The organism is Collinsella sp. OM06-18AC (assembly GCF_003438785.1).
GTDB lineage: Bacteria > Actinomycetota > Coriobacteriia > Coriobacteriales > Coriobacteriaceae > Collinsella.
Genome location: NZ_QSTX01000006.1, coordinates 1 through 57,671, shown reverse-complemented (window position 1 = coordinate 57,671; position 57,671 = coordinate 1). Strand labels below are relative to the sequence as shown.

The window sequence follows — 57,671 nt, the reverse complement described above, 5'->3', positions numbered from 1 at the left end:
GTGGACAGCCCGGCAGCATTGCGCATCTCGGTGCCAAATGCAAAAAGGGACCCGTCCATTACGGACGGATCCCTTAAAACAAGTGATCGTCAAACCGATTTACTCGGCGTCGGTCTCCTCGTCCTTCTTCTCGGAAGGCAGCGGGGTAACCTCGATCTCGACGCCCAGAGTCTCAGCAGCAGACTTCATGGACAGGGAGATACGACGACGGTCGAGGTCGATCTCCATGACCTTGACCTGAACCTTGTCGCCAACGTGGGTGACCTGAGAAGGCTGGTCCACGTGCTTGTTGGCCATCTCGGAGATGTGCACCAGGCCCTCGATGCCCTCGCCCAGGTCGACGAAAGCGCCGAACGGGACAAGCTTGGTCACAGTGCCCTCGACGATAGCGCCGACGGGGTACTTCTTGACCAGTGCGCGCCACGGATCCTCGGTGGTCTGCTTGAGACCCAGGGAGATGCGCTCGCGGTTGAGGTCGACGTCGAGAACCTCGACCTCGACCTCCTGGCCGACCTTGACAACCTCGGAAGGATGGTTGACGTGGTTCCAGGAGAGCTCGGAGATGTGGATGAGGCCGTCGATACCGCCGAGGTCGACGAAGGCGCCGAAGTCGACGATGGAGGAAACGGTGCCCTGGAGACGCATGCCAGACTTGAGCTTGGACAGGATCTCGGAGCGCTCGGCCTTACGGGACTCCTCAAGCACGACGCGACGGGAGAGGACAACGTTGTTGCGGTTGCGGTCCATCTCGATGACGCGGGCCTCGATGCGGGTGCCCATGTAGGAGGTGAGGTCCTTGACGCGACGGAGGTCGACGAGGGAAGCGGGCAGGAAGCCACGCAGGCCGATGTCGAGGATCAGGCCGCCCTTGACAACCTCGATAACCTCGCCCTCGACGTTCTCGCCGGAGTTGAACTTCTCCTCGATGCGGTTCCAAGCACGCTCGTACTCGGCACGCTTCTTGGACAGGACCAGACGACCGTCCTTGTCCTCCTTCTGGAGAACCAGGGCCTCGATGGGATCACCGAGTGCAACGATGTCTGCAGGGTTAGCGTCCTTGCGGATGGACAGCTCGCGGACCGGGATAACGCCCTCGGACTTGAATCCGATGTCAACGAGCACCTCGTCATGCTCGATCTTAACGACAGTGCCGTTAACGAGATCGCCCTCATCAAAGTCGGTAATCGTACCGTCGATGAGGTTGTTCATCTCCTCCTCGTTGACATCGTCAAGAGAGAAAATGGACGAGTTCTGAATCTCACTCAAAGGTGGACCCCTTTCGAACTACGGGGCCCCGATTGCTAGGACCTACAGAAGGGTGCGACAAGCACACAACGTTTAGGAACACTCGGGAGCCGACAGATACTAATGTGACGCTTATGCAATCACGTTCGTATAGGTTACGGGGAAATGAGTTCGATTTCAAGCGTGAACTGCGATTTTTTACTCGTGTGGAGACTTTTTCGTAATCTTATGAACACACGTCTCCGCAACTTGACGATAACCAGCCAGGCATTCGGCTTTGGGGTAAAGTATCCGGAGCCAACGATTCTAGATCGATTTTTCGAGAAAGGTGCCCGCGTGCTCAAAGCAGTCGTTTTCGATATGGACGAAACGCTTCTTAGCATCAACCTCAACGCGTTCATCCTTCGATATTTTAAGGATGTCTCTTCGATGCTCGCGGATATCGGGCGCCGCAGCCGCGGTGGCACGATGGCACGCCTCGGCACCATCCTGGTCGACCTCAACGCCAATCGCCGCAGCAGCACGGACAATCGCACCAATCTTGAGTTTTACCAAGAAGAGGTCGAGCGCCGATGCGGCATTTGCCTCTCGGACCCACTTATCTACGAGGCGTTTACCTACTACGACCGCGAAGTTCTTCCGTACAAGAATGACGAACTCATCAACGCCCATGCCATGCCGGGCGCACACGCCGCGCTTCAGACCGTACAGGACGCAGGGCTGCGCTGCGCGCTCTTTACCAACCCCAGCTTTCCGCAGGGGGCCATCGAGTGCCGCATGGGTTGGGGCGACCTGGCCGACGCCCCCTTTGAGCTCGTCACGCACATGGGAAACGCCACCCGCTGCAAGCCTGATGCCACCTACTATCTAGAGCAGCTTCAGGTGATGGGACTCGAACCGCACGAGGTCCTTATGGTGGGCAACGATCCCAAACGCGACTTCCCTAGTCCCGCCTGCGGCATTCAGACTGCCTATGTAGGCCAGGGCAAGCCCAACCGAGTCACCTGGCGCGGAACCATGGAAGGCTTCGCCCGCGACTTTAACGCCGTAGTAGAAGCCTTCTACGAACACCAAGTAGCCGACGAACTGTCCTAGCACACTTGGGTTTTGCCGATCATGATGTTGAGGATCTCGACGTCGGTATCTTTCATGCCCACACGGCCTACGTAGCCCATACTGGCGATTGTCTGCTCAACGGTATCTTGGATCAGGCCCTCGCCGGCGCGGAAGCCGCGACCCTGCATGGCCATATCATGGCCCAGAATCGCTGCATCGACGGCAGCCGAGATCTTGGCGGCACAGCTCGCCTTGGCGCCGTCGCACACGATGCCGCCCACGTTACCGAGCGTATTCGAGACCGTCGCGCCAATCTGCTCGCACGTGCCACCGCACAGCCAGGTAATCGCAGCGCCGGCGCCGCACGCGGCGCAAATAGCACCGCAAAACGCCGAAAGCGCACCAATATAGCTCTTGATATGCACGGCGATAAGATCGGACAGCATCACGGCGCGCACCAGACGCTCGTGGTCGCAACGCAGGTACTCGGCATACTCCATGACGGGCAATGCGCAGGTAATGCCTTGATTGCCCGAGCCGCACACAATGGCAACCGGCAGCGCGCAACCGTTCATGCGGGCGTCGGACCCGGCGGCCGCACGGGCACGGGCACGGCAGGCGACGTCATCGGCACGAGCACCCAGCAGCGTACGACCCACCTCGGCGCCCCAAGCGTGCGCAAGGCCCTCGGCACTGATTGCGCCATTCAGCTCAATCTGACGCTCAACGGCAGCGCGGGCGCCCTCAATGTCACCGTCCTCGATAAAGTCGATGATGGAATCAATGGACATGGGCGTATCGGCGTTATCTGCCGCACGCTCGGCCACCACGCGCTCGGCGCAGGCGGCGCACTCCCCCGCCGACTTGCCGCATACCGGAATACCATCGAGCGTATGGCACGTGACATTAGTGTGGTGATCGGTAATCTCGACGACCGCGGTATGGCCCCCGGCCGTCGCAGTCACCTTGATGTAGAGGTTGGGCACACCCTCGACAAGCGACACATCGCAGTAGCCAGCGTCGGCGAGGAGCTCGGCCACACGAGCGCGGTCTTCATCGTTAACGCTCTCGAGCACCTCGAGCGCGCTCTTGGCGTCACCGCCCACGGCGCCCAGCACGGCCGCGGCCTCAATACCGTGCATGCCGCCCGAGTTGGGCACGGTCACGCTCTTAACGTTCTTGATGATGTTGCCTGAGCAGGCAACATCCATATGATCGGGTTCGCAACCGAGCGTCTGGCTCGCCAGCGCCGCTGCATAGGCAACGGCAATGGGCTCGGTGCAGCCAAGTGCGCAGACAAGCTCGCGGTTCAAGACATCGCAAAAAGCGGCATCGCGGATGGAATCGGTAGGCATAGGAATCTCCTGCTTACATAACGGACTGGGCTCTCGATAATAGTTAGCTCTTTTATTTGATAACAATGCATCAAAAACCGCAACCATGGTTCCGACGGACGGCGTTCAAGCGCAATCTGACGGCATTCATTCATGAAAAGCTAGTCTTGTTGCATGCTAAAGCGTTTGACCAAAAAACGCCCGAGCGTTTACACAAAAGTCGCGTTATCATGCAGTCGAACGCGGTAAAACCTTTAGCAATTCCGCCGCACGGACCAGAGAGGAACCACTCATGAAGATCGGTATCGGTAACGACCACGCCGCCGTCGAGCTCAAGAACATCATTTCCGAGCACCTGAAGGAGCGCGGCTGCGAGGTCGTGAACTATGGCACCGACACCTCCGAGAGCTTCGACTACCCCATCGCCGGTTACAAGGTGGGCAAGGCCGTGGCCAACGGTGACGTCGACCTGGGTATCCTGATCTGCGGTACCGGCGTCGGCATCAGCCTGGCCGCCAATAAGGTCGAGGGCGTACGCGCCGTCGTGTGCTCCGAGCCCTTCAGCGCCAAGCTCTCCCGTATGCACAACAACACCAACGTGCTGGCCTTTGGCGCCCGCGTCGTTGGCTCCGAGCTCGCTAAGATGATCGTCGACGAGTGGCTCGACGCCGAGTTCGAGGGCGGCCGCCACGAGCGTCGCGTCAACCTCCTCAACGAGATCGACCAGACCCGCGGTCTCAAGGTCGTCGACGAGGCCTAAAAACTTACAACGCCATACGCTAGCGACAGCCCCCGCCTGGAATGCACGCACATTCCAGGCGGGGGCTCTTTAGTAGATTTCTAGACATGTCCCAAAAATCTACTGGAATATAAAAGGACGCCGCGGATGGAGTTCCGCGGCGCCCAAGCCACACGCTAACAGCTTTAAGGAGTCAAAGCTGGTTTAGCCAAAGAAGCGCTTGATCTCGATCTCGGCGTTCTCCAGGCAGTCGGAGCCGTGGATCACGTTGGCGTTGACATCGACGGCGAAGTCGCCGCGGATGGTGCCAGGAGCAGCATCAAGCGGGTTGGTGGCGCCCATAAGGGTGCGCATCTTGGAGACAGCGGAAAGACCGGAAACAACCATCTTGACGACCGGACCGCTCGTCATAAAGTCGCAGAGACCGCCAAAGAAGGGCTTGTCGGCCAGATGGGCGTAGTGCTCCTCGACGGTAGCGCGCTCGAGCGTGGTCATCTCCATGCGCTCGATGACAAGGCCGCTACGCTCAATACGAGCAACGATCTCGCCGATCTTGCGATCGCGCACCGCGTCGGGCTTAATCATGATGAAGGTCTTCTCGATAGCCATAAGGTAGCCTTTCAAGTAGGTTCGCGCGTGCCCAAGTCCCATTCCGGCACCCGCCTGGACTGCATCGTAACAGAGTTTTAGCTGCAGTTAAACAAAAAGCTGTTTATTGAAACGCTGCAATTCATTAAAGCGCTCCATATGTGTCACTTCTGTTTCGAAGCCCGATTAGAGTACCATCCGACCGCTCATCAACCGCATGGAACAGAGCGGGCGGTCGGTTGCCACCCGCGAACGTACCCCCTTCACAACCTGCCCAAAGGTCCTACAGAAGTTCTCGACAAGCTCCTTCCTTCTCTATAACAAAACGGGCGCCCACCGTAGCAGGCACCCGTAAAGGCAAGATATGATGAACGCACCAGACAGACGCATCCAATAAGCTAATTAGCTCCGTGGCCCATCTCGACGACCTTGGTCAACGAGCCAAACACGCCCTCATCGGCCGCAAGCTGCGTCTCGGCGCGCCCCAACTGCACGGCAACGGCGGCAGGAGCGGTGCCGCCCTCGGTCGTGCGCGCGGCAACGATCGACGGGATGTCGAGCGCCTCGGTAATATCGCGCTCAAAGAGCGGGCTTGCCTCCTGAAACACCTCAAACGGCAGGTCCTCAAGATTGCAGCCGCGCTTCTCACACATCAGGACCAGATGGCCCACCACGGCATGCGCCTCACGGAACGGCAGGCCGCGCTTTGCCAGGTAATCGGCAACATCAGTGGCTGCCAAGTGGCCCACGCCACACTCGCGCGCCATGGCGACCTCGTTGACAGTCCAGGTCGAGATCATGCCCGCCATAACGGACAGGCACTGCATAAGCGTATGTGCGGTATCGAGCGCGCCCTCCTTGTCCTCCTGCAAGTCCTTGTTATAAGCGAGCGGCAGGCCCTTCATGGTTACCAGCAGCTGCACCAGGTTGCCGTACACGCGACCGCTCTTACCGCGGATAAGCTCGGCAAAGTCGGGATTCTTCTTCTGCGGCATGATAGACGAGCCGGTGGAGTAGGAGTCTGAAAGCGTGATAAAGCCAAATTCGGAGCTCGACCACAGCACGATCTCCTCGGAAAGACGCGACAGGTGCATCGCCATGACGGATCCGGCGTAATGCAGATCGAGCAGGAAATCACGGTCGGAAACCGCATCGAGCGAGTTGGGAATCACGCCCGCAAAGCCAAGTTCGGCAGCCGTCATCTGGCGATCGAGCGGATAGCTCGTACCGGCAAGTGCTGCAGCACCCAGCGGGCAGTTGTCGGCGGCGTCAAAGGCAGCCTTCAGGCGCGTAAAGTCGCGCGCGAACATCCAGGAATACGCCAGCAGATGATGCGAGAGCAGCACGGGCTGAGCGTGCTGCATATGCGTGTAGCCCGGCAGAATCACCTTGTCGTACTTCTTGGCCGCATCCACCAGCACATGGCGCAGCTCAAGATTGACCTCCATGAGCTCCTTGGCCAGCGCCTTGACGCCCAGGCGCGTATCGGTCGCCACCTGGTCGTTGCGCGAACGCCCAGTATGCAAGCGCTTGCCAGCCTCGCCGATACGACGCGTCAGCTCGCTTTCGATGGACATATGAATGTCCTCGTCGTTGATATCGAAGGTGAAGTTGCCGGCATCGATATCCTGTTCGATTCCGGTCAGGCCCTCGGCAATCGCCTGCTCGTCCTCGGTGCTGATAATGCCCTGGGCCGCCAGCATCTTGGCATGTGCCTTAGATCCGGCGATATCCTGCTTATAGAGATGTTTGTCAACCGGCAACGACGCGCCAAACTCCTGCGTGACCTCGGCCACGCCCGCCTCAAAACGACCGCCCCAAAGAGCCATGGAACCGTCCCCTTTCATCAAATCCCAAAACAAGCGCCCAAAGCAATGCGCCCTGTCGCTGAAGCGATTTCTCAACCGCTAGTTTTGCATATTCCCCACCATGTGCGAGGCCCTATAGCTAATTTGCAAAGAAGTGACGCGCCATGCACTTGGCGCCCAACGTCTCCCTCCGAATGTTGCCCTGCGAACCATCGATCCAGGCCTTTAGGCTCATAGGAACGTCCTCGACCTTTGCAGCATCGAACTCGGGCGCGAGGGCAAGTAAAGCATGCGCGATAGCATCGAACATAATGGATACTCCCCATATATATAGGCGCAGGGCCGTCAAATTGATAGGAGGAGCCCCGCCGGACAACCCCGGCGGGGCTCGGACTCAGCCGCAGACGCGGCATCATATATGCGGGCGGAACGTAGGGGCCACCGATGTTAAGAAGTGTCAGCAAGCATAACGAAAGGCAGGGACCCCATGCGCCCGTTATGTATCACGCGGATGGGCCGCGCGGATACCAAAGGAAGGAGGTGCTAGGCCTGGGCGGCAGCAGAGCTGGGGCCCTGGACCTTAGCCCACGTCTTGAGCGACAGCGTATCGATCTCGATAAAGCCGGCGCTGGCCTTCTCGTCAAACGTAGTGTCGCGGTCGTAGGTAGCCAGACCGTAGTCATACAGGCTAAACGGGCTCTTGCGGCCGACGACATGGCAGTTGCCCTTAAAGAACTTCAGACGGACGGTGCCGGTCACGCACTTCTGGGTGTCGGCCATAAAGGCATCGAGCGCGTTTTTGAGCGGGCTGTACCACTGGCCGTTGTACACGGCGGTGGCCCAATCCTGCTCGAGCTTAATCTTGGTCTTGAGCAGGTCGCCCTCGACGCAGATGTCCTCGAGCGCCTTGTGGGCGGTGATGAGCGTCAGGGCGCCAGGAACCTCGTAGCACTCGCGACTCTTGAGGCCCACCAGACGATCCTCGACCAGGTCGAGACGGCCAAAGCCGTTGTCACCTGAAATCTTGTTGAGGGCGATGACGATCTCGGAGAGTTTCATCTTCTTGCCATCGACGGCGACGGGCTTGCCCGCCTCAAACTCAATCTCGGTGTAGGTCGGGGTGTCCGGCGTGTCCTCGGGGTTCTTGGTCATAACCCAGGCGTCGTCGAGCGGCTCGTTCCAGGGATCCTCCAGGTGACCGCACTCGATGGCGCGACCCCACAGGTTGTCGTCGATGGAATAGGGGTTGTCGTTGGCGCCCTCGGGAACCGGCACGTTGTGGGCGTGAGCATAGGCAACCTCATCGGGACGGCACTTCAGATCCCACTCGCGAACCGGGGCGATAACCTTAAGCTCGGGGTCGAGGGCCTTGACGGCAGCCTCAAAACGAACCTGGTCGTTACCCTTGCCGGTGCAGCCGTGGGCGACGTAGGTCGCGCCAAACTCGTGAGCGACCTCGACAAGCTTCTTGGCGAGCAGCGGGCGAGACAGCGCGGAGAGCAGCGGGTACTTGTTCTCGTACATGGAGTTTGCGGCGATGGCCTTAGTCAGGAACTCATCGGAGAACTCGTCGCGCAGGTCGAGCACCTGGCAATCGAGAACGCCCAGGTCAAGCGCCTTCCGCTTCTTGGCATCCAAGCCGGTCTCCTCCTGGCCCACGTTGCCGCAGACGCAAACGACATCGAGATTCTTCTCGTCCTGGAGCCACTTGACACATACGGATGTATCAAGACCACCGGAATATGCGAGAACGACTTTTTCCTTGCTCATGGCTGTTTCCTTTCGCCCTTGGTAGCTAGTTAGAACATCGGTCAGTTGCAAGTCATTTCGAGGTCAAAAAACCGTGCAATATCAGGTTAAATAGCAAAAAGCAGCACAGCATGCCCTAGAAACATGCGTTTATATCGTGCTAAAACCCAACGACCTCAAAATGACTCTGTTGAGGCAATTCGCCCCATGCGGACAGAGACGATTGTTATCGTCGTCGGGAAATTGCGCGCTGGCGTCGGATGGCATTATCTGCAGTGGTGATGATCTTTACGAACTGCATCTGCCTCTCCTTTCACCTATCGCCGGGCGCAATTCTAATATCGTAAACGGTACCTTTTCTTCGGTAAGCGGTTGTATTTCCGTCTCCGTTTTCGATGGTCGCTATATTACGCTAAAGTGCCCGCAGCACAAGCGACAAATTCAAATTTCTGAAAAGTTTTTTCATTACTTTGTGAAGCGTGGTGCAAATACGCTCCGTTCCTGCGACAATACGCTCAGTTACTGGTTGATGGTTATAACGTCTGAAACAATTTCGAAACGAAAGGCGCGCTTTTATGCAAACTTACGAATCGGACACCAATATCGGAAGCATTAAGATTCTCGCCGTCGACATGGACAAGACGCTGCTCACCGACAAGCGCGTGTTGCCGCAGGGTCTTGATGAGCGCCTGGACAAGCTCGCCGACGCAGGCATTGTATTCTGCCCCGCCAGCGGACGCCCCGCCCCCAAACTCGAGGAAATGTTCGAGAGCATTAAGAACCGCCTTGCTTTTTGTCCCGACAACGGAGCCTGCGTCATCTATCGCGGCAGCTATATCTATAAGAGCAACATCGATGTGGCGCTGTATCAGCAGGTGCTCGCCCGTGCCTCGGAGGACCCGCGTGCCGTTCCCGTCTTGTGCTGCTACGACGAGTTCTATGTGCTCGCCCGCGACCATCAGTACCACGACGAGATCAGCGTGTACTACAACACGATCAACTACGTCGATAGCTTTGAGGGCCTTGATATCGAGTCCAACAAGATTTCGATCTTCTTCCCCGCCTACGATGCCGAGCCAGCGTTTCGCGAGGACTACAGCCCCGAGTTCTCGGACAAGCTCTACGTCACGAACGCCGGGCGCGAGTGGATCGACTTCATGAACCTGGGCGTCGACAAGGGGTCGGGCGTAGCACATCTCTGCGAGCGCCTGGGCATCGATATCGCCGACGCCGCTGCCGTGGGCGATACGTACAACGACATCCCCATGCTGGAGCGCGTCGGGCATAGCTTTATCGTGGACAATGCCGAGGAGCACATGAACGCGCATGCCAAATGGCGCATTCCGAGCAACAACGACGGGGGCGTACTGACGCTCATCGACGCCATCTTGGCGGCTCGTTAACGGGGCTCGTCGGACCCGGCCGGGCGCCAAGATGGCGTCTTGAGTGTCTAGATACTTAGCTGAAATGATTTGAGCAGAGGGGAGCTCCTTGTTGGGAGGGGCTCCCATCTGTTTTGGTTACTGTGGGACAAATTAATCAGTAGTGTTTGTCCCAAATCTTAAGTATGTGGGGGCTTGCGTCTTGGGCGAGCTTGCCTTACGGAGTGCTTCCCTATTTCGCGTCGGCCCAGGTTATGCCGGTGCTGGCTTCGGCGATCAACGGTACGCGGAGGTCTACTACGTGTTCCATGACGTCGCGGACCATGGCGGTGAGGCGCTCGACTTCGTCGACGGGGCACTCAAAGTCCAGTTCGTCGTGTACCTGCAGGATCATGTGGGCGGCAAAGCCTTCTTCCAAGCGACGGCTTACGCGGGCCATGGCGATCTTGATGATGTCGGCGGCGGTGCCCTGCATGGGGTGGTTCATGGCCGTACGCTCACCAAAGCCGCGGAGCTGTGGGTTTTTGGCCTTGAGCTCGGGAATATGGCGTCTGCGGCCATACATGGTCTCGGCATAGCCCGTCTGCTTGGCTCGCGCCACCACATTGTCGAGGAACGTGCGCACGCCCGGGTAGGCCTCGTAGTAGCGATCGATCATATCGCGCGCCTCGGCCATCGAGATGTGCAGCGACTGCGACAGTCCATAGGCCTGCTGGCCGTACACGATGCCAAAGTTCACGGCCTTGGCGCGGCTACGCAGGTCGGGTGTCACCTCGGACACCGGCACGCCAAATACGCGCGCGGCCGTCTCGGCATGGAAGTCCTCGCCCTCGTTGAAGGCGCGCACCAGGTGCTCGTCACCCGAAAGATGCGCGAGCAGGCGCAGCTCGATCTGCGAGTAGTCCACCGCCAAAAAGACGCTGCCCTCGCCCGCCGAGAACGCCGTCTTGACGGTACGCCCCAGCTCCGAGCGCGTCGGAATGTTTTGCAGATTGGGGTCGCTCGAAGACAAACGCCCCGTCGCGGTGATGGTCTGGTTGTACGTGGTGTGCACACGCCCGTCACCACGGCGCAGCGGGCCCAGCGTGTCCAGATAGGTCGACTTAATCTTGGACTTCTCACGCCAGTCCAAAATCAGGCGCACGATCTCGTGGTCGCGGGCAAGGTCGCTCAGCACCTTGGCGTTGGTCGAATAGTAGCCGCGCTTGGTCTTTTTGAGGCCCTTGGTCGGAAGTCCCATAACATCAAACAGCACGTGCGAGAGTTGCATGGGGCTGCCGATGTTAAAGGTCTCGTCGCCGGCCAGGTCGCGAATGCTGCGCTCGACATCGGCAATCTGGGTCGCCAGGCCCTCGGACAGACTGTGCAGGCGGTCGGGGTCCACGAGCATGCCCGCGCGCTCCATCTTGGCAAGCACCGGCACGAGCGGCATCTCGATCCCATCGAACACGTTGGCGGCGTTCTCGCGGGCCATGCGGTCACGCAGCGGTGCAACCAGCGCCAGCGTCAAGGCCGCCGTGCGAGCGGCGGGCGCAGGAGCGTCCTCGCCAGCACCCTCTGCGCCGCGCGCCGCAGGCAGCGCCATCTGCAGATATGTATCGGCCAGATACACCTCGTCAAACTCGGAGCGGTCGGAATCCAACAGGTAGGCGGCAACAACGGTATCGAAGATGCGCGTGGAATCGACTGCCAGCGGATCCATGAGCTCGAGCTCAGAAGAATCGATGGGCGAAAGCTCATGCAAAAGCGCCTTCATATCCGGGCTCGCCACACGGCCTTCCATAAACAGACGCGCGAGCACGCCGGCAATCACGCCGTGGGCGAAGTTGAAGCCCTCAACCTCAGCCGCCGCACCGCTGTCGCCCTCCTCGAGCGCAAACAGGCCCTTGGACGTCGCCAACCACAGCGTGCGCGTCAGCCCAAAGAGCGCGCCCTCTTCCTTGTCATCGTCCACCACGGCGGCGACCCACTCGCCGGCATCAATCACGCGGGAGACCTCAGCCGCAACGGCACCAAGCGCGCCAGCATCGCCGGCGGCTGCGCGCAAAACGGCGGGAATCTCAAACGTGCTGGCAGCTGCCCCGCCCTCGCCGCCGATCAGCGCCAAGAAACGGTTCTGCATGGCGGTGATACCAAGCGTGCCCAGCGCCGCGGAAACCTCATCGGCGGAAAACGCCGGGAAGGACGTCGCCTCAAAATCGAGCTCAACGGGTGCATCGGTGCGGATGGTCGCCACCTTACGGCTCAGCAGCGCGTCGTCGATGTGTGCGCGCAGGTTTTCTCCCATCTTGCCCTTGACCTCGTCAGCATGCGCGATGACCTCGTCAAGGCTGCCGTACTGCGCGATGAGCGCACTCGCCTTTTTGGGGCCGATGCCCGGTACGCCGGGAATGTTGTCGGACGTATCGCCCTTCAGGCCGTAAAAATCGGGCACGAGCGCCGGTGTAATGCCGTGATACAGGTCGTCCACGCTCTCGGGCGTCATAATCGCCACGTCGGACAGGCCTTTGCGGGTCGAGACCACGTTGACGTGCTCGGTCACGAGCTGATACATGTCGCGGTCGCCGGTCACCAGCAGCATGTCGCAGCCGGCCTCCTCGCCCAGGCGCGCCATGGTGCCCAGGATATCGTCGCCTTCCCAGCCCTCGGACTGCAAAATCGGCACGTTGAGCGCGGCGAGCAGCTCCTTAATCATGGGGAACTGCGCGTGCAAGTCGGGGTCCATGGGCGGGCGTTGCGCCTTATACTGCGGCAGCATCTCCATGCGCACGCGCGGTTTGCCCTTGTCAAACGCCACGACCACACCGTCGGGGTTAAAGGCATCGATCATCTTAAGAAACATGTTCAGAAAGCCAAAGATCGCGTTGGTGGGGCGACCGTCCGGCGCGTTCATGGTCGGCGGCACGGCGTGGAAGGCGCGGTGCATGAGCGAGTTGCCGTCGATAACGGCAAAAGTGCGGCGCTTGTCAGACATATTGAATACCTCGCTTTGGGCTGGGCACGGTTTGCTCACACCAGTTTACACGCTCCCTGCCCCGCGGCCACCGCACATCAAGCTCCCCCGCCACCGTGAGCCCGCGCGTGATACGATGGCTCACGGTACATCAACCAGCACGATCGATCCGAAAGGAGCCTGCGTCATGGAGCGTCCCTGCGCATGGAAAAAGTACACGCCACAGCAAGTCGAGGAGCTCGAGGAGCTTTGCCGCGGCTATAAGCAGTTTTTGAGCGAGAATAAGACCGAGCGTCTGTGCGTCAAGACCGGTATCAAGATGGCCGAGGAGGCGGGCTACGTCAACCTGGAGACCGTGATCGCCGAGGGCCGCGCGCTCAAGGCCGGCGACAAGGTGTACGCCGCCAACCACGGCAAAGACCTCATGCTCGTCAACCTGGGTACCGCCCCGCTCGAGCAGGGCTTTAACATCCTGGGTGCCCACGTGGACTCGCCGCGCCTGGACCTCAAGCAGAATCCCGCCTTCGAGGCCGGCGACATGGCCTACCTCGACACGCACTACTACGGCGGCGTCAAGAGCTACCACTGGGTAGCCTCCCCGCTCGCGCTTGTGGGCGTCATCTGCAAAAAGGACGGCACCACCGTCGACATCAACATCGGCGACAAGGCGGACGACCCGGTCTTTACCATCTCCGACCTGCTGATCCACCTCTCGAGCGAGCAGATGTCCAAGCCCGCCAAGGACGCCGTCGACGCCGAGATCCTCGACGTGATCGTGGGCGGCCGCCCCGTCAAGTTTGACGAGGACGACAAGGACGCCCCCAAGGAGCCCGTCAAACAGATGTTCCTGGACATCCTCAAGGAACAGTACGACGTCGAGGAGGAGGACTTCCTCTCTGCCGAGATCGAGGTCGTGCCCGCCGGCCCCGCCCGCGACATGGGTCTCGACCGCTCCATGATCTTGGGCTATGGCCACGACGACCGCGTCTGCGCTTACCCCTCCATGCTCGCCCAGATCAACGTGGCAGACGTCGAGCGTACGAGTATCACGCTCATCGTCGACAAGGAGGAGATCGGCTCCGTGGGCGCCACCGGCATGACGAGCCGTTTCTTCGAGAACACCGTCGCCGAGATCATGACGCTCGCCGGCGAGAGCAGCCCGCTGGCCCTGCGCCGCGCACTCGCCCGCAGCCGCATGCTCTCCTCTGACGTGTCCGCCGGCTTTGACCCGGGCTACGCCGGCAAGTTCGAGACCAAGAACGCCGCCTTTATGGGTCGCGGCCTGTGCTTTAACAAATACACGGGCAGCCGTGGCAAGGGCGGCTCCAACGACGCCGACGCCGAGTATGTGGCCCTCATCCGCGACATCATGGACGAGGCAGGCGTGGACTTCCAGACCTGCGAGCTCGGCCGCGTCAACGCGGGTGGCGGCGGCACCATCGCCTACATCATGGCCGAGTATGGCATGAACGTCATCGACTCCGGCGTTGCCGTCCTGTCCATGCACGCCCTGTGGGAGGTCGCCAACAAGGCCGATATCTACGAGGCCTATCGCGGCTACAAGGCCTTCATCGAGCGCGCCTAACCGACCCTTCATCCGTTGCGGTGAAATACGGACTAAACTGGCCCATAAACGGCCCAAACGGGCCGTATTTCACCGCAACTTTCTTTTTTGCAAAGGAGAGTCCATGCCGCAGGTCATCATTTCGCCCGCCAAGCAGATGCGCGCGGCCCAAGATGCTTTTGAAGTCCTGGGCATTCCACCTTTTGCGCACGAGACGGCTCGCCTCCACCGCGCACTGCTAGATATCGAGCGGAATGAAGGCAGCGGAGGTCTGCAGGCGCTCTGGAACGTGAGTGACAAACTGCTGGGGCCTTGCCTCAACACCCTGCATGAGTTTGGGCCCATCCTGAAAAACGGCGATCTCGACAATCCCGCACTCGCCCGTCACCTCTCCCCTGCCGTCATGTCCTATCACGGCATTCAATACCAGAGCATGGCGCCCGAGGTGATGGATTCCGCGCAGCTCGCATGGCTGCAAGACCATCTGTGGATCCTCTCGGGCCTTTACGGATGCGTACGCCCCTTTCATGCCGTTGAACCGTATCGGCTGGAGATGGGCGCGAAGCTTGCCGTCGACGATGCCCGAGACCTCTATGCGTTTTGGGGCGACAAGCTCGCACGGGCCATCGCTCCGGCGGGCTCCAACGCTACGATCGTCAACCTCGCGAGTGCGGAATACGCCAAAGCCGTTCTGCCCCGCCTCACCACCGACGCCACGGTCGTCACGTGCCTCTTTGGCGAAGGCATCCGCAACGGCAAGCCCATCCAGCGCTCGACCGCCAGCAAAAAGGCACGTGGTTCCATGGTGCGCTGGATGGCAGAAAACAAGCTCGAGGATGTAAGCGGGCTCACCGCGTTTGATGTTGGTTATCGTCACTTTCCCGAGCTTTCAAATAAGAACACTTTGGTCTTCCTGAACGAACAGACCTTGTAGGACCACCGCTACTTTTGAATGTGCTGCCTAGGCACGGCGTCTATTCCGCCAAGCCGTCGGCTTTGGCAACTTCGTTTGTCGAGCCATCTTGGTAGGTAATCTTAACGTGCTCTACCTCGGACACCGCAACACCCGATGGGGGCTCCAAGCGCCATTCAGTCAGCGCGATATCCATCGTCGTGGGCACATCCCCTTGATCTTTGAGCTCGACCGACAGCGTCTTAAGCGACGCATCGAAGGTCACGCGCTCGATCTCTTCACCAGGAATGGAACCGCCGCTCAGCTGCAGCTGGACAAATCCATCGCGCGGATACCAATAGTCGCCCGGCGCGGCAACGGTATTGCCACCCGCGACCTTCACCGTCATTATCGGTAGGCTATCATCAGCCTCGAACTCCCATGCAGCGCCGCCGCGACCACCAAACGTCCAGATACAAACGGCAATCACCAGCACGGCAAGCACCGCAAAACCAATCGCGACAAGGCCATGGTGCGCACGGCTTTCCTCGGCCGATACATCCCATTGCGTCTCTCGATATAGATGCTTGTCTTCCATGTTCGCCTCCCCACAGGCACGCTCGTTAGGCCAATCGTACCCATTCGAGCTATACTTGAGCCCATTACATAAACGGGGAGCTTGCAGGACAAGACGGCAGGCTGAGACTGGGCGCGCCCGCCCTGACCCGCAAACCTGATATGGGTAATGCCAACGAAGGGAGCCGTGCCAATGAGCACACAGACCGAGCCCAAGCTCGTCACGCAAATCGACTTCGCCCGCGCCGGGCAGATCACGCCGCAGATGAAGGAAGTCGCCGAGCGCGAGCATCGCGACCCCGAGTACATCCGCGAGCGCGTGGCCGACGGCCGCATCGCCATTCCCGCCAACATCGTGCATATCAAAAAGGGCATGCGCGCCTTTGGTGTCGGCGAGGGCCTGTCCACCAAGGTCAACGTCAACCTGGGCATCTCGGGCGACAAGGCCGATGCCGCCGAGGAATGGAAGAAGGTCAAGATCGCCGAGGACTTTGGCGCCGACGCCATCATGGACCTTTCCAACTCGGGCAAAACGCGCCAGTTCCGCCAGCAGCTCATCGACGAGACGCCGCTCATGGTGGGCACCGTCCCCATGTACGACGCCATCGGCTACATGGAAAAGCCGCTGGTCAAGCTGACCAAGGACGACCTGTTCGAGGTCGTGCGCGCGCACGCCGAGGATGGCGTGGACTTTATGACCATCCACTGCGGCATCAACAAGTCGGTCACCAAGACCTTTAAGGAGACCGGCCGCCTGATGAACATCGTCAGTCGCGGCGGCTCGCTGCTGTTTGGCTGGATGGAGGTCACCGGCAACGAAAACCCCTTCTACGAGTACTTTGACGAGCTGCTCGAGATTTGCCACGAGTACGACGTGACGATTTCGCTCGGCGACTCCTGCCGCCCGGGCTGCCTCTACGACTCCAACGATGCCACCGAGACCGCTGAGATGATCGAGCTGGGCAAGCTGTGCAAGCGCGCTTGGGCCGCCGGCGTCCAGGTCATGGTCGAGGGCCCGGGTCACATGGCGCTCGACGAGATCTCCGCCAACATGAAGCTGCAGAAGCGCCTGTGCCACAACGCCCCGTTCTATGTGCTGGGGCCGCTGGTGACCGATATCGGCGTGGGCTACGACCACATCACCGCCGCCATCGGTGGCGCCATCTCCGCCAGTTCCGGCGCCGACTTCCTGTGCTACGTGACACCGGCAGAGCACCTATGCCTGCCTAACGCCCAGGACGTGCTTGATGGCCTCATGGCCACCAAGATTGCCGCACACGCCGCCGACATCGCCAAGAAGGTACCGCACGCCCGTGACATGGACGACAAGATGGGCCAGGCACGCCGCAAACTCGACTGGGACGCCATGTGGAAGTGCGCCCTCGACCCGGTCACCGGCAAGAAGCGCTACGAGGAATCCCCCGCCGCCACCGAGGGCACCTGCACCATGTGCGGCAAGATGTGCGCCGTCCGCACTGTCAACAAGGTGTTCGAGGGTACGACGATCGATCTCGGCATGGAGGACTAACGCGTCGCCACAATCGCTTTTGGCAGCACTGAGGCGTTCGTCAATTGTTGACATGTGAACATTTGTTTTTATTTGCGTTAAGATTGCACCGCCCGCCCGGGATCGGCATACAGCCGGCCCGGGCATCTTTATAATGCGGATTGAAGACCCATTTGAATCCGACCGAACAAGGGAGCGAACATGGATCGCAGCAAGGTACCTGCCGTCCTGTCCATCGCAGGATCCGATTCCAGCGGCGGCGCCGGCATTCAGGCCGATATCAAGACTATCACGGCGCACCGTCTGTATGCCGAGACGGCCATCACGGCCATCACCGCACAGAACACCCTGGGCGTCACCGCCGTGCAGGACATCTCCCCCGATATTGTCGCGGCGCAGATCGATGCCGTCTTTGACGATATCCGCCCCAACGCCGTCAAAATCGGCATGGTCTCCTCTGCCGAGATTATCGAGGTTATCGCCGAGCGCTTGAGCGCCTGGGATGCGCAGAATATCGTCGTCGACCCCGTCATGGTAGCCACCTCGGGCGCACGGCTGATTGCCGAAGATGCCGCCGAGGCGCTCACCCGCCGCCTGTTCCCACTAGCAACCGTCATCACGCCCAACATTCCCGAGGCCATGGCGCTGCTCGACTACGAGGTCGATTCCGAGCGCACGCAGCAAAACGCCGCCATGCTCCTCACCCGCCGCTTTGGTTGCGCATCCCTCGTTAAGGGTGGGCATCTTGTCAACGAGGCCAACGATGTGCTAGCCGAGCCCGCACCGCTCGATGACGAGGGCAACCACCTGGGCGATCCGCTCACCACGTGGTTCCGCCACAAGCGCATCGAGACCGGCAACACGCATGGTACCGGCTGCACGCTCTCGTCCGCTATCGCCTGCGCGCTGGCACAGGGCATGGATCTCGCCGACGCCGTCAATGCCGGCAAGGCCTACCTAACGGGCGCTCTCGCCGCCGGCTTTGACATGGGCAAAGGCTCCGGCCCTGTCAACCACATGTGGCAGTACTAAATAGCCAGTAACCTGCCAAAAAGAGACAGGCTACCTTGCACCAAAAACCGTCGCAACATTCGATGAAAATCGTGCAAACGCGAAAAATCATTAAATGTTGCGACGGTTTGATTTTAGATAGCGGTCGAGCAAAGGACCAGAGCGCCTATTCGTCGGCGAGTTGAATTCCCAACAAACCCGAGAGTGCCAGCGCCTGCTCGGCATTGACCATCAAGCCACGCAACTCATGGTAATCGCCCGAAACAACGGGCGCCGCGAATGTACAACGCGATACATCCACGCCGGAAAGCGACGTCTTAAACACATCCATACGCGTCAGGTCACAGCCATCCAGGCGTATCTGACCCAGCTTGGTACCCTGAAACGCGGCCTCGGTCAAACGCGTGTCATGCGCAGCCATGGGGCCAATGCGTCCCTCCGAAAGGTTCGCATAGCTCAAATCGCACGATGTAAACGACACGCTCGACAGACGCGCCCTGAGCAAGTTGAGCCCCGGCGCCGAGCAGTCAACGAAGTCGCAGCGGTTGAGCCAGCAGCCTTCCATGTTGCAGCGGATAAAGCGGCAACCGCGAAACACCACGTCGCGAAACGTCGAGCCGCTCCAGTCAACGCTATCGAACTCGCAAGATCGGAACACGACGCCATCGAAGGTCGCGCCGTTCGCCACGTCGCAGGCAAGATCCAAATCCTCAAAAGCGGTATTGGAGACGAGCTCATCGCCCTCGGCAAAGAGGTCGATGAGCTCGTCCATGCCCATATGGCAGCCAATCCGTTCGTTTACCCGGGCAAAACCACCACAAAGGTGCCTGCCCCCTTTGCGGCGGCTTGGGGTCGCGCTACTCACCGAGCATCTCTTGGAGCTTGGCTGCCACGGCATGTCCCAAGCTCTCGTGGCTTTCGGGCATCATATGCAGATAGTCGATATCGCCCGGCTCGGCAAACTCGGCGGCATTCAAAAAGTCGCAGCCAAACTGCTCGGCCACGTGCGCATAGTACTCGCCAAAATGTTCAGATGCCTCGACGGAACGCTCGTCAAAATCGGTCATATATACATCGGCGATCTGCGGCTTGATCTTGATAGGAGCCATCAGCAGGATGCGCGGGCAAGGCGCAGCGTCGGTCCACGGAAACGCGCGGACGGCGCGAATCAGCGCCATGGCGCCACGGGCGATATCGGAAGCTGTCACGTTAAAGACCGTCTTACAGTCGTTGGTGCCCAGCATGATCACAATGGCGTCCAGCGGCTTATGAGCCTCGAGCAGCATCGGAAGCGCGCGAATGCCGTTGAGGTTAGTGTCCAGATGGCACATGTCGTCGCGTACCGTCGTGCGGCCGTTGAGGCCTTCTTCAATTACATGCCAGCCCTCGCCTAAGTCACGTTGGACCACGCCACACCAGCGCACATCCTGCGCATAGCGCACCGCGGTACCGTCGCGCATGCCCGCCGGATCGTAACCATAGGTGTTGCTGTCACCAAAGCACAGAACGTTTTTCATCGTAAGCTCCCCACTCAATATAAAGCCGACAGGAGCAGCCTCTCCCGTCGGCTCGGTATATCGCATCACGAGCACCGTTTACAGGTACTTGCGCCAGTCGTCGTCATCCTCGTCATCCTCGGCAGCGGTCTGAGCCTGCTCGGCGGCACGGGCGGCTGCGGCGCGGGCGGCAACCTGAGCATAGGACTCCTCGTTTCGCTCGGGGAAGTTTGCCAGCACGTGCTCGAATTTGGCGAAGTCCTCGTCCCAGCGCGTAGAGGGCACGGCAAAGAAGACCTGCTTGACCTTGAAGTCGCCCGATGCGAGCTCCTTGCGGAAGAGCTCGGCCACGGCCTCGGCATCAAAGCCGTTGTTGTCGCAGCCCCATGCGCCCAGCACGAGCTTCTCGCGACCCAACTCGTCGCAGATGGCGAGCACAAAGCGAATGCGGTCGCGCAGGGCATCCAGCAGAGCATCGTCGCTCACGCGATACTCCTGGCGGGCGCGCTTAACGTTGGGCGCGGCGGCCACGATCACGTCGGCGTATGCATGCACGTGGTTGCGGTCGAAGCGCACCGCAGGCACCACTAGGGCACGGTTACGATAGAGCTCGCAGTTGATGTTGCGGCGACGGTTCTCGCCGTACCACTTACGCTGCCTATCGAGAACGTTGTACAGATACGAATCGGCGCACAGCGTGGCCTCCTGGCCCAGATAACCCTGAATATATCCACCGCCCGGATTGGTAAACGAGGCAAAGGCGAGCACGGCCATGTCGCAGAACTGCGCATAGCCGCGACCGTTATCGAGGATTGCCTGCGTGGCGGAGGCATCAAGCACAGTGACCTCGGGCAGGACCGGAGCGGGCTCCTCAGCAGGCGCGGACTCAGCTTCGGCGATTTCCTCGGCAGGCTCCTCGACGGGCTCGGGCGCCGCCTCGGTCTCGGGCGCCGCCTCGACCTCGGCAGTCTCCGCGTTCTCGACGTCCTCGGCGACCTGCTCTTCGGGGGCCACAGCACTCTGAACCTTGGCCTTCATCGCCGCGACAAAGCCGGCAGGCATACCGTCAAACTCGCGAACACCGGCAAGCGAACGCTCGATATCCTTGGCGCACGCTTCGGACACAGTTGCCACGTGACGCTCGGCGGCCTTGGCACGGGCCTCGCGCTTGGGATTGGGCTGACCCGCTCGGTTGGACCTGCGGTTACGGTTCCTGTTGTCGACGTCTGCCATACGTGGCCACCTTTCCTGTCGCTGCCGCTATCGGCTTTTCCCATCCATGATACCCCGCCGCGCACAAAAAAGACGGCCCCGAAGGACCGCCTTTCGCATCGTTTTACCGTGTCCGGCAGGAAGCATCGCAATGCCGCGCTTTAATCGCGACGGCCGAGGATGTTCAGAATGCGCAGGAACACGTTGATGATGTCCACGAACAGGTTGGATGCCATGAGCACGGCGTTGGGCAGCGTGGGCGGCACCGTCGTTGCCACATAGGTGTCGTAGCCGATGAAGCCGGCGAACACCACGATCACGATCAGGTCGGTGATGGACTGCGAAACGCCCATGAACATCAGCACGATCTCGACCAGAATCGTGGCAAGCAGGATGCCAAAACCAATGCCATACACACGCTGGAAGAACTTGGGGAAGGTCACGCCCAGCGCACCAAAGACAAAGGTGATGGCGGCCGTGGCGATAAAGGCGGTGTTAATGGTAGGCAGGTCGTAGTTGGCAAGACCAAACGACGCCGTCAGGCCAAAGGTGCTCGCAAAGACCACGTAGCCCACGAGTGACAGGCCCACGGACTGTTTGCTGGCAGCAGCCGACATCATGACCATGCCGACGATGGTTAAAATAAACGAGCCAAAGACCAGCGGTAGGGCGGCGCCGCTCATCATCATGCGCGCAAACGACATGGTGCTCGTAAAGTAGGCGCCGGCACCCATGGCGCAAAAGCCCAAAAAGATGAGAGCAGACATGACAAGGTTGTACGCGCGCGGCGACATCTCCTTGGCGCGGCTTGCGCCGGTCTCGACGGGGCCGTTCTGATAGCCCTGGATATCGTTCATACTTCGTCCTTTCAAAAAGCGCCACGACAGCGCCGTAGGTGACAAGATCCCTGCCATTGTACCCGAATGCCGTGCGCTCTTACCTGCGGCGCTCGCCCTCAAGCGTGCGGTCAAACGCCCATACCCACCAACGCATCACATGCGTCTGCGAGCCATCCGCCCGCTCACGCGTTTGGTCCTCCAGATACAACTCGGTCGCATGTCCGCCAAAACGTACCTTATAGGTTGCCGTACGAATGCCGTGAACCGTCAGGCCAAACCCGGTGGTCGAGATAATTTCGTCGATCGTAAAGCAACGGCCGTCGACCCAGCAGACGGTGACCGGCACGACTTGTCCGCCCGCAAGGATGCGGGTCACGACGTCCACATACTGCTTGTGCACGCGCCGAGTTTTGCCGTCTGTCTGTCGATATTCCATGCCTCCTATTATCGAACGCATGTTTGCATATTGTAAAGCGAACAGACTGTGGTTTTGGGGTGTTGGGGCGCGCGCACGTGTCCTCATGGTGTGTTAGCAAAAAGAACACCCGCGGTCAACAGGGATAATATTCAATTTTAGTGCCAAAAAATTCACTGCTCCCATCAGAACTCGGTAAAGAAACCCGCAGGAGGTGATACGATTTATCATGTTTCTGTAACGTGCCTGCAAACTTCGAGAAAGCCCATATATGGACGTAACGTTCTCAACCTTCCTCGGCCAACTTGTGTCGAACCCAGTCCTTGCCGTCACCGTGATCCTCGCGCTCGGCGCCATCTTCGTCAATGGATGGACCGACGCACCCAACGCCATCGCGACCTGCGTCACTACGCGTTGCATGCCCGCCCGCGCCGCCATTCTCATGAGTGCCGCATTCAACTTCCTCGGCGTGCTCATCATGACGCACTTTAACGCGAGCGTCGCCAACACCATCTCCCATATTGTCGACTTTGGCGGAAACAGTACCATGGCGCTCGCCTGCCTGTGCGCGGCGCTGTTCTCCATCGTCGTCTACGGCGCCACAGCGTCGCGTTTTGGCATCCCCACCTCGCAAAGCCACAGCCTTATCGCCGGCCTGACCGGTGCCGCCATCGCCCTCGGCGGTGCGAGCAGCGTCAACGTCCACGAGTGGATGAAGGTCATCTACGGCCTGGCGCTCTCCATCGGCCTGGGCTTTGTCATGGGCTGGGTCCTGTGCAAGCTCGTCTCGATTCTTTTCGCCGCCGCCAACAGGCGACGTGCCAATGTCTTCTTTAAATACGCTCAGATCGCAAGCGCTGCGGCCATGAGCTTTATGCACGGCGCGCAGGATGGACAGAAGTTCATCGGCGTGCTCTTTTTAGGCGTGGCCTTTGCCAGCGGCCAGACGAGCGTCGGCGATGCCGGCATCCCCATCTGGATTATGCTGCTGTGCTCGGCCACCATGGGCATCGGCACCAGCGTGGGCGGCGAGCGCATCATCAAGTCCGTTGGCCAGAGCATGGTCAAGCTCGAAAAGTACCAGGGCTTCTCCGCCGACCTGGCGGGCGCCGCAAACCTGCTGCTTGCCACGCTCACCGGCATCCCCGTGTCCTCCACTCACATCAAGACCTGCGCCATCATGGGCGTCGGCGCCGTCAAGCGCCTTTCGGCCATCAACTTCGGCGTCGTCAAGGACATGATGTTCACCTGGTTCTTCACCTTCCCCGCCTGTGGACTCATCAGCTTTGTCATGGCCAAGCTGTTCATGATGTTCATCTAGTCAAACCGAACGTCCATCCGGACCGTAACACCTCGCCCACCCGTCTTCGCCTCGAAAGGACCCACTCATGGCAAAGAAACCCGATTCGTTCTACTTTGACAACTACGTCGCCTGCGCCGACCTCGCCGTCCAGGCCGCCGAGCTGCTTACCAAGATTTTCGAGAACTTCGATCCCGCAAAGATTCACGATATGCTCGACAAGATGCATGCGATCGAGCATGCGGCCGACAAGAAGCACCATGAGCTTGAGGACGCCCTGCTCACGGCCTTTATCACCCCGCTTGAGCGCGAGGACCTGGATCTGATGAGCTGCTCGCTCGACACCGTGCTCGACCGTATCGAGGGCGTCGTGCAGCGCGTCTACTTCACCAACATCCAGAGCATCCATCCCGACGCCATCGTCATCGCCCACAAGGTGACCGACGCCTGCCGCGCCATGAAGGACCTTATGGTCGAGCTGCCTAACTACCGCAAGTCCAAAACGCTGCGCGAGCTCGTCATCCAGATCAACACCATCGAGTCCGAGGCCGACGAGCTCTATATCAACGCCATGCGTAACCTGCACGTTAACGGCAAGGACCCGCTCGAGGTCATCGCTTGGCGTGACGTGTACGCCTTCCTGGAGTACTGCGCCGACTGCTGCGAGAATGTGGCCGATGTCGTGGATTCGATTGTCATGAAGAACAGTTAATTGGGGGCACATGTCCCACCGGTCGCGGGCCCGGCCACTAATAACCTTTTTCACTCCGGCTGCAAGCAGAGTCGTTCAAAAGGTTATTAGTGGCCGGGCCCGCTCCCTTATGCACCACCATTGGGAACTTTGGCTGATAGATTTAGCGCGACGGGGGTTTGGCTGAAGGGACCTTTGGTATCCGTTCGGACACTTTGGCCCTTGATGAGCGTTTGGCTGATTGCTGCTTTGGGTACTCTTTGGGTTACTTTTGGTTTGTTTGATTTTTAATTTTAGGAGGGCTTGTATGTCTTATTTGGATCTGGCTCGTGGTCGGTATTCTTGTCGTTCTTTTGAGGACCGTTCTGTTGAGCAGGCTGTGGTGGATGCCATTGTTGAGGCTGGGCGTATTGCTCCTTCTGCTTGTAATAATCATCCAGCCCGTGTGATGGTGCTGGATACGCCTGAGCTGTTGGAGAAGGCTGCTGCTTGTCAGCCTCGGTTTGCTCGTGATGGGTCTATCTTTGGAGCTCCGCTTGTCTTCCTTATTTGCAGCGTTACCGATGATGCTTGGGTGCGCCCGTATGACCAGATGAATTCCAGTGAAATCGATACGTCCATCGTGTGCGACCAGATGATGATGGAGGCCACCGAGCAGGGCCTGGGAACGTGCTGGGTATGCCATTTTAAGCCTGAGGTGGCACAGGAGCAGTTCAATCTGCCCAAGGGCGTCTATCCCTATCACATGCTCGTCTGTGGCTATCCCGCCGACCACATCGCCGATCCCGAGCATCGCGAGGCCCGCACTATTCCCCTCTCCAACTTCCTCCTCAAGTAGTTTTTAGACATACCTTAAAATCTACCTTTTACCACGCGCCCTTCGCCGAGTTCTGTCCTATCGCATGCAGAGCTCGGCGTTTTGTTTCCCAACCCGTATACAGCCACAAAAAAGGAGCCCGCAGGTGCGAGCTCCTCTTAAGGACACTAGATTGTAGCTCTGATGCTAGTCCAGGTCGTCGGCGGCAAAGTTGTCGATCGGGGCGAAGGGATCGGCCACGGGGACAACCGGGTCAGCGACGGGCAGCGGCTCGGCGGGAACAGTCACCGCAGGAGAAGCGGCAGAACCGACCGGCGTGGAGGCCATGAGGTCGGCCGGGAAGGAGTTCTGGGCATCGTCCATGAAGTGCTGGATGAGCTTGAGGTACTCGGCCTTGAACTCCTCGCGGGAAGCCTTGAGACGATCGATTTCCTCGAGCTCGGCCTGCTTTTCGGTCAGAGCCTGGCGGATAACCTCGCGGGCCTTGGCGTCAGCCTCGTTGCGGATACGCTCAGCATTCTCGTTGGCATCGTTGACGATGGTCTCAGCGGTCTGCTGGGCAGCGATCAGGGCAGCGGAAATCTGGCGCTCCTGAGCGGAGAAGTCAGGGGCGGGAGCAGCCACGGGGGCGGCAGGAACGGCTTGGGCGGTGGCATCCTGAGCCTGGGCAAGCTGAGCCTGCGCATCGGCAAGCTGCTGCTCGGTAGCAGTCAGACGACCCTTAAGGTCGACGATCTTAGCGAGCATAGCGTCAACCTCGGAGGACAGTGTCTCCAAGAAGACGTCGACCTCGGCAGGATCGTAGCCACGCTTGGCCTCAGAGAAAGTCTGAGCCTGGATGTCTGCAGGGGTAATAGCCATAACAAGTCTCCTTTTTCATCGCCTCGGCGCTACACGCCCGACGTAAGTTACTAAGTCAGTTCTACACAAGTATACCTATAAGAAGCTGCAGAACCAGCCTCTGCACCAACTGCAACGCAATAATCGCAACGACCGGCGAAAAATCGATACCGCCCATCGGCGGAATGAAACGACGGAACAGGTTGAGCCACGGACCGCACACGCTATCGAGCACCGCAGCAATATCCTGAAGTAAACCACCCTGCTTCATGGGAATCCACGTCATAAAGCAGTAGACGACAATGAGCGTGGAATAGAAGTTGAACAGCGTGTTGACCAGCTGGACGATAGTGTAGATGTTGATGGGAATCTCCTCGTCTTGTCTTTACTTAAGGTAGCCGTCGGCACGAAGCTTCTTGAGATCGGAATCTTTGACCTCGCAACCGGCGGGCAGCACCATGAACACGCGGTCGCCTACCTCCTTGACCGTGGCGCCCAGACCGCAGGCAAAGCCGTAAGAGAAGTCCAAGACGCGCTTGGCAACTTCGGTGCGTACGCCCACAAAAATCAGTGCGACAGGCTGCTTGGTGCGAACGCGGCGCACCACGGTCTCCACGTCGTCATAGCTCTCGGGGCGCAGGACATAGGCCGGCAGCTGCGGCGTGGCGTTGATGATATTGCTCGCATAGGCCGAGGCATCGCTCGGCGCAGGCGCGGGCGCAGCGGCGGCACGGGCGCGGGTGTTCTCGGCGTAGCTCGACGGCGTGTCATAGGCACCAGGACGATAACCGCTCGCAACGCTGTCCTGCGAGCGCGAAGGCGGGTTATACGTCGTGGCATGGCGGGAGTCATCGCCGACCAGCTGACCGGAGCGCGTATACACGGCAACCGACTCAGCTTCACCGCGGCGCGTCTGACCAAGCAGGCCGTTGCTCGGCTCGTCTTGGGTGTAGAAGCCCTCGCCCGAAGCACCGCTGTAGCCGTTGCCCTGATAACCATCGTCATAGCCGTCATCGTAGCCGTAGTCGTCGTCCTGGCCATAACCCTGGTCGTAACCCTGCTGGCCGCCCAGGTGCATCTTATTTTTAATCTCGTCAAGGAAGCCCATGGTTGTGTCCTCTCGCGGTTTAGTGCAGGCGCCCCGATAATCAGTGCGCACTTCAGAGCCTTATTTTACTGCAAACTCCGGGCTAAATACTACCCTGCCCAGGCGAACGAGCGTAGAGCCCTCCTCAAGGGCAGGCTCAAAGTCCTCGCTCATGCCGCAGGAAAGCTCAGGCAGGTTCAAATCGGGATGCGCCGCCTCCAGCTCATCCCTCAGCTCACGAAGCCCCGCAAAGGTGCGGCGTGCCACATCCTTATTCCCCCGGGGCGCCATAGTCATAAGCCCCTGCACGCAAATTCCCTCAAGCTCCGCAAGCTCACCCGCGGCGGCGCGAATCTCATCGGGCGAAAAGCCTCCCTTCGACTCCTCACCACTCACATTGACCTCAATGAGCACACGCTGGAGGCCGGCGAGCTCGCCTGCCTCAATCTTGCGGACAGCACGGCTCGAGATCGCCTGCGCCAGATGCAGCGAACCCACCGAGTGAATCAGCTCGGCTGAGCCCAGCACCGCATTGATCTTATTGGTCTGCAGGTTGCCGATCATATCGAAGCGCACCTCGGGCAGCTCCGGATGCTCCGCCAGACCCGTGAGCTTGCGAACCAGCTCCTGCGGGCGGTTCTCGGCAAAATGGCGATACCCCGCCTGGATGGCGGCAACGGTCTCATCGACACCAACGGTCTTGGACACGGCAATGAGGCGCGCGGCGTCGTGGGGGCGGCCCGCGCGATCGAGCGCCGCATAAAAACGTTCCAGAATCTGCTCGCGGCGAGCGCGCATCAAGTCCAAATAGTTATCCATTGCCAATCGCCTCCGCTGACAGCCAAACAAGTAGTCCCATGCTAACGCAAGAGCGCGGTCCCGCATGTGCAAGGCCGCGCTCACTTAGGTATTTACAATCTTTCGACGAACGGGGTCACTTACTCCTCGTCGTCCTCGCCATCGTCCTCGTCCTCAAGATGATCGAGCAGGTAGCGAAGACCCTCGCTGACCTCGTTGGCGGGCACCTTGGCAACGTAGCGCGCGTCGACGGCGGGCCTCATGATAACACCCTCGCCCGAAGGCACGCGCATGCTCTCGAGCTCATCCTCGTCCACACGGGCGATATCGCCGGCAGTCATGCGCTGTCCGGTCAAAAGGAAGGTCAGACGGCAGGCGGCATCGATAGAGATCGAGGCAATGCGATCCAAGTAGCGCGAAACCATGATGGCGCGGCGCAGGTCGTCGTAGTTGCTGTCATCGTCCATAAAGTCGCCCGTATCCATACGGTTAAAGGTGCGGAAGAACTTCTCGTATGCCGCATGCACCGGCTCGTCCTCGACGGCCAGGTTGCAAATGATGGACATGTCGTTGGTGACGAGCGCAGAAAGCGACGAGCCTAGCACCTGGTACACGGCCTCAGCCTCGGCCTCGACCGTGCCGACAAGCTCCTGGGGCAGCGAGATGTCGGCCTTGATCATATGACGCGTGGCACGGCAGATCTGACGGACCTTATCGGTCATGCGCTGCAGGTTAAAGTCGACGTAGATGATCGTCTGAAGCAGGCGGAAGTCGGAAGCAACCGGTGACTGCGTGGCGATCAGGTTGTAGCAGACGGCCTCCAGGTTGGCGCAGCGCGCGTCAATCGAAAGCGTGCGCTTCTTGGTCTTGGTGGCGAGCTTGCGGTCGTCGGTCACATAGGCCTTCACGGCATCGTGGAGGGCCAGATCGACGGCCTCATAGATGCTCAGCATCTCGTGACGGGCCTCGACGAGCTGACGGGAAAACAGTTTGCGCATGGTTCACTCCAATCAGTTGGGTGCGGTCATGCCGCCCGCACAGTGAATACGCACCGGACTAGGTCCGATCGGCTTGGGACTAGTCGCACCGATCAGCCAAAGCGGCCGGTGATATAGTCTTCCGTCCGCGAGTCCACCGGGCTGGTGAAGATCGCGTCGGTTTGACCATACTCGATGAGCGTGGCGGGCTCGCCGGCAACTTCCTGCAAGAAGAATGCGGTGTAGTCGCTGATACGAGCTGCCTGCTGCATTGAATGCGTGACGATGATGATCGTCATCTCGGGCGCCAGCTCGGCCATCAGATCCTCGACCTTAGAGACGGACGTGGGATCGATGGCGGAGCAGGGCTCGTCCATCAGGAGAACATCGGGTTGCACCGCAAGCACGCGCGCGATGCACAGACGCTGCTGCTGACCGCCCGAGAGCGCCAAACCATCCTTGTTGAGCTGATTGGATACCTCTTTCCAGAGGTTGGCGCGCTTGAGCGATTCTTCCACGATGTCATCGAGGTCGCTTTTGCTAGTCACGCCCTGCAGACGAGGGCCAAAGGCGACATTCTCGTAGATGGATTTGGGAAACGGGTTGGGCTGCTGAAAGATCATGCCCACACGACGACGGAGGTCGACCGGGTCGACACCCTCGGCATAGATATCATTGCCGTCGAGCGTCATGGTGCCCGCGACGCGCGTACCCTCGATCAGATCATTCATGCGGTTGATGCAGCGCAAAAACGTCGACTTGCCGCAGCCCGAAGGGCCAATGAAGGAGGTGATGGCGTTTTTGGCGATGTTGAGGTCAAGCCCCGTCAGCGCATGAAAGTCACCGTACCAAAAGTTGAAATCCTTGGCCGTAATGGCCGCTTGCTCCAGCGTGGGAGCGGACTGATAAACGGACATGGGACTCCTTAACTAGCGACGCTTGCGCGACAGGAAGCGCGCAAACAGGTTGAAGGCCAGAATGATCACCATCAGCAAGAGCGCGGTGCCATAGGCTGCGTTCATGTTGATGCCGTCGTTGGCAAGCAGGTACAGGTGAACCGTCATGGGGCGGCCGGAATCGAGCGGCGAAATAGGTAGATTGATGGCCTGGCCCATGGTGTAGAGCACCACCGCGGTCTCGCCAATGGCACGGCCGATGGCGAGGACGATACCCGTGGCAATACGGCCAAAGGCAGAAGGAAGCACGATCTTGGAGACGACCTGCCACTTGGTGGCGCCCAGGCCGTACGCACCCCACCGGATATAGCGCGGAACGGCGCGAATGGCCTCTTCGGTGGTGCGCATGACGATGGGAAGCATCAAGAGCGCGAGTGCCAGGGCGGCCGAGACCATCGAAAGACCCAGACCCATAGCCTCGACAAACAAGGCGTAGCCAAACAGGCCCATAACGATGGAGGGCACCGAGGCCAAAGCGTCAGCAGCGTAGCGAATGAGCTCGACGACCTTGCCCTGCTTGGCGTACTCGGCCAGATAGACGGCTGCCAGCACAGCGATCGGCGTGCAGATAAGCATGGCGAGTGCCGTCACATAGACGGTCGAGACGATTGTGGGCCAAATTCCGCCCTCGGCGTTGACGCCCTGGGGCCAACCGAAGATAAAGTCGAGTGAGATATGCGGCAGGCCGTTAATGACCACGTAGGCGATGATGGCGACCAGCACCAGCGTGGTGATGTATGCCGCGGCACGGAACACGCCAAGCATGATCTTGTTGGACAGGTCCTTGTTGATGCGGCCCTTCTTGCCGTGGGAAAGGGCACGCTTGATGCGCTCGCGCGACGAGGTCGTATCGACCGTCGTGTCAACGGAATCGGACATAGCCTACCCCCTCTTCTTCTTGGAAACCAGGCGGACGATGCCCACCAGCGTGGCGGAAATGATAAACAGGACCACGCCCATGCCGAACAGCGCCGAGCGATGCAGACCCGAGGAATAGCTCATGTCGAGCGCAATCTGGCTCGTGAGCGTCGAGATGGGACTCGCAATGCTGTCGGGAATAACCGGGGCGTTACCCACGACCATGAGCACGGCCATGGTCTCGCCGATGGCACGGCCCATACCCAGCACGATGGCATCCACGATACCCAGCTTGGCGGCAGGTAGCACGACCTTATAGATGGTCTGCCACTTAGTAGCACCCATGGCATACGATGCCTCGCGAATACCCATGGGAATGGAATTGAGGGCATCGATGGTGAGCGTGGTGATGGTAGGGACGATCATAATGGCAAGCACGAACCACGCCGTCAGCGCACCAAAACCAAGACCACCGGTCAGTTGCGCGATAAACGGGCGGATGATGATCATGCCAAAGAAGCCATAGATGATAGAAGGGATGCCGGCCAACAGGTCAACGGCAGGGCTGATGAGCTTGCGCACGCGCTTGCTGGCGATCTCGACCAGATACACGGCCGTGCCCACGCCTAGGGGCACACCCATGGCGAGCGCACCGACGGTCACCAGACCCGAGCCGGCAAGCAGCGACACGATGCCGTAGTGGCCCTCAGAGGGCGCCCATGTAAAGCTAAAGAAGTCCGCCAGACCGATGTCGGTAAAGACGGGCAGCGCCGAGTACGTGGTAAAGACAAAAATCAGGATGACGGTAACAACCGCCAAGAACGCGCAGGCAAAGAAAATCCACTGCAGCGCCTTCTCCTTGATATAGGTGCTGCGCGATACGAGCGCCAGCTCGCGCTTCTTGGGCGCCTGAGCATTCTGCTCAGTCTGGGAGTTTTCCTGTGCTTCCATGCTACTCACTCCCCTTCTCGTCATTGGTGACGGGAATAAAGCCCGCCTCGCGAATCTGCTTGTCCATCTTTTCGGACGTCACGTAGTCGATGTAATCCTGCGCCTGCTGCGAAGGCGCACCCTTCACAAAGAAGTAAAGGTCGCGCGAGATGGGATAGCCGCCACTCGCGACCGTCTTCTCGGACGCCTCAACATGATTGACCGAGACGGCCTTGACCGAGGTCTTGGCGTTGAGGCTATCGACGAAGCCCAGCGAAATGTAGCCGATAGCCCCGCGCGAACGAGATACCACGTCGCGCACCTGGCCCGTGCCCGAAAGAACGGCGGAGCGGCGATCGAACGGGGTGCCGTCCATCACGATGGTGCGGAATGCTTCACGCGTGCCGGATGCCTCGTCTCGGTTGATGACCTGAATCTTCAGGTCCTCGCCACCGACCTCTTTCCAATTAGTAATCTTGCCGGCATAGATATCGCGGAGCTGCTCGGTCGAGAGGTTATCGACCGGGTTATCGTCGTTCACGATGACCGCGATACCGTCGTGGGCAATGACGATGGGAGTCAGGCCCAGATCCTGTTCGTCGGCATTGAGTCCACGGGAGGAGCTGGCGATATCGGCCGTGCCAGCGCTGACGGCTTCGATGCCAGCGGAAGAGCCCAAACCGGAAACGAGCACGTCGATGCCGGTCTCCTCCTTAAAGCCCTCTGCCGCAATTTCGGCGATAGGAAGGCAGGTCGTGGAGCCGGCCACGGTAATGGAAGAGGTAGAAGATCCCGAAGAACAGGCGCACAGCGTAAGCGTAAGCACAGCGGCGCTCAGGACCGATACGATCTTTCTCATAGCATCACGCCGATCGCAGCATGGCGCCCACAGGTGCCGTCCTCGTTACGGTAGGAATAAAAGCGGTCGTTCTGGCGCACAGTCGAAAGCTGGGTATCCACGATATTATCCGCGTCCACACCGGCATCTACCAGCGCCTCACAAATGGCAGCGGAAAGATCGAGCATGCGAGAGGCACTCGCATCGATGCAAGAGAACTCGACGGCAAAGCGATCCATGAGTTCCTGGGATACCTCATATTCGTCAGCCAAGATATGGGGGCCGATATAGGCGGAAACGTCGCTCGCATCGCAGCCGGCAGCATCGCAAAGCGCCTGGCACGCCTTGGCAGAAATACGTGCAATCGTGCCCTTCCAACCGGAGTGCACCACGGCAAATCCGCCAGGGGCCACCAGCACCACGGGAGCGCAGTCGGCAAAGCAGAGCAGCACGGGCACGTCATGGGCCGTACAGACGATGGCATCGCAGCCCTCGGCAATCTGCTCGCGAACAGCCTCAAGATCGTCGGCGCCGTTCGAAGTCACCGTAACGATATGGTCACCATGTACCTGATTGGGCACGAGCAGATTATGCTCGCACTCAGTGGCGCCCATAGCTTCGAGCGCTCGACGACGATTTTCTTGAACAGCAAAGGGGTCATCGCCTACATGCGAGCCCAGGTTGAGCGAGGAGTACGCATCTTCAGAAACGCCACCGGTGCGCTCGGTAAAGGCAAAGCGGACATCGGATGTCGCGCCCTCCACCAACGTAACTCCATCATGGTCGACACGCGAAACGTTGTCCGCACGTGCTGCCATACTAAAGCCTCCTAATAACACAAGTACCGCGGCGTCGCCGCGCAGTCCGCGTTTATACGGCTGTCATACTTCCTTAAAAGGATACCCGCAGCGGTAGGGACCAAACGTAAAGGGAACGTAAGGAGATTGGAGGCTTTCGTTTACAAACGAGAAACAAAACGGGGTGCATCCAAATGGACACACCCCGTGCAGGTCGTTGAGAAAAACGAACTAGAAGCTACCGCGCTTTAGGAAGTCGGGAAGCTCGAACTGGTCGTTGCCAAAGTTGGGCAGCTCGGTACCACCGACGTTGCGGGTCGGAGCGGCCTGAGCCGGGCTGGCAGCCGGAGCGGTGCGCTGCGGCTCAGCGGAGGCAGCGGCCTTGCTCTGAGACTGCTGAGCAGCAAAGAGCTCATCCTGACGGTTGACGTTGGAGTCGGAGAAGCCCGTAGCGATGACGGTGATACGCACCTGATCGCCCAGGGACTCGTCGACAACGGTACCGAAGATGATGTTGGCCTCGGGGTCGACGGCGTTGGCGACAACGTCGGCGGCGTCGCTGATCTCCTGGATGCCCAGGTCCTTGGAACCGGCGATGGAGAGCAGCACGCGCGTGGCACCATCGATGGAGCTCTCGAGCAGCGGGCTGGAGATGGCCTGCTGGGCAGCGTCGACGGCACGAGTATCCCCAGAAGAGGTACCGATACCCATCATGGCGGTACCGGCCTGCTTCATGATGGTCTTAACATCGGCGAAGTCCAGGTTGATGATACCGGGGACGGTGATGAGGTCGGTGATGCCCTGGGTGCCCTGGGAAAGGACGCCATCGGCAATCGCGAAGGCCTCGAGCATGGTGGTCTTCTTCTCGGCGATGTCGAGCAGCTTATCGTTAGGGATGACGATCATGGTGTCGACGCAATCGGAGAGGGTCTTGATGCCCTCCTCGGCGCTCTTCTTGCGCTTGCGGCCCTCGAAGGTGAAGGGCTTGGTCACGACGGCGACGGTCAGTGCGCCGACCTCGTTCATCGCGATATCGGCAACGATGGGAGCAGCGCCGGTACCGGTGCCACCGCCCTCACCGCAGGTGATAAACACCATGTCGGCGCCAGCGAGCGCCTCGGCGATGTCGTCGCGGGACTCATCGGCAGCCTTGCGGCCAACCTCGGGATTGGCGCCGGCGCCCAGGCCGCGGGTAAGGTCGGTGCCGATGTGCACCTTGATATCGGCATCAGAGATCGCGAGTGCCTGAGCATCGGTGTTGATGGCAACAAACTCGACGCCGCGGATGCCCTCTTCGATCATTCGATTGACCGCGTTGGTACCGCCGCCGCCGACGCCGACCACCTTAATGACGGCAAGGTAGTTGTTGATCTCTGTCTCGTGCATGTCGGTCCTCCGAACAAAGGTTATAGCCATAGCATGGGTCGACCCCTGCGCACATTAACCTTCAGGTTGAAAGTAAATGCAAAGGTAAACCGTATTATGTTTGCACATTATGAACGTATCAGTCAAATAATTGACCGTGAAAACCAAACAAACCAGATAAACGGCGTGGTATGGCCCCTCAACAAAGCATCAACCAGCGCTACGAGGTCGGAGCATTCCTAAATGTGTAGTTGCCCGGAGAGCGCACATTGATATACGTTACGCCCTCTACCTGCGAAAGCAACTTGGTGACTACGCGTTCCTTCTTGGCGATATCGTCCGAATCGCCCAGCGACACCTCAATGCCGTTATTGAGGTTTGCCGAGATGGCTTCGACCGAAGGCGTGGAAATATCCTTGACTTGTCCCAAGAACTCGCTCGAAAAACCACGCACATAATCCAGGCCGGCCTTAACGGCTTTGGAGTTCACCGCCTGGCCGGAAACCGGAGCGACATCCGCCGAGACATCAGTCAACAACACCGCGCCATAATGCTTGGCGAGCGCCAGCGCGGCATCGATTCCGGTCAAGGTATTTGAGCCCTGCCCTGTCGTGATGACGTTGCCCTGGTCGTCCACTTCGACCGACGTCGACAGCGGGGCGATCCAGGTGTCATCGTCTCCGATAGCCCAGGCAAGGTCGTCGGAGCTGATATACGCAATGGCGATAACTTTACGCTCCGTCGGCGTGATGATAAGCGTATGGGGAAACTGGCGCTGGACATCCACGCCCGAAACCCACGGGTTCTGCTTGAGATCCTCGGTAATCTGGTCGGGATCGACGTTAAAAAGCGACGTTCCCTCGGGCAAGTCGATCAGCTGGATAGCATCGTGCTTCGTCACATGCTCGCTGCCTTGAATCTGAATATCAGTGGCAGTAAACAGTCCAGAGTTGATCACCACGATGGCAACGACGACGAGCACGGCCAAGACGGCCAGAACGCCGCCCACGATTTTGCCTTTGCCTGTAACGACAGAAACGGCGTCTGATGTTTTATTTGCCATCGCTCCAAGTGAAGATAACGGGTTGAAACCTTTTTTACTCGAAGGCTTCTTGGCGGTAGCCGGCACCGATGTCAGCGAGCGCGGTTTCGATGCGCCCAGCGTGCGACCTGGACGCGCCGCTTTAGTTCCCGTCGAGGGCTTGGGAGCTGCCATGGGACGGGCAGCCTTGGCGCCCATAACAGGCTTTGACGTCACCGAGGGACGCGAGGACTTTTTTGCGGCCGGACGATTACCGAGCTGCGAGCCGACGACCGGACGACTGGTCTGTCGAGCATGCCCGACAGACTTAGAGTGCGCGACGGTATTGCGTTGAGGTTTGGCAGGCGCGCCGGAACGCCCTCCGGCGCGGCGGAAGGTGGGTTTCGATGCTCTAGAAGCCGAGGAATTTAACTTCCGGTCTGAGCTCGATGCCATACGCCTCCCTCACCTTTCCGTGCACATGTCTAATAACCGCGGCAACGTCATCGGCCGAGGCAATTCCGTTATTAACGATAAAATTAGCGTGAACGGGCGAAACTTCCGCGCCGCCAATCGAAAAACCCTTTAATCCACAATCCTCGATAAGCTTGCCCACACTCGCATTGGGCGGGTTGCGAAAGACAGACCCGCAGGATGCGCGACCCATGGGCTGCGTACGCTTGCGCCTTGTAAGGTACCGCTCCATGCGCTCGCGAATGTCGGCCTTGGGCGCCGGTTTTAGCTTGAGCACGCACTCGAGGATGATCTCATTGCGGGGAAGGCTACATTCGCGGTAGCCCCAAGTGATCTCGGACCCCGCATAATGCTTGATACCGGATGCCGGGTCAAACGTTACGACATCCTCAACCAGCGAGCCAATCCACTCGGTCCGTGTGCCGGCATTCATAGATATCGCACCGCCGACCGAACCAGGAATGCCAACGGCAAACTCAAGGCCCGAGAGGCTACGCGACAGGGCATCGTTGACCAGGCGCGCAAACATCACGCCCGCACCGACCGTCAGCGTACAACCGTCATCGGCAACAACCGTGCGCTGAAACTCACGTCCGAGCGAAATGACGGCACCGCGATAACCGCCATCGGCAACCAGCAGATTGGAGCCCTTGCCGATGATGACCCACGGCACCTGCTCGCGATCGAGCACCGCCACGGCGCGGCGGAGGGCATGATAGCTATGGCACGTCACAAAGAGGTCGGCCTTGCCGCCGATACGATAGCTCGTATGACGCGCAAGGCGCTCGTCCTCGATCACATCCGTGTCGATCATGCCCGAGAGCGCCATGACGGCGTTAAACAGACCCATTAGACTTAAGCGTCTTTCTTGGCAGTCAGATACTCAATGAACTCGGGACCGACGGTCGTAACGTCGCCGGCACCCATGGTGAGCAGCAGGTCGCCCTCGCCCACCATCTGCTCGAGCTCCTGATTGAGCTCAAGACGGCTGGAGCAGTACACGACCTCCTTGCCAGGATGCTTGGCGCGCACGGTATCGGCGAGCATCTTAGAGGTGACACCCGGAATGGGCATCTCGCCAGCCGAGAACACATCAATCAGCAGCAGTTTATCGGCATTGGCAAATGCATCGGCAAAGTCGTCGCACAGGGCCTGCAGGCGCGAATAGCGGTGCGGCTGGAACACGACGTCGACGTGCTTGTAGCCCAGCGACGAAGCGGCGGCAAGCGTCGCCTTGATCTCGGTGGGGTGATGGCCGTAATCATCGACCACGGTGATGCCATCGATATCGCCCACGTGGGTAAAGCGACGGCGGACGCCCTCAAAGCTCGAGAGCGCCTTGGCGGCGGCGTCGATGTCAAGGCCCAGGACATGGGCGACGGTGAGCACCGCCGTGGCGTTGAGCATGTTGTGGCGACCGGGATTGCTCTTGATCTCCACAGCGTGCTCAGTGCCGTCCTCAAAGCGAACGATAAAGTCACTCTGGATGCCCTTGACATCCGGGTGCACGCAGACGATGTCGTTGCTCTCGGCAAAGCCGTAGGAAAGCACGTGACGGCCCGTCGACTTGGCGAGCTCGACCAGATGCGGGTCCTCGCCGCAGACGATGACGGTGCCGTCCTCGCCCACCAGGCTCATGAATTTGGCGAAAGTTGCCTCGATCTCCTCGATACCCGAGTAGTGATCGAGGTGGTCGGCCTCGACGTTGGTCACAATGACCACGTTGGGGTTCAGGAACAGGAAGGAGCTGTCGGACTCGTCGGCCTCGGCGACAAAGTAGTCTCCCGAGCCGTTCTTGCCGTTCGTGTCATAGCCCTCGACGATGCCGCCGATCAAGAAGCTCGGATCCAGACCCATGCGGTCGAGCATGGTGGCGCACATCGAAGACGTGGTGGTCTTGCCATGCGTGCCGGCAACAGCGACGGTAGTGTAGCCGTGGCCCAAAGCAGAGAGCATCTTGGCACGGGGCCACACGGGAATGCCCAGCTCGCGAGCGCGCACGAGTTCAGGGTTGGACTCCGGAATAGCGGTGGAGACAACAACCACGTCGGGCTTGACCTCGTCGATCGTGGCTGCCTCATGGCCCACATGCACCTTCACACCAGCGCGGGTAAGCTGGCGGATATAACGTGACGTCTTAAGGTCGGAGCCGGTAACGGCATAACCGCGCTCGTGCAGAACGAGGGCGATGCCGCTCATGCCGGCACCGCCGATACCGATAAAGTGGGCGCTCTTAAACTCGGGCGCGGAGGTTGCAGTCTGGGAATCAGCCATGTGCTCGTGTACTCCTTGCGTAAACACTGCCTGTAACCCGTTAACTGTACCGCACCTACCGCATCAGCGCGAGGGCGACCGACGATATCCCGTCTAACTAACGCAAACCCTCTACCGCATCGGCCAGAAGAGCGGCGGCCCTATCCTGAGCCAGACCACGCGCCGCCTGACGCATGACGTCGCGCTCTGCCGCGTCATCGACCAGGTGCAGCAGCTCATCGGCAAAGGCAGAACCGTCGATATCGGCATCGGCACAGAGCACGCCGGCCCCGGCGTCGACCAGATAACGGGCATTGGTGGTTTGGTGGTCGGCCGTCGCATGCGGATACGGCACGAGTATCGAGGGCACGGCGAGCGCAGCGATCTCGGCCACGCTCGATGCACCCGAACGCGAGAGCACCAAATCGGCAGCAGCCAGCATATCGCCCATGTTGTCGATGTAAGGCTGGAGGCGGTAACGCTTCGCCTCCTCGGGCGTCAGCGCCAAAGCGCGCTCGGTCTCCTCAAAGCCGTCGGCACCCGTCGAATGCAACACATAGAGGTTCTTGCGCGAAAGCAGCCCGTTTTTGAGCGAAACCGCGCGCTCGTTGAGGTGCTGGGCGCCAAGTGAACCGCCAAAGACGAGCAGCAGCGTAGCGTCCTCGGGAACGCCAAGTGCCTTGCGGCCGCGAGCGCGATCGCCCTCGATCACCGAGCGACGTACGGGGTTGCCGGTCATGAGCACGTGGTCAGGGTCACCTTCGCGCTCAAAGACCGAGCGCGCTGCCGGCACCGAGATGCACACGCGAGCGGCGTGGGGGTTCATCATCTTGTTGGCCAGGCCCGGAACAGAGTTCTGCTCATGCAGCAGATACGGAACGCCTGCGCCCTTGCACCACCCCAGCAGCGGAACCTCGACATAGGCACCAAAACCGATGGCAGCATCGGGCTTGCCGACCTTTGAGAAATGACTGGCGAGCGCACGCTTGGCCTTGTTGACACGCCACAGCGAGGTCAGCGCCGTCCAGGGACGGGAGCGGTCGAAGCCCGTGACCGTAATGGGCACAAAATCAAACCCAGCCTCGGGGACCAGACGACCCTCGAGCTTGCGCGACTGGCCCACGAACACAACGTGGTGGCCACGGTCATGCAGCTCCTCGGCCAAAGCGAGCGCGGGGTTAATGTGTCCTGCCGTGCCGCCGGCTGCAATAGCAACGGTCATCTTATCGGTCATGATAGTCCCTTCGTACACGCGGTCCCTGGTCGTCGGTGCGCAAACGCGCCGACGGGTCCGAGTTCAAATCGATTCGATTATATCCGCCGCCCGCGCTGCGAGGGCTGGGGCGCTGCGGACGACCTTGCGGCGCCGTTCGCTGACGCGGACGGGCTGCCGGCTCGGTCGCAGAGCCATCCAGAACGGTAAAGCCGTTACGCGAAGATCGCTCGCCGCGTACGTGGGGCACGCCGGCGGTACTCTCATCCATAACGGCAAAGCTCTCGCGGCGACGGTCGTACTCATCGCGACGGGCGCTCTCGTACGAAACGCGCAGGATCAGACCGGCAAGCATAAGCGACACAATAATCGACGAACCGCCGTAGCTAATAAACGGCAACGGTTTGCCCGTCATGGGAAACACGTTGAGGATGCCCAGCGCATTGATCAAAAACTGCACCGCGAGAATGACCGCGGAGCCAGACGCCATAAGCGCGCCCCGGCGATCGGTCGCCTGCTCGGCAATGCGAAACGCCGAGTAGATCAGCATCGCAAACACCAAGAAGAACAGCACGGTTCCGACAAAACCGACTTCCTCGCCAATGATGGCCAGGATGTAGTCATTGTGCGCCTCGGGCAGATACGAGTACTTCATGGTTGAGTTGCCGATGCCACGGCCGAACAGACCGCCCGAGGCAAAGGCCATGATGGCAAGCGTGGCCTGATAGCCGTCACCATACTCGTCGGCCCAAGGGTTCAAGGCAACCTGAATACGCACCATACGGTACGGCTCTGCGACAAGTGCAATCACGATCACGAGAATGCCGAAGATTAGCACGCCGATGATAAATCTGGGGTCGAGACCCGCAAACAACGCCATGCACATGAGGGTCAACAGGATGATCAGGACGGTACCGAAATCGGGCTGGATAAAGATCAGAAAGAGCGAAATGCCCAGGTAGATGCCCATCTTGCGAAGGAATTCGTTGATGTTGCCACCGGGCGAAAAGAAGCGATCGAGCATGATGGCCGAATACGCAATGGCAAATGGCTTTAAAAACTCGGAAGGCTGGAACTGAATGCCGGCGATGTTGAGCCAGCGCGTGGCGCCACGGCTGCCGCTGCCCACCAAGAACACCAGAAACAGTAGCCCTATCATGCCTATGAGGAAGATCCTGAGCACATCCTCCCCAAACCAGCTGTCCGGCAAAACGCGCACGATGGCAATCAGCGCCAGAACACCGACCACGGCAAACGCAGCCTGTCGACCCAGAAAAAACGTCGCTGAGCCATTCTCGTGCAGCGCCTCGACCGAAGACGCCGAGTACACCATCAGCAGACCAAAACACACCAAGATAAACAGGCAGGCCATGAATATCAGACGGGGGCGCATGATACGGGCGGGAACGCCGGCAATATAGCGTTCGCTAAACGTCTGCCCGCCGCGACCGGAACGCGGTGTGCTGCGCCGCGAGGAAGCACGGTCCGAGTCGGGCCTCCTCATACCTTGTCGGGGGCTCTCCTCTCTCACCGGCAACCCCTATTCCATTTGCGATTTCGCCGCAGCGGCAAGCTGCGCCACATAGTCCTTAAACACGCGGCCGCGCTCCTCATAGCCCGAGAACTCATCGAACGAAGAGCAGGCAGGAGAAAGTAAGATCACGTCGCCACGGCTCGACAGCGAACGGGCGACGTCCACGGCATCGCGCAGGTTATCCGCCTGGGCAATATCCACATCGCCATCGACATCGGCCTCGTCCATAGCGGCGGTGAAACGCTCGCGCGCATCGCCAAAGCAGACGACCGAGCGCACGTTATCCATAACGACGCGCGCGAAGTCCGTGAGCGGCGTGCCCTTATCGTGGCCGCCGAGCAGCAAGATCACGTCGTCATCGGGAAATGCCGTCAGTGCCTTCTCGACCGCGTCGGTGTTGGTCGCCTTGGAATCGTTGACGTAGCGCACACCGTCAATCTCGCCGCACGGCTCCACGCGATGCTCGAGCGGCTGGAACGAGGCCAGACCGCGGCGGACACCATCGACATCGGCACCGACGGCCAGAGCAGCCGTGGCGGCACATAAGGCATTGATGACATTGTGATGGCCCGAGATCTTGAGCTCGGACGTGGCGACAAGCTGGGTCTCGACGCCCTTCAGGCGCACGACCATTTTGCCGTCGCGCACAAAGGCGGCGTCTGCACCCTCGGGCTCGTCAAAAGCGACCTTGCAGATGCGGCGACCCGGCGTATAGATGTACTCATCGAACTCGTGAATGCCGGCGTCTTCGACGTCGACAACCACCAGATCGTCATCGACCATATTGTCAAACAGCTTGATCTTGGCAAGCGCATAGTTCTTATGGCTCTTATGCCAGCCCAAGTGGTCGGGAGTGATGTTGAGCAGCACTGCCACGCGAGGGTGGAGCTCGGTGGTCGTAGCAATCTGATAGCTCGAGAGCTCAGCCACAAACCACTCGTTGTGGGCTCGGCCGTCAATCTCGTTGACCGGCGGCTCGCCGATGTTGCCGACAGCTACGCTGGCCTCGCCGGCAGCCTTGAGCAGATAATCGGTCAGCGACGTGGTGGTCGTCTTACCGTTGGTGCCCGTGATGGCAATCCAGTTATCGGGCGACAGGCGATAGGCAAACTCTGGCTCACCCATAATCTGAGCGGCATGTTCGCGCCCGGCCTTAAAGAAGCCCGAGAACTCCGAGATGCCCGGGCACGTCACGCATACGTCATAGGCGCCCTCGACCTGTTCGGTCCCATAGACAAACGACGCACCAGCAGCCTCGAGCGCACGCGTGGCGTCATTGAGCTCAGAGGTGCCGCCGCCATACACGGTAACGGCGCTTACGCGCTCGGGATGTGCCAGCGCCCAGCGGGCGACATCGAGACCGGATTTGCCCTGACCCAAAACGAGCAGGCTAAAGACATCAGCAAGAGGCATGAAAGACCACTATCCCAACTGGAAGAACAGAGCAAGGCCAACGGCACCAAAGGCCGCAGCGATAATCCAAAAACGGATGACGACCTTGGTCTCGGCCCAGCCCTTCTTTTCGAAATGATGATGGATGGGCGCCATAAGGAAGACGCGCTTGTGCGTAAAATGGAAGTAGACAACCTGAATCATGACCGACAGGGTCTCAACGATAAACAGGCCGCCGATGATGAGGGAGACGACCTCGGTGTTGGTCATGATGGACGTGCAGGCAAACGCGGCGCCCAGAGCAAGCGAGCCGGTATCGCCCATAAAGATGCTCGCCGGATAGCAGTTGAACCACAGAAAGCCCAAGCAGGCACCGGCACACGCGGTACAGAAGATGGACAGGTTCACGTCTCCGTGCAAAAACGCCATGGCAGCCATGGCGAGCATGGCGATCATGGAGGTGCCGCCAGCAAGACCGTCAAGGCCATCGGTCAGGTTCACGGCATTAGAAAGACCGGCAATCATCAGCCAGCAAAAGACAATATAGAGCCACGGGAACGAATAGCCGCAGATGGTGGTCGAAAGCACGCCAAGGTCGATCGTCAACCCACCGGGAAAACGAATCTCGGGGGCGACGCCGCACCAGTTGACGGCAAGTACCGTAAAGGTGACACAGATAATGGTTAGGCCGATCATCTTGGCATGAGGCGTCAGACCGAGCGAGCGCCCATGCGTAACGGAGGTCAGGTCGTCGATCAGGCCCAGCACGCCGGTCGCCAGCGTGGCGAGCAGTACGAGTACGAGCTCGGTGGTGAGCTTGCCCATCAGCAGGCAGGTCAGCGAGATCGCGACGAGGATGACAACGCCACCCATGGTGGGCGTTCCCTGCTTAACCAAATGACGCTTGGGGCCGTCGGCACGAACCTGCTGGCCGATACCCTCGACCTTGAGCAGCTTGATCCACCACGGCATGAGCAGCAGCGCAATGGCTGCGGCGATGCCAAGCCCCAAAAAAGCCTGATACGTTGGATACGAGGGATTGCCGAACATGGGCTAGCACACACCTTCCACAAAGCGGTCGAGCTCAACAAAGCGGGAACCCTTGACCAGTACAACATCATGTTTTTCAAGCGCGCCGCCCATGCGGTCGAGCACCTGCTGATAATCGGAGAACACCTGGATGCGGTCCTCGTCCATGCCCATCATGCGTGCGGCATCGGCCATAAGCTGGGCCAGCTCACCACCCACGCACGCCAGCATGTCGAGCTTCTTGGCGGCGGCATAGGCGCCCACGAGCTCATGCATGCGAGGAGCCTCATCGCCCATCTCGCCCATCTCGCCCAGGATCGCCATGCGAGACCCCGTGCACGAAAGCGAGCACAGCAGATCGAGGCCAGCAGCCATGGATTCGGCACTGGCGTTATAGGAGTCATCGATGACGCGTGCACCGCTCTTGGCGCGCTTGATCTCCTGGCGGTGTCCGGTGATCGTGAGACCCCTAAAGGCAGCATCGATCTGCTCGGGCGTCACGCCCAGGCGATAGGCAACCGCGGCGGCCTTAACGGCATTAGGAACGGACTGCACGCCGGGGATGGCAAGCATGGTATCGATCGTCTCGCCCTGGCCAAAATCGAGCGTAAAGACCGGACGGCCTTCGTCATCAACGCGAACGTCGCGGGCACGGACCTCATCATCGTCCGAGACGCCGGCCAGCATCACGTCGATACCAGCAGGTTGGGCGAACGTGTCGCGAATGAACGGCGTAAAGTCGTCCTCACCGCCCAAAACCAGCAGCGGCAAATAGTCGCCAGCGGCGCACATGCCCTGAACGATCTCGGCCTTAGCGCGGGCGATGTTCTCGCGGCTGCCCAAAATGCCGATATGAGAGGTGCCGATCTTGCTCACGATGGCAAGGTTGGGATTGGCAGACTGAGACAGGCGCTCGATCTCGTGGAAATGGTTCATGCCCATCTCGAGCACCAGGACCTCGGTATCGGCCGGAGCGGAAAGCACCGTGAGCGGCATGCCGATCAGGTTATTGAAATTGCCCTTGGTGGCCCAGACACGATAGCGCTTGGCGAGCACAGCGGCGAGCACGTCCTTGGTCGTCGTCTTGCCGATGGAACCGGTAATGCCAACGACCAGGCAGCCAAGCTCCAGGCGATACGCGTGCGCCAAACGCAGCAGAAACTCCTCGGGATCATCGGTCAGCAAGATGGCACAGCCCTTGTCCTGCGCCAGCGAGACCAGCTCGGCCTCGGGCTCACGCGTCATCACGACGGCGCCGGCACCCGACTGGACGGCACGGGAAGCAAAATCATTGCCGTCGACGTTTTCACCGGGAAAGGCGACGAAAATCGTCCCTTCCTCGACCTGGCGCGAGTCGATAACGCACCCGCGGCATACCCGATCGACTTCTCCCGTCACGGTTCGGGCCCCTGTTGCGGCCGCGAGGTTGTTGACGGCGATCTCTATCATTGCAGCTCCCCTGTAAACCTAAATAATGCTATCGGCGTATTGTATCCCAGCGCCGCGCATGCGTGGTGCAGGGCATGTGAACACCCCTCATATGGGACAACAAACCACGCCCCAAAGATTGTAACCCCCTACTTCGTGTGTGGGATACCCAGCACGTCGAGCGCGTTGGCCATAATGGACTGGAACGGCACCGCAGCGGCATCTGAGCCGCTCGGCGTTCCGTCGAGCGTGATATAGCACAGCACCTTGGGCGATTGTGCCGGTGCAAAACCCATAAAGGACGACATGTAGTTCTCCTTGAGGTAGCCGCCGTTCTCGTCGGCACGTTCGGCCGTACCGGTCTTACCCGCCACGTCATAGCCGTCAACCGCGCCGCCAACGCCCGTTCCCTCCGACACGACCGTCTGCATGCACGATGTCACCTGGGATGCGGCGTCCTCCGAAATCGCGCGCTCGCCTTCGCCCCAGTCCCTCTCGTCGCCTTTGCTGGACTTATAGAAGTGCGGGGTCATCATCACGCCGCCGTTGGCGATGCCGCCCACGGCACGTGCGATCTCAATCGGCGAGACAGACAGCGCCTGTCCAAAGCTCATCGAGCCCAGCGTGGCGCCGTCATACTGGTCACGCTCCTTGACGATGCCCAGGCTCTCGCCCGGAAAATCGACACCAGAGCTGTGACCGATGCCCCACTTGTCCACATAGGCGGCAAAGTCGTCGGCACCGATCTTGCGCCCCACCAGGACAAATCCCACGTTGGACGAACGGCGCATCATCTCGCGCACATCCATGGTCATGGCGTAGTCGCGCTTGTCGGCATCGGTGACGGTATCGTCGCCCACCTTGATGCTCGCCGGCACCTCAAACGACGTACTCGACCGCACGACACCCAAGTCGAAGCCGGCGCCCGCCACGAGCGTCTTAAAGACCGAGCCGGGCTCGTAGGCGTCGGTGACCAGGCGCAGGTTCATATCCTCGGTCTTGGCGTTTTCCAAATTGGTCTGGTCGTAGGTCGGATACGAGCAGGCTGCCAAGATCTCGCCTGTCGTAGGATCGGTGACCAGCGCCGAGCCGTTCTTGGCCTTTGTCTTCTCGACAGCCTCTGCCAGGGCATCCTCGGCCGCACGCTGGATATTGACGTCGAGCGTCGTCACGAGATCAACGCCGTCGACCGCAGCCACCTTTTTATAGGCACCGCCCGCGATATAGCTGCCGTCCCTCGCGCGCTCGCGTACGAGAGAACCGTTCGTGCCGGTCAGAAGCTTGTTGTATTGCTTTTCGAGACCCGTCAAGCCGTCGTTGTCTACATTCACTACACCCAGCACCTGCGATGCCAGATTGCCGTATGGATATACGCGCTTCATGGCCTGCTCAAAAAGCACGCCGGGCAGGTTCTTCTTCTCCAGCGCCGCAGCGTCGTCTTCGTCCACCTGGCGCTTGATATACACCCAGGTTCCATCGGACTCAACGAGCTTGCGGCAGGTCTTTTTATCGATTCCAGTTGCCTTGACCAGCGCCGACACCGTCTTGTCAACATCCTCGACAAGCTGGGGGTTCACGGCGATGTTGCGACATTCGACCGACGACGCCAGCACGTTACCGTTGCGGTCGTAGATGGTGCCACGTTTGGCATAGAGGGTCTGCGCAAGCAGGCGGCGCGCATCGGCACGCTCGCGCAGTTTATCGGCTTCGACAATTTGATAGCCGGCAAGGCGAAAGACGCCCAAGCCCAAGCCAAGCCCAATGAGGCCCATGACGGCTTTGCGGCGAGGCAGAGGCGTGCCTGTGAGCCATTCGGTCGACGAACTCTTGCGCGACCTGGTGTTATGCACTTGAGGGCCGCCCGAGCCGCGAAGTCGCGACGCCGGGTCGTTGCCACGGGACTGCCCGGCGTTGTAAGATTGCCGACCCGTTCCTTGATAACCAGAACGTCCCCGCGACGAGGGACGTCCAGAACCGCGGCCCCCATCGGAACCGCGGCGATAGTCATTTGTCATACTCAGCTACCGTCTTGCTACTGAGCGGTCGCGGTCGCGTTGGCGCCCGCGGCTGCATCCTGCGAAAAGTCAAGTGTAACGCTCTCGCTGGGCTCCACCATGCCATAAGTGCCCGCAAGGTCGCGAATGCGCGTGTCGGCGCCATAGACCGAATGCATGACCTCCAGGTCGGAGCTCTCATCGGTCGCCTTTTCGAGCGTGTTGGTAAGCTCGGCGTTGCTGTTGAGCACCTGGGCCGTAACGCCGGCGAGCGCCACGCGGGCGACGCCGATCGTCATGAAGATAGCCGCAATGATGCAAAACGTTTTAAGAACGCTCATGAAAACCGGGCTTACCGCCTGGTTTGCCTGACGGCCCGCGCCCGTGTAGACATCAAAGCGCGGCGTGCGCTGCTCACGGGGAGCAACGGGGGCCTGCGGCGTCTCACGATAGGCGGGCATGGCGTTCATATCATAGGCGAGTGCTGCGTTTGAAGTGTTGTAGCCCATGATATGCCGCCTCCCATCCCGAGTACGTTGGTAGTGTGTTTAAGCTTCGTTTATGGTGCGAGCGGGAGGTCCAATATCGCGCGGTCGCGCCTACAGACGCTGCGCCACGCGGATTTTGGCTGATCTCGCCCGAGGGTTGCGCTCAACCTCATCAGGCTGGGCAACCAGGGGTTTGCGGGTGATGACCTTGAGTATCGGCACGTTGCCGCACACGCACACCGGAATCTCCGGCGGACACGTGCACCCCTGGCTCATCTCCTTAAAGTGATTCTTTACGATACGATCCTCAAGCGAGTGATACGAGATGACGCAGATACGTCCGCCCGGGTTGAGCCACCTGGTGGCGGCATCAAGCCCTCGTTCGAGCACATCGAGCTCGTGATTGACCTCGATGCGAATGGCCTGGAAACTTTTCTTGGCCGGGTGTCCGCCATGCCGACGAGCGGCAGCCGGGATACCCGCCTTGATGATCTCGACAAATTGCCCGGTGGTTTCGATCGGTTCTTGCTCGCGGCGGCGCACGATCTCGCGCGCGATCTGCGAGGCGAACTTCTCTTCGCCGTAGACGCGTAGAATCCGGGCGAGGTCGTGTTCGTTATAGGTGTTGATGACCTCAGCTGCGTTTAAGGTGTTATTACCCGGATCCATCCGCATGTCCAATGGGGCGTCCTCGTTATACGAAAAGCCCCTGCCAGGGATATCGAGTTGCGGTGACGAAACGCCCAAATCGAACAGGAAGCCATCGACCCCGGGCACCTCGGCCGAGCAAAGCAGCTCGTCCAAGTCGCCGAAGTTGCCCTTCAGCAGCTGGTGCGGAACGCCGGGAACCTCGCGGTCCAGACGGGCGCCAGCGGCCTCGAGGGCCATGTCGTCCTGATCGACGCCGAGCAAAAGGCCCGTCTCCCCCACCTGCGCGGCCATCTTTACCGAATGGCCGGCACCGCCAAGGGTGCAATCGCAGACAACGGAGCCGCTCTTTAGCCGCAGCGATTCAAGTACTTCGCCGAGCATGACAGGTTCATGCCGATATTCTTGTGTCAAGATCCCACGCTCCATCCGTTACCCGTGCCTTGCCCTTACGAGAAGAAGAGGTCCAGCAGGGCCTCATCGTCATCGTCCTCATCGGCCGTAGCGCGGTCCCAAACCTCAAGGTGGTCGTAGTTGCCCACAACCGTGACCTCGCGGTCGAGGTTCGCCTGCTTGCGGAGAGACTCGGAAAGACCGATACGACCGGCGCTGTCCACGTCCATCGACGTGGTGCGCTTGTTGATCGCCCTCATGAGCTTCTGGTCGTTAATGTCACGCGGGTTAAAACCCTCGTGGCCCTCACGACCCGCGAAGAGTCCTTCGACCCACTTATCGAAGGCCTCGGCAGAGAACACGTACAGAGCATCGACATCCAGGGCTTTGAACACGCGAACGTGCTCTCCAAGCTCCTCGCGAAGGGGTGCAGGCAGGGACAGACGACCTTTTGCATCGAGATTGCGCTCGTATGCACCAGTCATTCCCATGTGCGCCCTCCCCTCGGTTACTCAGATGGCACGTACGCGGGGAACCACCCCGCCTGTCGACGTCATCAATAATATGGGGAACCGCCCCATTTTTCAACACCTTTCCCCACCCCTTCCCCCACCCCTCCCCACCATTCCACCCCCAATATGTTGTAAAACACCCCCGAGCATATGTTCGAAAACACAATATGTTGTGTTTGCAGCAAAGGCGGGATGCCACCTGTAGAACCACGCCCGCGAACCTCAACCTTCAAGTTGACCTTGAGGCGATTTTTACGTCCCTTTACACGCTGTTCACATCGCCCCCAAACTCCCCCACCCACGGTACACACGGCCCACCGCCGCGTCGGTGTCTAGCGAAAAATGGGACGAGCCCCAGATTGCCCATGCGCGCAAAAGTGCGTCTCAGCAATCTGGGGCCCGGCCCCTTTAGTATTTATAAATATGCAGGTCAGCGAGGTGCTAGCGATGTGCTAGCGGATGCGCCGCCAGATAGACCTCGGTCAGTTGCGTTCGGTCGACATGCGTGTAGACCTGCGTGGTCGAAATATCGGCATGGCCCAAAATCTCCTGCAGCACACGCAGGTCGGCACCGCCCGCGAGCATGTGGGTGGCAAAGGAGTGGCGCAAGGTATGGGGATGGAGCCCCACCAGCCCCACCTGACGCCCATACCGCTCGCATATCGCATGCACGGCCTGGCGCGACAGGCGACGTCCGTTCTTATTTAAAAAGACCGCCGAGGTCTCGGTTCCGCGGGCATGAGCCGCCAAGCGAGAACGTCCCTCAGTTACATAGAGCGTCAGAGCTCGCGCCGCGCTTCCCACCAGTGGGGACAGGCGTTCCTTTGAGCCCTTACCGCGAACGAGTACAAAGCCATCGTCAATATGGATATCGCCCACATCGAGCCCAACCAGCTCACTCACACGCAAACCGCATCCGTAGAGCACTTCCAAGATGGCATGGTCGCGCAGTCCCATCTCGCCCTCGGGAAAGTCTTGATCGAGCAGTGCCGAGACATCCTCCACCGATAGATACTCCGGCAAACGCTCAGCCTTTTTAGGCAGGCGCAACGCCGCCGTCGGGTTTTGGGCCACGGCCCCATCGCGCACCAAAAAGGCATGCAAGCCCTTCACGGCAGCAAGCGCGCGCTCCACCGAGGCGTCGGAATAGCCCCCATCGCGACGGTCGGCGACAAAGCCCTCCACGATCTGACGGGTCACCTCTTCAACAGACACAATACCCGCCCGCTCCAGATAGGCGCAGTACGTCGTCAGGTCACGACGATAGGCCGCAATCGTGTTGCGCGCCAAGCCCCGCTCGACCGCGAGGTAATCGAGATACTCCCCCGCCGCCACGGCGAGCGACGAGGGAGTAGCTTCGGTATGTTCCTTATTCGCCGGCACCCTTAGTCCGTAGCGAGGTTCATGGGCGTCACCTGCAGACGGTCGACACCCTCGTGCTGGCCAATCGAAGCGCGCACGAACTCGCGGAACAGCGGCTGTGGGTTGGTCGGGCGGCTCTTGAACTCGGGATGAGCCTGGGTTGCCACATACCACGGATGAACGTCGCGCGGCAGCTCGACCATCTCGACCAGGCGCTCGTCGGGCGACAGACCCGAGATAACCAAACCGGCGTCCTCGAGCTGGTCACGGAAAGCGTTGTTGAACTCAAAGCGGTGACGGTGACGCTCGTAGACGAGTTCCTCGCCATATGCCTCGCGAGCAAGGGTATCGGCGGCGAGCTTGCACGGATAGGCGCCCAGGCGCATGGTGCCGCCCTTCTCGGTCACGTCCTCCTGCGAGCTCATCAGATCGATGACGCTATACGGACCGTCCGGATCAAACTCGGAGGAGCTGGCACCGGCAAGGCCAACGACATTGCGGGCGAACTCGCACACGGCGACCTGCATACCCAGGCAAATGCCCAGATACGGTATCTTGTGCTCACGGGCAAACTCGGCCGCGAGGATCTTGCCCTCCAGGGCGCGCTTGCCAAAGCCGCCGGGGACCAGGATGCCCGAGGCGTCGCCCAGAACCTCGGAGACATTCTGCTCGTCGAGGCTCTCGCCGTCGACCAGCTGGACGTCCACATGGCGATCGTAGAAGACGCCCGCATGGTGCAGGGCCTCGATAACCGACAGGTACGCATCGGGCAGCTGCGTGTACTTACCCACGACGGCAATCTTAACCTTATCGGCGTGATGATTGGCATGGTTCTGCTTACGCAGGAACTCATTCCACTCGCTCATGTCGCGCTCACGCGGGTCCAGGCCCAGGCGCTCGCAAATACGCAGGTCAAAGTCCTGCTCGGCAAGCAGCTGCGGCACGTCGTAGATGCTCGCGCAGTCCTCATTGGTAAAGACGCAATCGGTGTCGACGTCGCAGAAGCTTGCGATCTTTCCGCGGATAGCGTCATCGATATGGTGGTCGGAGCGCAGCACGATAATATCGGGCTGGATGCCAAAGCTGCGGAGCTCCTTGACGGAATGCTGCGTGGGCTTGGTCTTGACCTCGTGGGCGGCGGCAATATAGGGAACGAGCGACACGTGGATGTAGCAGACGTTCTCGGGGCCGGCCTCCTTGCGGTACTGACGGATGGCCTCCACAAACGGTTGGGACTCGATGTCGCCGATCGTGCCGCCCAGCTCGGTGATGACTACATCGGAGCCGGTCTGCTCCTCGATGCGGCGGAACTTGTCCTTAATAGCATTGGTGACGTGGGGAATCACCTGCACGGTACCGCCCAAAAAGTCGCCGCGACGCTCACGGGCGATTAGGCTTTTGTAGATGGCACCGGTCGTAAAGTTGGAATCGCGGGTCAGGTTCTCATCAATAAAGCGCTCGTAATGACCCAGGTCCAGGTCGGACTCGTAACCATCCTCGGTTACAAAGACCTCACCATGCTGGAACGGGCTCATGGTACCAGGGTCGACGTTCAGATACGGGTCGGCCTTTTGCATCGTTACTTTGTAGCCACGCGACTTGAGCAGACGGCCCAGCGAGGCCGCGGTAATACCCTTGCCCAGAGACGAAACTACGCCACCGGTCACGAACACATGCTTGGTCATATTGAGTTACCTGCGCTTCCCGTAGAAGTTATCCATACACATCTTACGGGTCTTCATTGTAATACTCGCGCCGCGGACCGTTCGCAATTTTTCTCGCGTGCGGTTGCATTTCTCAATCTTGAAACAAAACGCCGCCCGGTTTCCCGGGTGGCGTCGCTATGGCAAGGGTTACATGCTGCTATCGATCAGCAGCCTCATCCTCAAGCATTTCCTGAACGAGCATGCCGGTACGGACGCCCTCAAGATACCACTCGCCACGTTCGGTGAGGCAAATGCCATTTGCAAGCTGACCGCCGTCGTCGCTATAACGCGAGACGACATCAATCATGCCTTCGGAATCCAAGCGATCGATTGCGGCGCGGGCACGATACGGCGAAACCCCCACGCGCTCGGCAAGCGTTTTGCGCGAGAAACCATACGGCCCGCCATTGTCTTCGGTTTGCTGGTCGATCTCCATCAACACCAGCACCTCGACACGCTTCATATCGTTGACACTCGCACGACCCTTGCCCGCCATAGCAGCCTCCTCAAACCGAGCACGAGCATCTAACGCGCCGTGCGCGACCGACACACCTCACGATGGCAGGTAATATCCATCATGCGGCATCCCGCTAAGGATGAAACAGTTACGGTTATTGTATACCGCTCAAATTGTTTCTAGGCAGGTAAACGGCTATTTTTCGCCGAAATAGACGCTTTATTGATCAAAAAGCCGTACCGGGCGCTAACCCGATACGGCCAAAATGCAATGCAATTACCGCGGTGCTTCAAACTTAGCGATGGAAGAAACCGCGGCGCTCAAACTTGGGCTCGCAGCACACGTTGATACCCAGTTTGCGCAGTACCGTCTCGTCCGTCGGCGAGATAATCACGCTAAAGAAGGCATCGCAACCGCGCAGCTGCTCCAGGCCCGAAAGGACGCGAGCGGCCGTCTCACTCGTGGCCGAGGTGATCGACAGCGCCATAAGCGTCTCGTCGGTGTGGAGGCGCGGGTTTTTGCTGCCCAGGAAATGCGTCTTGAGCTTGCTGATGGGCTCGATCGCCTCATCGCTAATGACCTCGAGCTCAAGGTCGACGCCCGAAACATGCTTGAGGGCGTTCATAATGAGCGAACTTGCGGCGCCCAGGCGCGTGGAGGTCTTACCGGTCACCACGGAGCCATCGGGCATGACCATGGCACCCACGGGACCACCCGTCAGCTGCTCCCTGGTGAGGGCCGCCGAGCGCGCCGGTGAGTAGTTCTTATCGATGCCGGCTTTCTTCATAATAATCTTGAGACGGTCGACTTGCTCATCGCCCACGCCGGTACGGCGCACATTTTCGACCGCGGTAAAGTAGCGGCGGACGATCTCCATCTTGGAAGCGTCGCGGCAGGCATCGTCATCGGTGATGGCAAAGCCGACCATATTGACGCCCATGTCCGTAGGGCTCTGGTAGGGGCTCTTGCCCAGGATCTTTTCCATCAGGGCACGGACTACCGGGAAGGCCTCGACGTCGCGGTTGTAGTTGACCGTGGTCTTGTTGTAGGCCTCAAGGTGGAACGAATCGATGATATTGGCATCGTCGAGGTCAGCCGTGGCGGCCTCGTAGGCAATATTGACCGGATGCGTAAGGGGCAGATTCCAAACCGGGAAGGTCTCGAATTTGGCATAGCCGGCGGCCGTGCCATGCTTGTGCTCGTGATAGAGCTGAGACAGGCAAGTGGCGAGCTTGCCCGAGCCAGGGCCGGGCGCCGTCACGACAACGAGCGGTCGGGTGGTCTCGACAAACTCGTTCTTGCCATAGCCGTCGTCGGACACGATCAGATCGACATCGTGCGGATACCCCTCGATGGGATAGTGCAGCTTGGCGGGAATACCGAGCGCGTTCAGGCGGTTGCGGAACACATCGGCAGCGGGCTGTCCAGCGTACTGGGTGATGACCACGGCCGCGACAGCAAAGCCGTTGCCGCGGAACAGGTCAACCAGGCGCAGCACATCCTCGTCATAGGTAATGCCAAGGTCACCACGAGCCTTGTTTTTCTCGATGTGGTTCGCGTTGATCGCGATGATAACCTCGACATCGTCGGCGATGCTTTTGAGCATGCGGAACTTGCTGTCCGGCTCAAAACCCGGTAGCACGCGGCTGGCATGATAGTCATCGAACAGCTTGCCGCCAAACTCCAAATACAGCTTGCCGCCAAACTGCGAGATGCGCTCCTTAATGTGAGCAGCCTGCAGCTCGATATACTTCGCGTTGTCGAAACCCTGGCGCATGTATGGCTCCCGTCCCGTTTCGTAAATTAAGTTCCTACGCGATTATAACGGAGCCTGCCCTCCCCGATGCCCAGGCCATCAACAGGCACCAACCAAACACGCCATCGATAAGTTGCGGTGAAATAGCTCCTGTTTAACCCCTCAAGACGGCCAAACGGGAACTATTCCACCGCAACTTCCCCTTTTGGCGCAAAGTAACCTGACCCCTTTGCACCAACAGCAGAAACGTCGCGGGCAGAGAACGGACAGCGAACAGACACCAGAGCGAGCAAGCCGCCCCCTGCGCCAACAATGGCAGCGCCGCAGGTTGAGCATAAGTCAGCGAAAGCCCACCAGAGCGAGCAAGGTGACGTGAAAGAGGAGGGCATAGGCCTTTTGGCCATGCCCGACGATTGAACGTCAGATTGCCGCTCTGGCGGGCTTGCAGCGTCGAGTGGTTCCGGCGTTTGGTAAAACGCCGGAACACAAGAGCGCCCCCTCCCGCGCACGGAACGGGAGGAGGCTAAAGGTAGGAGTCTACCGGTGGGGTTACCCCACCGGACAGACGATGACCAGGTGATCCTTTACAGGATCGTCATGGTTTCCGTGGGGTACCCAAGGGGTACTTAGAGCATCACGCAAGCGATGGTCAGGATGACGGCGCAGACGACGGAGAGAGCGACGATGAGCTTAAGAGCAAACTTGAGCCAGGTCGTCCACTCGATCTTGGCCAGGGCAAGACCGCCCATGATGGCGCCAGAGGTCGGGGTGAACAGGTTCACGACACCGATAGCGGCGGAGAAGATCATGACCATGACCTCGGGCGAGAAGCCGAGCTTAACAGCCAGCGGTCCCATGATGGGCATGGAGACAGTAGCCATACCGGATGTCGAGGGGATCAGGAAGGACAGGCCAAAGTAGACCAGGAAGCTCATGGGAGCGAAGATCACGCCGGACAGGCCGGCCAGAGCATTGGCGGCAGCGTCGAGGACGTAGACGTCGAGGCCGGTGCTAGCCATGAGGACGGAGATACCACGGGCGAGGGCGATGACGAGGACAACGGACATCATGTCGGCAGCGCCGGTGATGAAGGTGTTGACGATCTGCTTCTCGGACAGGCCGCCGATAATACCGATCAGGACAGCCATGAGGAAGAACCAGGTGGAAGCCTCGTCGAAGTACCACTGACCAATGGGCAGGCCGGTGATCAGGGCAGACCAGCCCTGAACGATGGCGTTACCGTCGGCGTCATAGACAGCGCCAGCATCGAAGAAGTTGGCGACGCCCTCGTTAAGGTCGGCCAGCGGGATGAAGCCGACGATCATGACGACGAAGGTGAAGGCAAAGGCGATCAGAACACCCTTCTGACGACCGGTGAGCTTGACCTCCTTGTGAACCTCGGAAGCAGCCTTGCCGTGAGCCTCTTCGGCGTCCTTGAGCTCCTGCATCGAAAGGATGGTGGAACCCTTGTCAGCCTTGACCTTCTTGGCATAGCTCATGACGAAGAGGATGGACATAACAGTGGTAACAATCCACAGGACGGCACCGAGGCCGATGATGATGGACTGGTTGACCTCAATGCCAACGCCAGTCAGAGCGTCAACGGCAGCACCGACGGCAAACGGGTTAACCGTGGAGCCGAGGCAGCCGCAGCCAGCGCCGAGCAGGACGGTGGCAGCGCCGACCATGGGGTCGAAGCCAGCAGCCATCATGGTGGCGGCGAGCAGGGCGTAGAAGGGAACGGTCTCCTCGCACATACCATAGGTGGTACCACCGAGGGAGAAGATGAACATCAGCACGGGAATGAGCATGATCTCATTGCCCTTAAGCTTCTGCACCAGAACAGCAATGCCGTTGTCCAGGGCGCCGGTCTCGGTCATCATGCCGAGGAAGCCGCCGAGGATCATAACGAAGAGGCAGACGGGCAGAGCGTCAGCGAAGCCCTTGACCGGGGCGGTGCAGAAATCGCTCAAGCGGGCAGCGGTAACCGCGCCACCGGACGTACCGGAGACGATAACGGTAACAACCGCGACGATTGCCAGCAGAGCAAGAAGAATGGTGAACGATGAAGGCATACCGCGCTTTTTCTTAGCGGTCTCAGTCATAGTTCTCATCCCCCCTTCATAAATCATTTACTGATCTCGCCCTAAGCGGCTCTTCCGTGCCGTGCATGTCGCTCAGTGCGAGATTTTTACCAGACAAAAGCGCTCGGGGTGCGCAGCAATGCACCCCGAGCGAGATGCTAGATGCTCTTACTTGAGCGTAGCGTACATGACAGCCTTGATGGTGTGCATGCGGTTCTCGGCCTCGTCGAAGACCTTGGAAGCGGGGCTCTCGAAGACCTCGTCGGTGACCTCCTGCTCGGTGATGCCGAACTGCTCGCACTTCTCGGCGCCAATCGTGGTGTTGGTGTCGTGGAAGCTGGGCAGGCAGTGCAGGAAGATGGCACCCGGGTTGGCCATAGCCATGACCTCGGAGGTAACGCGATACGGAGTGAGCTGAGCGATGCGCTCGGCCCAGACCTCGTCGGGCTCGCCCATGGAGACCCACACGTCGGTGTAGAGAACGTCGGCACCGGTGACGCCGTCCTTGACGTCGGTGGTCAGCTTGATGGTGCAGCCGTTGGCCTCGGCGATGGGCTTGCAGGCCTCGATGACGTCGTCAGCGGGCATGCACTCCTCGGGGCCGCAGGCCACAAAGTTCATGCCGAGCTTGGAGCAGACGACCATGAGGGAGCGAGCGACGTTGTTCTTGCAGTCGCCCATGAAGACGAGGGTCTTGCCCTTGATGTCGTAGTTGAAGTTCTCCTGGACGGTCAGGATGTCGGCGAGCATCTGGGTGGGGTGCCACTCGGTGGTCAGACCGTTCCACACGGGCACGCCGGACTTAGCGGCAAGCTCCTCGACGTCGTCCTGGGCAAAGCCACGGAACTCGATGCCGTCATACATGCGGCCGAGAACGCGGGCGGTGTCCTCGATGGACTCCTTCTTGCCCATCTGCGACGAACCCGGATCGAGGTAGGTGACGCCCATGCCCAGATCCATGCCGCCAACCTCGAAGGCGCAGCGGGTACGAGTGGAGGTCTTCTGGAAGAGCAGAACGATGTTCTTGCCCTCGAGATAACGGTGCGGAACGCCAGCGCGCTTCATGTCCTTGAAGTTCTTGGAGAGCTTGAGCAGGTACTCGATCTCCTCGGTGGTGAGGTCGAGGAGCTTGAGGAAGCTACGGCCGGAGAGGTTAACACCCATGGTTCGTTTCCTTTCGAAAAAGTGAATTACTAAAAAGTGGTGCCCGTTTGACGGGCGAAACCGGTGCGGTTGTAGGGGGACCGCACCGGAACCGTTAAAACCTTAGAGGTCCTCGCGCCAGAAGGGCATGCTCATGCAGCGCG

Annotated in this window: 52 protein-coding genes and 1 riboswitch; of the genes, 10 read left to right on the top strand and 42 right to left on the bottom strand. The window is 59.7% G+C overall.

The genetic code is table 11. From position 1 onward, the window contains the following. Positions 1-99 precede the first annotated feature (99 nt). On the bottom strand, positions 100-1,266 hold the full coding sequence (gene rpsA, locus DXB86_RS05265) for a 30S ribosomal protein S1 (protein WP_022095232.1): 1,167 nt from the start codon (positions 1,264-1,266) through the stop codon (positions 100-102). Between the two features lie 315 nt (positions 1,267-1,581). On the opposite strand from rpsA, the gene DXB86_RS05260 reads away from it, so the two are divergent. Next, complete coding sequence (locus DXB86_RS05260; RefSeq protein WP_117629411.1) at positions 1,582-2,340, top strand: HAD family hydrolase; 759 nt, start codon at positions 1,582-1,584, stop codon at positions 2,338-2,340. Here the strand turns inward: DXB86_RS05260 and DXB86_RS05255 are convergent. Then, positions 2,337-3,656, bottom strand: a complete 1,320-nt coding sequence (locus DXB86_RS05255) for a serine dehydratase subunit alpha family protein (protein ID WP_117736405.1) — start codon at positions 3,654-3,656, stop codon at positions 2,337-2,339. The genes DXB86_RS05260 and DXB86_RS05255 overlap by 4 nt on opposite strands. 271 nt (positions 3,657-3,927) lie before the next feature. Here DXB86_RS05255 and rpiB point away from each other — a divergent pair, with 271 nt between their 5' ends. Then, positions 3,928-4,395: a ribose 5-phosphate isomerase B gene (gene rpiB / locus DXB86_RS05250; protein WP_089571605.1), complete on the top strand. Its 468-nt coding sequence runs from the start codon at positions 3,928-3,930 to the stop codon at positions 4,393-4,395. 183 nt (positions 4,396-4,578) lie between these two features. On the opposite strand, the gene ndk is transcribed toward rpiB, so the two are convergent. From ndk to DXB86_RS05235, 4 genes are all read right to left on the bottom strand, one after another. Continuing rightward, complete coding sequence (gene ndk, locus DXB86_RS05245; RefSeq protein ID WP_055251725.1) at positions 4,579-4,983, bottom strand: nucleoside-diphosphate kinase; 405 nt, start codon at positions 4,981-4,983, stop codon at positions 4,579-4,581. 377 nt (positions 4,984-5,360) lie between these two features. Beyond that, positions 5,361-6,791 (bottom strand): argininosuccinate lyase, encoded by a 1,431-nt coding sequence (argH, locus tag DXB86_RS05240; RefSeq protein WP_117736404.1) that lies wholly within the window; start codon positions 6,789-6,791, stop codon positions 5,361-5,363. A 118-nt stretch (positions 6,792-6,909) separates the two neighbouring features. After that, complete coding sequence (locus tag DXB86_RS09970) at positions 6,910-7,080, bottom strand: hypothetical protein (protein WP_158555286.1); 171 nt, start codon at positions 7,078-7,080, stop codon at positions 6,910-6,912. 233 nt (positions 7,081-7,313) lie between these two features. Then, positions 7,314-8,540, bottom strand: a complete 1,227-nt coding sequence (locus tag DXB86_RS05235) for an argininosuccinate synthase (RefSeq protein ID WP_117736403.1) — start codon at positions 8,538-8,540, stop codon at positions 7,314-7,316. Between the two features lie 554 nt (positions 8,541-9,094). Between DXB86_RS05235 and DXB86_RS05230 the strand changes: the two genes are divergently transcribed. Then, the gene (locus DXB86_RS05230; RefSeq protein WP_117736402.1) at positions 9,095-9,922 is read left to right on the top strand and encodes a Cof-type HAD-IIB family hydrolase; all 828 of its coding nucleotides are present in this window, start codon (positions 9,095-9,097) and stop codon (positions 9,920-9,922) included. A gap of 211 nt (positions 9,923-10,133) precedes the next feature. Here the strand turns inward: DXB86_RS05230 and polA are convergent, their stop codons facing one another. Then, a complete protein-coding gene (gene polA, locus DXB86_RS05225; RefSeq protein ID WP_117736401.1) occupies positions 10,134-12,875 on the bottom strand; it encodes a DNA polymerase I in 2,742 nt (913 codons plus the stop codon). A gap of 166 nt (positions 12,876-13,041) precedes the next feature. Here polA and DXB86_RS05220 point away from each other — a divergent pair, with 166 nt between their 5' ends. Together DXB86_RS05220 and DXB86_RS05215 are read left to right on the top strand one after the other, a co-directional pair. Beyond that, positions 13,042-14,439, top strand: coding sequence for an aminopeptidase (locus DXB86_RS05220; protein ID WP_117736400.1), 1,398 nt, complete (start codon positions 13,042-13,044; stop codon positions 14,437-14,439). 103 nt (positions 14,440-14,542) lie between these two features. Further along, positions 14,543-15,352: a YaaA family protein gene (locus DXB86_RS05215; protein WP_117736399.1), complete on the top strand. Its 810-nt coding sequence runs from the start codon at positions 14,543-14,545 to the stop codon at positions 15,350-15,352. Positions 15,353-15,392: 40 nt separating this feature from the next. On the opposite strand, the gene DXB86_RS05210 is transcribed toward DXB86_RS05215, so the two are convergent. After that, positions 15,393-15,908, bottom strand: coding sequence for a hypothetical protein (locus DXB86_RS05210; RefSeq protein ID WP_117736398.1), 516 nt, complete (start codon positions 15,906-15,908; stop codon positions 15,393-15,395). 63 nt (positions 15,909-15,971) lie between these two features. Next, positions 15,972-16,087, top strand: a riboswitch (TPP riboswitch). On the opposite strand from DXB86_RS05210, the gene thiC reads away from it, so the two are divergent. Further along, positions 16,080-17,414, top strand: coding sequence for a phosphomethylpyrimidine synthase ThiC (gene thiC, locus DXB86_RS05205; RefSeq protein WP_117736397.1), 1,335 nt, complete (start codon positions 16,080-16,082; stop codon positions 17,412-17,414). It overlaps the preceding riboswitch by 8 nt. A gap of 180 nt (positions 17,415-17,594) precedes the next feature. After that, positions 17,595-18,425, top strand: a complete 831-nt coding sequence (gene thiD / locus DXB86_RS05200) for a bifunctional hydroxymethylpyrimidine kinase/phosphomethylpyrimidine kinase (RefSeq protein WP_117736396.1) — start codon at positions 17,595-17,597, stop codon at positions 18,423-18,425. A gap of 145 nt (positions 18,426-18,570) precedes the next feature. Here the strand turns inward: thiD and DXB86_RS05195 are convergent, their stop codons facing one another. From DXB86_RS05195 to DXB86_RS05175, 5 genes are all read right to left on the bottom strand, one after another. After that, complete coding sequence (locus tag DXB86_RS05195) at positions 18,571-19,182, bottom strand: pentapeptide repeat-containing protein (protein ID WP_117736395.1); 612 nt, start codon at positions 19,180-19,182, stop codon at positions 18,571-18,573. A gap of 79 nt (positions 19,183-19,261) precedes the next feature. After that, entirely contained in the window at positions 19,262-19,921 is a 660-nt protein-coding gene (locus DXB86_RS05190; protein WP_117584214.1) for an SGNH/GDSL hydrolase family protein, read from the bottom strand. A 78-nt stretch (positions 19,922-19,999) separates the two neighbouring features. Beyond that, positions 20,000-21,133 (bottom strand): TIGR02452 family protein, encoded by a 1,134-nt coding sequence (locus DXB86_RS05185; RefSeq protein ID WP_117736393.1) that lies wholly within the window; start codon positions 21,131-21,133, stop codon positions 20,000-20,002. 140 nt (positions 21,134-21,273) lie between these two features. Beyond that, the gene (locus tag DXB86_RS05180) at positions 21,274-21,969 is read right to left on the bottom strand and encodes a Bax inhibitor-1 family protein (protein ID WP_158555285.1); all 696 of its coding nucleotides are present in this window, start codon (positions 21,967-21,969) and stop codon (positions 21,274-21,276) included. Between the two features lie 79 nt (positions 21,970-22,048). Then, a complete protein-coding gene (locus DXB86_RS05175; protein ID WP_118256758.1) occupies positions 22,049-22,387 on the bottom strand; it encodes a hypothetical protein in 339 nt (112 codons plus the stop codon). Between the two features lie 250 nt (positions 22,388-22,637). Here DXB86_RS05175 and DXB86_RS05170 point away from each other — a divergent pair, with 250 nt between their 5' ends. From DXB86_RS05170 to DXB86_RS05160, 3 genes are all read left to right on the top strand, one after another. Then, positions 22,638-23,687: an inorganic phosphate transporter gene (locus DXB86_RS05170; RefSeq protein ID WP_055251696.1), complete on the top strand. Its 1,050-nt coding sequence runs from the start codon at positions 22,638-22,640 to the stop codon at positions 23,685-23,687. Positions 23,688-23,754: 67 nt separating this feature from the next. Then, positions 23,755-24,378 (top strand): DUF47 domain-containing protein, encoded by a 624-nt coding sequence (locus DXB86_RS05165; RefSeq protein WP_055251695.1) that lies wholly within the window; start codon positions 23,755-23,757, stop codon positions 24,376-24,378. A gap of 286 nt (positions 24,379-24,664) precedes the next feature. Further along, a complete protein-coding gene (locus DXB86_RS05160; RefSeq protein ID WP_117564643.1) occupies positions 24,665-25,195 on the top strand; it encodes a nitroreductase family protein in 531 nt (176 codons plus the stop codon). 165 nt (positions 25,196-25,360) lie between these two features. Here DXB86_RS05160 and DXB86_RS05155 read toward each other — a convergent pair whose 3' ends face one another. The 29 genes from DXB86_RS05155 to argF form a co-directional block, all read right to left on the bottom strand. After that, positions 25,361-26,035 (bottom strand): DivIVA domain-containing protein, encoded by a 675-nt coding sequence (locus tag DXB86_RS05155; RefSeq protein WP_006234242.1) that lies wholly within the window; start codon positions 26,033-26,035, stop codon positions 25,361-25,363. Between the two features lie 61 nt (positions 26,036-26,096). Then, a complete protein-coding gene (locus DXB86_RS05150) occupies positions 26,097-26,342 on the bottom strand; it encodes a YggT family protein (RefSeq protein WP_227790178.1) in 246 nt (81 codons plus the stop codon). A gap of 57 nt (positions 26,343-26,399) precedes the next feature. After that, positions 26,400-27,122 carry a cell division protein SepF gene (locus DXB86_RS05145; protein ID WP_022094497.1) on the bottom strand — a complete coding sequence of 241 codons (723 nt, stop codon included), beginning with the start codon at positions 27,120-27,122 and terminating at the stop codon, positions 26,400-26,402. Positions 27,123-27,182: 60 nt separating this feature from the next. Next, positions 27,183-27,920, bottom strand: a complete 738-nt coding sequence (locus tag DXB86_RS05140; RefSeq protein WP_117736390.1) for a YggS family pyridoxal phosphate-dependent enzyme — start codon at positions 27,918-27,920, stop codon at positions 27,183-27,185. Between the two features lie 119 nt (positions 27,921-28,039). Next, a complete protein-coding gene (locus DXB86_RS05135) occupies positions 28,040-28,897 on the bottom strand; it encodes a PhoU domain-containing protein (protein WP_117564647.1) in 858 nt (285 codons plus the stop codon). A 92-nt stretch (positions 28,898-28,989) separates the two neighbouring features. Then, on the bottom strand, positions 28,990-29,793 hold the full coding sequence (gene pstB, locus DXB86_RS05130; protein WP_117564648.1) for a phosphate ABC transporter ATP-binding protein PstB: 804 nt from the start codon (positions 29,791-29,793) through the stop codon (positions 28,990-28,992). 12 nt (positions 29,794-29,805) lie between these two features. Continuing rightward, entirely contained in the window at positions 29,806-30,711 is a 906-nt protein-coding gene (pstA, locus tag DXB86_RS05125; protein WP_006234250.1) for a phosphate ABC transporter permease PstA, read from the bottom strand. 3 nt (positions 30,712-30,714) lie between these two features. Next, a complete protein-coding gene (gene pstC, locus DXB86_RS05120) occupies positions 30,715-31,641 on the bottom strand; it encodes a phosphate ABC transporter permease subunit PstC (protein ID WP_117736389.1) in 927 nt (308 codons plus the stop codon). A gap of 1 nt (position 31,642) precedes the next feature. Further along, complete coding sequence (locus tag DXB86_RS05115) at positions 31,643-32,479, bottom strand: phosphate ABC transporter substrate-binding protein (RefSeq protein WP_099431531.1); 837 nt, start codon at positions 32,477-32,479, stop codon at positions 31,643-31,645. Continuing rightward, on the bottom strand, positions 32,476-33,276 hold the full coding sequence (locus tag DXB86_RS05110) for a polyphenol oxidase family protein (RefSeq protein WP_117736388.1): 801 nt from the start codon (positions 33,274-33,276) through the stop codon (positions 32,476-32,478). Before DXB86_RS05110 ends, DXB86_RS05115 begins: the two co-directional genes overlap by 4 nt. A 210-nt stretch (positions 33,277-33,486) precedes the next feature. Beyond that, the gene (gene ftsZ / locus DXB86_RS05105) at positions 33,487-34,641 is read right to left on the bottom strand and encodes a cell division protein FtsZ (protein WP_055251674.1); all 1,155 of its coding nucleotides are present in this window, start codon (positions 34,639-34,641) and stop codon (positions 33,487-33,489) included. A 199-nt stretch (positions 34,642-34,840) separates the two neighbouring features. Continuing rightward, entirely contained in the window at positions 34,841-35,629 is a 789-nt protein-coding gene (locus DXB86_RS05100; RefSeq protein ID WP_231501570.1) for a cell division protein FtsQ/DivIB, read from the bottom strand. 424 nt (positions 35,630-36,053) lie between these two features. Beyond that, positions 36,054-36,965 (bottom strand): UDP-N-acetylmuramate dehydrogenase, encoded by a 912-nt coding sequence (gene murB, locus DXB86_RS05095; RefSeq protein WP_117736386.1) that lies wholly within the window; start codon positions 36,963-36,965, stop codon positions 36,054-36,056. A 5-nt stretch (positions 36,966-36,970) separates the two neighbouring features. Further along, positions 36,971-38,389: a UDP-N-acetylmuramate--L-alanine ligase gene (gene murC, locus DXB86_RS05090; RefSeq protein WP_099431529.1), complete on the bottom strand. Its 1,419-nt coding sequence runs from the start codon at positions 38,387-38,389 to the stop codon at positions 36,971-36,973. Between the two features lie 97 nt (positions 38,390-38,486). After that, a complete protein-coding gene (gene murG / locus DXB86_RS05085; protein WP_117736385.1) occupies positions 38,487-39,602 on the bottom strand; it encodes an undecaprenyldiphospho-muramoylpentapeptide beta-N-acetylglucosaminyltransferase in 1,116 nt (371 codons plus the stop codon). Continuing rightward, positions 39,592-41,085, bottom strand: a complete 1,494-nt coding sequence (gene ftsW, locus DXB86_RS05080) for a putative lipid II flippase FtsW (RefSeq protein WP_117736384.1) — start codon at positions 41,083-41,085, stop codon at positions 39,592-39,594. Before ftsW ends, murG begins: the two co-directional genes overlap by 11 nt. Before the next feature lie 36 nt (positions 41,086-41,121). After that, positions 41,122-42,528, bottom strand: a complete 1,407-nt coding sequence (gene murD / locus DXB86_RS05075) for a UDP-N-acetylmuramoyl-L-alanine--D-glutamate ligase (RefSeq protein ID WP_117736383.1) — start codon at positions 42,526-42,528, stop codon at positions 41,122-41,124. Between the two features lie 9 nt (positions 42,529-42,537). Beyond that, positions 42,538-43,557 (bottom strand): phospho-N-acetylmuramoyl-pentapeptide-transferase, encoded by a 1,020-nt coding sequence (gene mraY / locus DXB86_RS05070; RefSeq protein WP_089571579.1) that lies wholly within the window; start codon positions 43,555-43,557, stop codon positions 42,538-42,540. Between the two features lie 3 nt (positions 43,558-43,560). Continuing rightward, complete coding sequence (gene murF / locus DXB86_RS05065) at positions 43,561-44,985, bottom strand: UDP-N-acetylmuramoyl-tripeptide--D-alanyl-D-alanine ligase (protein WP_117655150.1); 1,425 nt, start codon at positions 44,983-44,985, stop codon at positions 43,561-43,563. Positions 44,986-45,113: 128 nt separating this feature from the next. Beyond that, positions 45,114-46,814, bottom strand: a complete 1,701-nt coding sequence (locus DXB86_RS05060) for a peptidoglycan D,D-transpeptidase FtsI family protein (RefSeq protein ID WP_369831481.1) — start codon at positions 46,812-46,814, stop codon at positions 45,114-45,116. A gap of 182 nt (positions 46,815-46,996) precedes the next feature. Next, complete coding sequence (locus DXB86_RS05055) at positions 46,997-47,467, bottom strand: hypothetical protein (RefSeq protein ID WP_117736381.1); 471 nt, start codon at positions 47,465-47,467, stop codon at positions 46,997-46,999. Between the two features lie 90 nt (positions 47,468-47,557). Continuing rightward, entirely contained in the window at positions 47,558-48,523 is a 966-nt protein-coding gene (rsmH, locus tag DXB86_RS05050; RefSeq protein ID WP_006234266.1) for a 16S rRNA (cytosine(1402)-N(4))-methyltransferase RsmH, read from the bottom strand. A gap of 20 nt (positions 48,524-48,543) precedes the next feature. Continuing rightward, positions 48,544-48,978, bottom strand: a complete 435-nt coding sequence (locus DXB86_RS05045) for a division/cell wall cluster transcriptional repressor MraZ (protein WP_035137949.1) — start codon at positions 48,976-48,978, stop codon at positions 48,544-48,546. A gap of 462 nt (positions 48,979-49,440) precedes the next feature. Next, positions 49,441-50,382, bottom strand: a complete 942-nt coding sequence (gene xerD / locus DXB86_RS05040; protein ID WP_199410729.1) for a site-specific tyrosine recombinase XerD — start codon at positions 50,380-50,382, stop codon at positions 49,441-49,443. Between the two features lie 2 nt (positions 50,383-50,384). After that, positions 50,385-52,046: a CTP synthase gene (locus tag DXB86_RS05035; RefSeq protein ID WP_006234274.1), complete on the bottom strand. Its 1,662-nt coding sequence runs from the start codon at positions 52,044-52,046 to the stop codon at positions 50,385-50,387. 178 nt (positions 52,047-52,224) lie between these two features. After that, entirely contained in the window at positions 52,225-52,563 is a 339-nt protein-coding gene (locus DXB86_RS05030) for a hypothetical protein (RefSeq protein ID WP_022094205.1), read from the bottom strand. 256 nt (positions 52,564-52,819) lie between these two features. Next, a complete protein-coding gene (locus DXB86_RS05025) occupies positions 52,820-54,301 on the bottom strand; it encodes a DUF1846 domain-containing protein (RefSeq protein ID WP_006234276.1) in 1,482 nt (493 codons plus the stop codon). Between the two features lie 605 nt (positions 54,302-54,906). After that, positions 54,907-56,394: a YfcC family protein gene (locus DXB86_RS05020; protein WP_369831480.1), complete on the bottom strand. Its 1,488-nt coding sequence runs from the start codon at positions 56,392-56,394 to the stop codon at positions 54,907-54,909. Between the two features lie 138 nt (positions 56,395-56,532). Then, positions 56,533-57,528 carry an ornithine carbamoyltransferase gene (gene argF, locus DXB86_RS05015; protein WP_117584234.1) on the bottom strand — a complete coding sequence of 332 codons (996 nt, stop codon included), beginning with the start codon at positions 57,526-57,528 and terminating at the stop codon, positions 56,533-56,535. Positions 57,529-57,671: the final 143 nt, after the last annotated feature.

What these genes read in the sequence shown, in the direction of transcription:
- thiC (WP_117736397.1), top strand. Translation starts at nt 16,080, where the DNA reads ATGAGCACACAGACCGAGCCCAAGCTCGTCACGCAAATCGACTTCGCC.
- DXB86_RS05160 (WP_117564643.1), top strand. Translation starts at nt 24,665, where the DNA reads ATGTCTTATTTGGATCTGGCTCGTGGTCGGTATTCTTGTCGTTCTTTT.
- murF (WP_117655150.1), bottom strand. Translation starts at nt 44,985, where the DNA reads ATGATAGAGATCGCCGTCAACAACCTCGCGGCCGCAACAGGGGCCCGA.
- DXB86_RS05145 (WP_022094497.1), bottom strand. Translation starts at nt 27,122, where the DNA reads ATGGGCTTCCTTGACGAGATTAAAAATAAGATGCACCTGGGCGGCCAG.
- DXB86_RS05190 (WP_117584214.1), bottom strand. Translation starts at nt 19,921, where the DNA reads ATGAAAAACGTTCTGTGCTTTGGTGACAGCAACACCTATGGTTACGAT.
- ftsZ (WP_055251674.1), bottom strand. Translation starts at nt 34,641, where the DNA reads ATGCACGAGACAGAGATCAACAACTACCTTGCCGTCATTAAGGTGGTC.
- DXB86_RS05215 (WP_117736399.1), top strand. Translation starts at nt 14,543, where the DNA reads ATGCCGCAGGTCATCATTTCGCCCGCCAAGCAGATGCGCGCGGCCCAA.
- murC (WP_099431529.1), bottom strand. Translation starts at nt 38,389, where the DNA reads ATGGCTGATTCCCAGACTGCAACCTCCGCGCCCGAGTTTAAGAGCGCC.
- DXB86_RS05055 (WP_117736381.1), bottom strand. Translation starts at nt 47,467, where the DNA reads ATGGGCTACAACACTTCAAACGCAGCACTCGCCTATGATATGAACGCC.
- DXB86_RS05210 (WP_117736398.1), bottom strand. Translation starts at nt 15,908, where the DNA reads ATGGAAGACAAGCATCTATATCGAGAGACGCAATGGGATGTATCGGCC.
- DXB86_RS05115 (WP_099431531.1), bottom strand. Translation starts at nt 32,479, where the DNA reads ATGAGAAAGATCGTATCGGTCCTGAGCGCCGCTGTGCTTACGCTTACG.
- murG (WP_117736385.1), bottom strand. Translation starts at nt 39,602, where the DNA reads ATGACCGATAAGATGACCGTTGCTATTGCAGCCGGCGGCACGGCAGGA.
- mraY (WP_089571579.1), bottom strand. Translation starts at nt 43,557, where the DNA reads ATGTTCGGCAATCCCTCGTATCCAACGTATCAGGCTTTTTTGGGGCTT.
- DXB86_RS05230 (WP_117736402.1), top strand. Translation starts at nt 9,095, where the DNA reads ATGCAAACTTACGAATCGGACACCAATATCGGAAGCATTAAGATTCTC.
- DXB86_RS05140 (WP_117736390.1), bottom strand. Translation starts at nt 27,920, where the DNA reads ATGGATAACTATTTGGACTTGATGCGCGCTCGCCGCGAGCAGATTCTG.
- pstB (WP_117564648.1), bottom strand. Translation starts at nt 29,793, where the DNA reads ATGTCCGTTTATCAGTCCGCTCCCACGCTGGAGCAAGCGGCCATTACG.
- rsmH (WP_006234266.1), bottom strand. Translation starts at nt 48,523, where the DNA reads ATGGAGCGTGGGATCTTGACACAAGAATATCGGCATGAACCTGTCATG.
- DXB86_RS05180 (WP_158555285.1), bottom strand. Translation starts at nt 21,969, where the DNA reads ATGAACGATATCCAGGGCTATCAGAACGGCCCCGTCGAGACCGGCGCA.
- polA (WP_117736401.1), bottom strand. Translation starts at nt 12,875, where the DNA reads ATGTCTGACAAGCGCCGCACTTTTGCCGTTATCGACGGCAACTCGCTC.
- DXB86_RS05195 (WP_117736395.1), bottom strand. Translation starts at nt 19,182, where the DNA reads ATGGGCATGGACGAGCTCATCGACCTCTTTGCCGAGGGCGATGAGCTC.
- thiD (WP_117736396.1), top strand. Translation starts at nt 17,595, where the DNA reads ATGGATCGCAGCAAGGTACCTGCCGTCCTGTCCATCGCAGGATCCGAT.
- DXB86_RS05175 (WP_118256758.1), bottom strand. Translation starts at nt 22,387, where the DNA reads ATGGAATATCGACAGACAGACGGCAAAACTCGGCGCGTGCACAAGCAG.
- DXB86_RS05170 (WP_055251696.1), top strand. Translation starts at nt 22,638, where the DNA reads ATGGACGTAACGTTCTCAACCTTCCTCGGCCAACTTGTGTCGAACCCA.
- ftsW (WP_117736384.1), bottom strand. Translation starts at nt 41,085, where the DNA reads ATGAGGAGGCCCGACTCGGACCGTGCTTCCTCGCGGCGCAGCACACCG.
- murD (WP_117736383.1), bottom strand. Translation starts at nt 42,528, where the DNA reads ATGCCTCTTGCTGATGTCTTTAGCCTGCTCGTTTTGGGTCAGGGCAAA.
- DXB86_RS09970 (WP_158555286.1), bottom strand. Translation starts at nt 7,080, where the DNA reads ATGTTCGATGCTATCGCGCATGCTTTACTTGCCCTCGCGCCCGAGTTC.
- DXB86_RS05135 (WP_117564647.1), bottom strand. Translation starts at nt 28,897, where the DNA reads ATGCGCAAACTGTTTTCCCGTCAGCTCGTCGAGGCCCGTCACGAGATG.
- DXB86_RS05025 (WP_006234276.1), bottom strand. Translation starts at nt 54,301, where the DNA reads ATGCGCCAGGGTTTCGACAACGCGAAGTATATCGAGCTGCAGGCTGCT.
- rpiB (WP_089571605.1), top strand. Translation starts at nt 3,928, where the DNA reads ATGAAGATCGGTATCGGTAACGACCACGCCGCCGTCGAGCTCAAGAAC.
- pstA (WP_006234250.1), bottom strand. Translation starts at nt 30,711, where the DNA reads ATGTCCGATTCCGTTGACACGACGGTCGATACGACCTCGTCGCGCGAG.
- DXB86_RS05165 (WP_055251695.1), top strand. Translation starts at nt 23,755, where the DNA reads ATGGCAAAGAAACCCGATTCGTTCTACTTTGACAACTACGTCGCCTGC.
- DXB86_RS05220 (WP_117736400.1), top strand. Translation starts at nt 13,042, where the DNA reads ATGGAGCGTCCCTGCGCATGGAAAAAGTACACGCCACAGCAAGTCGAG.
- DXB86_RS05110 (WP_117736388.1), bottom strand. Translation starts at nt 33,276, where the DNA reads ATGGCAGCACGTGCGGACAACGTTTCGCGTGTCGACCATGATGGAGTT.
- pstC (WP_117736389.1), bottom strand. Translation starts at nt 31,641, where the DNA reads ATGGAAGCACAGGAAAACTCCCAGACTGAGCAGAATGCTCAGGCGCCC.
- DXB86_RS05035 (WP_006234274.1), bottom strand. Translation starts at nt 52,046, where the DNA reads ATGACCAAGCATGTGTTCGTGACCGGTGGCGTAGTTTCGTCTCTGGGC.
- DXB86_RS05155 (WP_006234242.1), bottom strand. Translation starts at nt 26,035, where the DNA reads ATGGCTATTACCCCTGCAGACATCCAGGCTCAGACTTTCTCTGAGGCC.
- DXB86_RS05235 (WP_117736403.1), bottom strand. Translation starts at nt 8,540, where the DNA reads ATGAGCAAGGAAAAAGTCGTTCTCGCATATTCCGGTGGTCTTGATACA.
- DXB86_RS05045 (WP_035137949.1), bottom strand. Translation starts at nt 48,978, where the DNA reads ATGGGAATGACTGGTGCATACGAGCGCAATCTCGATGCAAAAGGTCGT.
- DXB86_RS05030 (WP_022094205.1), bottom strand. Translation starts at nt 52,563, where the DNA reads ATGGCGGGCAAGGGTCGTGCGAGTGTCAACGATATGAAGCGTGTCGAG.
- DXB86_RS05020 (WP_369831480.1), bottom strand. Translation starts at nt 56,394, where the DNA reads ATGAGAACTATGACTGAGACCGCTAAGAAAAAGCGCGGTATGCCTTCA.
- ndk (WP_055251725.1), bottom strand. Translation starts at nt 4,983, where the DNA reads ATGGCTATCGAGAAGACCTTCATCATGATTAAGCCCGACGCGGTGCGC.
- DXB86_RS05255 (WP_117736405.1), bottom strand. Translation starts at nt 3,656, where the DNA reads ATGCCTACCGATTCCATCCGCGATGCCGCTTTTTGCGATGTCTTGAAC.
- argF (WP_117584234.1), bottom strand. Translation starts at nt 57,528, where the DNA reads ATGGGTGTTAACCTCTCCGGCCGTAGCTTCCTCAAGCTCCTCGACCTC.
- murB (WP_117736386.1), bottom strand. Translation starts at nt 36,965, where the DNA reads ATGGGTCTGTTTAACGCCGTCATGGCGCTCTCGGGCATGATCGACACG.
- argH (WP_117736404.1), bottom strand. Translation starts at nt 6,791, where the DNA reads ATGGCTCTTTGGGGCGGTCGTTTTGAGGCGGGCGTGGCCGAGGTCACG.
- DXB86_RS05185 (WP_117736393.1), bottom strand. Translation starts at nt 21,133, where the DNA reads ATGGCAGACGTCGACAACAGGAACCGTAACCGCAGGTCCAACCGAGCG.